Source organism: Pseudoalteromonas sp. MBR-15, assembly GCF_053628915.1.
In genome coordinates this window covers 115,344-173,014 of the sequence record NZ_JBRJHH010000008.1, presented here as the reverse complement: position 1 = coordinate 173,014, position 57,671 = coordinate 115,344, and the positions used below count along the sequence as shown (strand labels likewise).

The following is a 57,671-nucleotide window of genomic DNA, read 5'->3' as shown; positions in this document are numbered from 1 at the left end:
ATTAATGTTTATTAATTAGACCACGAACATTTTAGACAGCCAGATTAATCAATTATAACAAGATGCCCCGTTTTGGGCAGTAAAAAAGGCGCCTAAGCGCCTTTTTATTAACCAATTATAGGTATTTATTTTTTCGCGAGCCGACCATACTTAATATAGTCTTGCGTAATTAACGCGGCTTCTTCTAAGAAAGGGTCGAGATCATCAAGCGTATCAGGTAAATCGTCTAAGCTTTCCACTGGTTTGTGACCTAATCGAACTAATCGTTCATTAGCACGCTCAAGCGCACGCTCTTCGCCTTCGTCTTTCTCTTTGATACGTGTTGCTTCAACAAGTGAAATTGTTTTTCGATCTTTCTCTTCTTGATAACGTTTAATATCATCGAACACATAACCAAATTCAGGCTCATTGGCAATGCGCGCATCATGTAATTTATTGACATAAGCAATCGCAGGCTTCAAATCGTCAACTGAATTATATTTAGCGCGAATGATGCTGTCCCAAGGTAATGCATTGTCTTGCTGACTTTCGCCCCAGTCTGCTGGGTCAATCGCTGAGGGGAATGACACATCGGGGATCACCCCTTTATGCTGCGTGCTTCCGCCATTAATACGATAAAATTTTGCAATTGTGTATTGTACGCTGCCAAGTGGGTGATCATATAAATCATACGCACGGCCCAGCGGTTTGTGCTGTTGTACTGTACCTTTACCAAACGTTTGCTCACCAATCACAATAGCACGGCCATAGTCTTGCATCGCTGCTGCAAATATTTCAGAGGCTGATGCACTGTAACGGTCAACTAAAACGGTTAATGGGCCATCATAAAAAGTGACACCATCGCGGTCTTTTTGCTCTTCGATACGGTTGTTTAACGTATGAATTTGTACGACTGGACCTTGATCAATAAACAGGCCTGACAATTGCGTCGCTTCATACAATGAACCGCCGCCGTTTTGGCGTAAATCGATTATGATGCCATCTACTTTCGCTTCTTTTAATTTCGCAATTTCAACTTTTACGTCTTGCGATAAATTATTGTAGAAACCTGGGATTTCTATCACACCGATTTTACTTGTTAAATCTGAGTATTTCGCTTCAAATACTCCTGATTTAGCAGCACGATCTTCTAAACGAATTTTATCACGGGTTATTTCAACAACTTTCGGAGTACCATGAGCATCAGCCCCTTTTAGATACTGTAAACGAACTTTAGTACCTTTAGGGCCTTTGATTAAATCAACTACGTCATCAAGACGCCAGCCAATAACATCAACAAAGTCTTCGCCCTCTTGAGCAACACCTATAATGCGGTCATCGGCTTTAATTTGTTCAGATTTGTCAGCGGGACCACCCGGAACTAGGCTTCGGATCACGGTATAATCTTCATCATAACTTAATACTGCGCCAATACCTTCAAGTTCAAGGTCCATGTCCATTTTGAACTGTTCAGCACGGCGGGGTGATAAGTAAGATGTGTGTGCTTCAATACTACGTGCAAACGAATTCATTACAATTTGAAATGCATCTTCACTGTTTGTCTGCACTAAGCGTTTTTGCGCATTGTGGTAACGCTTGGTTAAGACCTCTTTTATGCCTTGCCAATCTTTACCGGTCATTTTTAAACGCAACGCATCGTATTTAACGCGCTGACGCCACAATTCATCAAGCTCAGCTTGAGTCGTTGCCCACTTAGCGTCTTCACGGTCAAACATATATTCATCTGCTTTATCGAACTTCATTTCATTTTCAAGTAACGATAAAGAATAATCATAACGCTCAAAACGACGCTTTAAGCTCAGATTAAAAATATCAAAGGCAAACCCAAGTTTCCCTGAAGAGAGCGCATTATCGAACTGGTCTTTATATTGTTCGAAAGAAGCAATATCAGACGCTAAAAACACACTTTTATTAAAATCGAGGGATTCGATATAACGATCAAATATCTGTTCAGATAATTCATCGTTAAAGCGAATGGGTTTGTAGTGTGCACGAGTAAATAAGTTTGTCACCCGTTTGCTTGCTGTACTATGTTGGCTTTCTTGCTTGAGTACTGGTAAATCTTCTGCAGTTAAATTATCTGTAGAAGCCAATAATGAACCTGAAAACAGGGCAGCGACTAACGGAATGAGCGTAAACTTTTTACTCATACACAACTCCTTTATTTTTTACAGCTATTAAATGATATACAGGCTGTCTGCTTTGGTCTTAACTTGCATTCCTGTTACTAACTCAACGTGAACTTCATCTTTATTCACTTCAGTAATAACTGCGTTTACAAGTGCTTGGCCAAGTTTAACTTTAACCTTGCTATTAACCTTGACCTCTGAGGCAGGTAATGGTTCAACTTTTCCTGAACGTTTTGCAGGAGCAGCTTTAGCTGGTTTAGTGTTAACTCTAGCGCCTTTATCGCCTGTTTTGGCGTGCGAACCCGCATTCTTTTTGTAAGATTTTGTGTCTGCATCTTTACGTGGTGGACGCTGGGCTTTTTTGCGTTTAGCCATTTTTGCGCGGCTTTCTTCTAACGCTTTTTGAGCGTGCTCAATGTGCTCTTGTTCCACTTTTTCATCTTGATTACCATCAAGGTCAATACGGAACTCAGACTTTGTCACGGCTTCTAAATAGCGCCAGTTTGAGGTGTACTTTCTTAACGCTTGACGAACCTGAGTTTTACTGACTTTCTCAGAACCTTCAATGCGCTCAGCGATATCTTTAAAGATACCCACTTTAAGCGGCTGAATGCCGTCTTTTTGTTTAAAACATTGTGGAAATTCTTGGTATAAGAAATCCAATACTTCATTAATATCTTTTAGCTTGTTTGTGGTTTCCATGTTAGAACCTTTTATTACATCTTTTCATCGAGCGATGAATCGACATAGTGTGTTACCCAGTCGGTTAACTCTTCGAAGTCCGCTTCAATAAGCGCTAAATCACCGCGAAGGTGTTCCCAAATACCATTTATAATTTCATCAATTGATTCACAGTCTAAGTCATCTGGAAGACGATCCCAAGCCATATGAATCAAGTCGTTGAGCCTTTCAGCTGCAACTTCTTCTTCCCCTTCCCAATCACCAACATCGTGAATGGCAAAAAGGTAATCTTGCACATTTAGCAGATCTTTCATTTCAGATTTGCCTCAAAGCATTTTACCAATGCTTCTAAACCAGCTTGGTCATCAGTATCGAATCGACCGATGCTCGGACTATCGATATCAAGCACGGCAAACACGTGACCATCTTTGAAGATTGGTACAACAATTTCAGAGTTTGATGCTGCATCACAAGCAATATGACCTGCAAAAGCGTGAACATCTTCAACTAATTGTGTTTCTTGTGTTTGTGCCGCAGTCCCACATACCCCTTTTCCAACTGGAATACGGATACACGCAGGATTACCTTGAAACGGCCCTAGCACTAATTCTTCTGGCGAATCCAGTAAATAAAAGCCCGCCCAATTTATATCCTCTAATGAGGTAAATAACAACGCACTAATATTCGCCATATTAGCTATGACATTGGGTTCACCAGCGATCAGCGATTCAGTTTGTTTAACTAATGACTGGTAAAAATCTTGCTTTTGCATACCAAACTACTTCTTATTAAACATACAGTAGCTAAAGGTACTCTTTGTAGGCGATAAATGAAACCTTTTAAGGGCAAAAAAAAACATTTTGCCCTTAATTTCAGTCAGCTTGATTAAATATTCTGCTATTGATGAGATGTTTGAGATGGTAGACCCTGTCGCAAGCCAAATAAAAATAATCCTGCGGCCAATGCAGACATAATTGCATTTACAATAAACGCCATACCTGATGTCGCACTTAGCAAGTAACTAAAAATAGCACCCCCGAGTAAACCCAAAGTAAGAACGCCTGAATAGTTTACTTTTGCGTACTTGTACATAAGCAGATAACCAGGCACAACAAATGCTGCCATTGTAAGGCCAACAATATGTGCATTTGCAATCGCGTTCATAAATAAATTGAAAAAGATACGCCAGCCATTTCCTTCTAGCGTCAATGCGTAATATACACCGAGTACACAGCCAATAATGACGGGTGATAATAATGAAAGTCCTACACTCTTTGCTAAACGATGTTTCATAAATTCCCTAATTTCACAAAGATAATACGAGAAGTATTAAGCATGGACTAACTCGGTAGAATACGAAATATCGACCATAGTCGTAATTTAAAAACAGCAGAAACAAAAAAGCCGCTGAATTAGTTTCAGCGGCTTTTATAATGGTGGAGAGATAGGGATTTGAACCCTAGAGGGGCTATAAACCCCTGCCGGTTTTCAAGACCGGTGCATTCGACCACTCTGCCATCTCTCCGAGTGCGGAAAAACTACTCGCTTTCGCCAGTAGTAAAAATAATGGTGGAGAGATAGGGATTTGAACCCTAGAGGGGCTACAAACCCCTGCCGGTTTTCAAGACCGGTGCATTCGACCACTCTGCCATCTCTCCGACGGCGTGCATAATAGATAAGGCAGCTTAGTTTGTGAAGCTTTTTTTTCAAAAAACTGTTTAAGTGATTAAAAAACAACTAAATCGTTCAGCAAAAACACAATGCGAGCCAAATTGTGAACAATCTGAACTTTTTTATTATTTATCGTGTCTATTGATCTACAAAGGTTTGCCCAAATATATAACTCTTGATAGGCTTAGTTCAGTTTAACTATTGGAACTAACGAACATATCAGTTCATTTAAGGAGCTCTAACAATGGCGTTTAATCAATCGTACAATACCGCTAGACCGGTTATGTCGACCATTGAAACAAATAAAGTACTAAAAAACACGTATTTTTTACTTGCTATGACACTGGCTTTCAGTGCCATTACTGCAGGTATTTCAATGGCAATGAACCTACCTTACTTTATGGGTATAGTATTTAGCTTAGTTGCGTTTGGTGTGCTTTTTGTGGTGCATAAAAAGGCAGACAGCGCATCGGGTGTTGCATGGGTATTTGTTTTTACAGGGTTGATGGGAGCAGGCTTAGGTCCGATCCTTAACTACTACGCAGCAATGCCAAATGGTCCAATGCTTATTATGCAAGCACTGGGTTCAACCGCACTTATTTTCTTTGGTTTATCGGCGTATGCGCTAACGACCAAAAAAGATTTCTCATTTATGGGCGGCTTTTTAACCGTTGGCTTAATCGTTGTTATCATTGCAAGCTTAGTCAATTTATTCATCGGCAGCTCAATCACGTTTATGGTGATAAATGCAGCAGTTGTGTTAATTATGTCGGGTTTAATCTTGTTCGACACAAGCCGCATTATTAACGGCGGTGAAACAAACTACATTCGTGCCACCGTTGCACTGTACTTAAACGTGTATAACCTATTCACTTCGCTTCTACATCTACTTGGCACAAGTGATGACTAATTAAATAGTTCTGTTAAAATAGCCCCTTTCTAGGGGCTTTTTTATTGGATGCGTTTTGGCACAATTTGTACTTTCACTTCACACCGCACCGACCGATCATGACTGTACGCAACGTCTGATTAAATTTACACAGGCTTGCCTTGATTCAGGGCACACAATTTCAGCTGTTTTTTTGTATCAAGCAGGTGTGTATCACGCCAGTCAACATTTAGAACTCGCCAGTGACGAGTTACCTGTTAGTCGTTTATGGCAAGAACTCAACGCTAAAAGTATCCCACTTTTACTGTGTGTTACCGCAGCAGAAAAGCGTGGTTTAGACATCGAAAATACAGGGGTATTCACCGTTGCAGGTCTGGCCGAGTTTGCTATGCTCGCTGCGGATGCTGATAAATGGGTGCAATTTAAATGAAGAACATTTTAGTAATTAGCCAACATGGCCCGTTTGACGATCAGCATATGCGTGAATCACTCGACACCACACTGATATTTGCCGCCATTGAGCAAAATATTAGTTGGTTACTCAGTGGCGATGCTGTACTGGCACTCAAAAAACACCAACAACCTGAAGTATTGGGAATTAAAAACTATTTTAAAACCATTAAAACGCTTGAGTTATATGATGTTGAAAACATTTACGTTTGCGAAAAATCACTGATGGATTTTAATTTAACCAAAGATAATTTAATTATTGATGTAAAAGTCGCTAATTTTGAGCAGCAGCGCCTCTTAATAAGTCAGCAGCACCAGGTGGTGACTCTATGAGTACCTTGCATATCTTTTCAAAACCTTTGTCGCACTACTGCACCAATGCACTTGAAAATTTAATCAGCAGTGATGACACTGTGCTGCTTGTCGGTGATGCTTGCTACAACATTAAACAGTACAGACAATTTTCTGCTGCTTTGCATTTATTAAAAGAAGATGCCACTGCGCGTGCCATTACGCTTAGCGAATATGATGTCGATATTGACTACAACCAGTTTGTTGAACTGACTTTAACTAGCCAAAACACTATCACGTGGTAAACCATGCTCGAATTTAATAACAAACAAATAGACACTGATAAACAAGGTTATTTACTCAACAGCGCAGATTGGAGTGAAGCACTGGCTCCTATAATTGCTGAGCAAGAAAACATAACCCTGACTGCACAACATTGGGAAGTCGTGCATTTTGTTCGTGACTTTTATTTAGAATACAACACCAGTCCAGCTATTCGTATGCTAGTAAAAGCAATGGCACAAAAACTCGGCGAAGAAAAAGGCAACAGCATGTATCTATATAAGCTGTTTCCAAAAGGCCCTGCGAAGCAAGCTACAAAAATTGCAGGTTTACCAAAGCCAGCAAGGTGTATTTAATGGCACACAAACCTACGAGTAAACCGCGTCGCAGTAATGGGCGACGTTATTCAAGACCCACAGTAAAACGTGAAGTAAAAGAACCCTTAAGCCCAGAGCAACGCAAAGTTGTGCTGTTCAATAAGCCATTTGATGTATTGTGCCAGTTTACGGATGATCAAAATCGTAAAACTCTGGCTGATTTTATAAACATCAAAGACGTTTATGCTGCAGGTCGCCTCGACAGAGACAGCGAGGGCCTATTGCTACTCACCAATTGTGGAAAATTACAGCACACATTGACTGAGCCACATAAAAAGACCGCTAAAACTTACTGGGTGCAAGTCGAAGGCGATGTTACCGACGAAGCCATTTATGCGCTCAATAAAGGTGTAGAGCTTAAAGATGGCATGACCAAACCAGCCAAAGTTAAACGCATTGACGAACCGACCTTGTGGCCTCGAACACCACCGGTAAGAGAGCGTAAAAACATTCCGACTAGTTGGCTTGAAATCTCAATAACTGAAGGACGAAATCGTCAAGTAAGGCGCATGACAGCCCATGTTGGTTTCCCGACCTTAAGACTTATCCGTTACAGCATTGGCAAATATACCCTTGCAGGATTAGCAAGTGGCGAATATAAAGTAGTGGATAACCCAGATGCATAAACCTCATGTCACTGTTGCCGCTATCGTTACCTGTCAAAACAAGTTTTTACTGGTAAAAGAGCGTGATAAACACACCGGCGAAATTTGTTACAATCAACCTGCAGGGCATTTAGAAGCACACGAGACCGTGAGCGAAGCAGCAAGTCGTGAACTATACGAAGAAACGGGTTTAACGCTCTCCCCTTCACATCTTGTGGGTATTTATAATCTGCATGCCACAAATGGTGTACACTACATGCGATTTAGTTTTGCGTTTAGTTGCGCTGAGCAGCTCCCCCCTTCACCTATTGATAGCGATATTATAAGCGCTCACTGGTTCAGCTTAGACGCCATAAAAGAGCTGCCACTCAGAAGCCCTCTGGTTTTAAAGTGTATTGAAGATCATCTCGCAGGACATGCCTATCCTCTGAGCCTGATTTACCAATAACGACGCGTGTTATTTACCAATAATGACGATTGTTTTGATTAACGCTGTTAAATAAAAGCGATTTATTACAGTAGCAAGCAAATAACCACTATTTGCAATCAATAGCGCGCCTAAATTACGTTTAATCCTAACTGAAACTCGCATCTTGAAGTGGTTTGGGTATATAATATCGGCCTTTCCACAGCAGTTAAAAAATGACAGCGAATATTATGAGCGAAAATAGTCACATTAAAGTCATCGTTGGTATGTCCGGCGGTGTTGATTCTTCTGTATCAGCGTATTTATTAAAGCAACAAGGCTATCAAGTAGAAGGCTTGTTCATGAAAAACTGGGAAGAAGACGATAATGATGAATATTGCGCTGCTGCAGAAGATCTTAAAGACGCACAAGCCGTGTGCGATAAACTAGGTATTGAACTACATACTGTTAACTTTGCAGCAGAATACTGGGATAACGTGTTTGAGTACTTTTTAGCAGAGTACAAAGCAGGTCGCACACCTAATCCAGACATCATGTGTAACAAAGAAATTAAATTCAAAGCCTTTCTAGAATTTGCAGCTGAAGCGCTAGGTGCCGATTATATCGCCACGGGTCATTATGTGCGCCGTGAAAAGCGAGACGACAAATATGTTATGTGCCGTGGCCTTGATGACAACAAAGATCAAAGCTACTTTTTATACACACTAAGTCATGAGCATATTGCACAAACACTTTTCCCTGTTGGTGATATTGCCAAGCCAGACGTTCGTCGCATTGCCGAAGAACAAGATTTAATTACGCACGATAAAAAAGATAGCACCGGTATTTGTTTTATTGGTGAGCGTAAATTTAAAGACTTTTTACAAAAATTCTTACCGGCACAACCGGGCAAAATTGAAGACACTGATGGTAACGAAGTCGGTGAGCACGAAGGTCTTATGTACCATACCCTTGGCCAACGAAAAGGCCTGTTAATTGGCGGTATGAAAGAAGGTTCAGGCGAGCCTTGGTATGTTGTAGACAAAGACATTGCACGCAATGTTTTAGTGGTTGGTCAAGGTAAAGATCACCCTCGCTTATACAGTAATGGCTTAAATGCTAACCAACTTCACTGGGTTGACCGTGTTGGGCCAAAGGGCACGACGCGTTGTACAGTGAAAACACGCTATCGCCAAGAAGACATCAGCTGTACATTGCTGGTTGGTGAAGATGGTATGGCACGCGTATTATTCGATGAGCCACAAAAAGCAGTGACACCAGGCCAATCAGCCGTTTTTTATGCTGACGAAGTATGCCTCGGTGGCGGTATTATCGATTCGGTGATCAAATAATGACAGAGCACCAAGTCATGGCATTAGCCGCCATGTGTCAAGTTGCTAAACAGGTTCAAAAAGTAGCGCAATATGGCAGTGGTAGCGATCACGAATTAGAAAAATTACTCAACTGTATTGTAGAGACGTCACCGAATACCCCTGAAGATGTATACCAGGGAAAACATAATTTACGTGAGGGTTATCGCGTGTTGACTGCCCAGCTTTCAGCAGGCGCCGACAAAGACGTTGAAATCGTAAAGTATGTAGGTGGCTTAATGCAGTTAGAACGTGCATTAAGTGCAAAACAAAACAGTTTAAATGAATTAGGTCGACGTATCGATGATGTAAAACGACGCCTCGACCATTTTGCAATCACAGATGATACCGTGGTCGCAGCGCTTGCCGATATTTACTCATCGGTGCTAAGCCCCCTTGGGCATCGTATTCAAGTGTACGGCAAGCCAGAGTTATTAAAGCAGCAACTCACGCAAAACAAAATCCGCGCTCTCCTTTTAGCCGGAATTCGTAGTGCCGTGTTATGGCGACAAATGGGCGGTAAACGCCGTCACTTTTTCTTTGCGAAAAGAAAAATTCTCGCTATTGCTAAACAGTATATTTAATTATCGTTCAAACTAGACAATTTAGGAGTCATTATGGAGCTTTCAGCGTTAACCGCTATCTCTCCGGTAGATGGTCGCTATGGCAGCAAGACCACGGAACTACGCAGCATTTTCAGCGAATTTGGTTTAATCAAATACCGTGTAACTGTTGAGGTTCGTTGGTTACAAGCCTTGTCTGCAGCAAGCGCAATCACAGAAGTACCGGCATTTAGCGACGAGGCTAATGCTTTACTTAATGCCATTGTTGATAACTTTAGCGAAGCTGACGCAGCACGCGTTAAAGAAATCGAGCGCACAACTAACCACGACGTTAAAGCCGTTGAATATCTACTGAAAGAAAAAGTAGCTGACAACGCAGAGCTTAACGCAGTGAATGAGTTTATTCATTTCGCATGTACATCAGAAGACATTAACAACCTATCTCACGGTTTAATGTTAACTGAAGCGCGTGACAAAGTGTTACTTCCTTACTGTGATCAACTCCTAAATGCTTTAAAAGAAAAAGCAGTTGAATATAAATCTGTTGCTATGATGACTCGTACACACGGTCAGCCTGCAACACCTTCAACAATGGGTAAAGAGTTTGCAAACGTCTACATGCGCTTAAAGCGTCAACGTGACCAAATTGCTCAAGTTGAAATGCTAGGTAAAATCAACGGTGCAGTAGGTAACTACAATGCCCACCTAAGTGCATACCCAGATTACGATTGGCACAACCATGCTGAACAATTCGTTACGAGTCTTGGTTTAACATTTAACCCATTCACAACACAAATCGAGCCACACGATTATATTGCAGAGCTTTTTGATGCAATTGCACGTTTCAATACTGTGCTACTTGATTTTGACCGTGACGTTTGGGGTTACATTGCTCTTAATCACTTTAAACAAAAAACGATTGCGGGTGAAATTGGTTCATCAACAATGCCACATAAAGTAAATCCAATCGATTTTGAAAATTCTGAAGGTAACTTAGGTATTGCAAATGCAATCTTTGCTCACCTTGCGCAAAAACTGCCTGTATCTCGCTGGCAACGTGACCTAACTGATTCAACCGTTTTACGTAACCTGGGTGTGGGCATGGGCTATACCCTAATTGCTTATCAAGCAACGTTAAAAGGTGTTAGCAAACTTGAAGTTAACGAACCGCGCCTTTTAGAAGAACTTGATCAAAACTGGGAATTACTTGCTGAGCCTATTCAAACAGTCATGCGTAAATACGGTATCGAAAAGCCGTACGAAAAGCTTAAAGACTTAACACGTGGTAAACGTGTTAACAAAGAAATCATGGCTGATTTCATTGATGGTCTTGATTTACCAGAAGAAGCAAAAGTTGAAATGAAAAAATTGACACCGGCAAACTATATTGGCCGTGCTGTTGAGTTCATTGATAACTTAGCATAAATTGCGTATGTGACTTTAAAAAGCGAAAGGCCTTCCTTTCGCTTTTTTATTACTTTTAATTATGCCAACTTGCTCAATTAATACCATTTTGCTTACTTAAGTGGTCTATTTTGAGGCAATAAAACCGCGTTGATAACAGGCAAAAATTTAGTTATTTAGTTGTTCTAAATCAGAAATTTTTAACGCAGGTAGCGACTGGTTTAATCACTCAAAATGATTAAGTATTTTTGCACATTGGTATAACTCAACAGCTTGGTATTAGGTGCCTATATGTATCAACTAACTATTAATTCGCTTACTCCGCAGCAATTCCTAAGCGAGTATTGGCAGAAAAAACCGCTACTTATTAAACAAGGTTTTAGTGATTTTCAAGATCCTATTGAGCCAGAGGAGTTAGCTGGACTTGCAATGGAAGACAGCATTGAGTCACGTATCATCACCAATCATGCTGATGACTGGCAGGCATACCACGGCCCATTCGAAGACTTTAGCTTACTAACAGAAAAGAATGCCACATTGCTAGTACAAGCCGTTGATCATTGGCATGCAGATGCAGCTCAATTACTTGAACCATTTCGTTTTATTCCAAACTGGCGAATTGATGATCTGATGATAAGTTACTCAACACCAGGAGGTGGCGTGGGTCCGCATCTAGACCAATATGATGTATTTATCATTCAAGGTCTTGGCAAACGTCATTGGCGTGTTGGTTTACCTGATGCAAACTTAAAACAATTCGCCCAAAATAAAAGTCTGCTTCAAGTAGAACAATTCCCTGCTGTAATTGATTGTGTATTAGAGCCTGGCGATATTTTGTATATTCCTCCTGGTTGCCCACATGAAGGCTATGCAGTTGAAAATGCTCTTAACTACTCAGTGGGTTTTAGAGCACCTAATCAACGAGACTTACTCTCACAATTTGCCGATCACTTAATTGATACTGAACTTGGCAATACACGCTATGGCGATAGCAAGCTGACACTGCGCGATTCTAAAGGTGAGCTAAACAACCTAGAAGCCGAGCAAATTAAACAGCTCATGATCGCAGCCATCGATGATAATACAGTGTTTAAAACCTGGCTTGGTAATAGTTTAAGTCAACCAAAACACGACATGGACTTAGCGCCTTTAGAAGAGCCCTACACGGTTGATCAAGTACGTGAGCTGCTCACTGATGAAACGCTGGTTTTTGAACGTTTAGGTGGTACACGCGCTATTTATCAAATTATTGATGATAAAGTTCTTTTAAGTGTTAACGGTATAAACTACCTGCATGAAATGAGTGCACTTGCTGATATCAAAAGGCTTACAGACCAAAGCTGGCTGACAGCAGATGATATAAATAGTTCAAAAAATAACCACGACTTTTTAAAAACATTTACTACACTTTTAAATGAGGGTATTTGGTTTTGTTAGGAGCGTGTGCTTATGGGGTATCATATTGACGAAGTTGAATGGAGTATCGACAAGGAACTCTTACAACGGATCAGAGAACGTGTATTTGTATATGAGCTTCATATACCAAAACACGTTGAATTTGATCATTTAGATAAAACAGCCCATCACGTGCTCGTTACAGACGATGGAAAATGCCCAGTTGCCACTGGGCGTTTGTGTAATGATGGTTTGATTGGGCGCATTGCCGTCTTACCAGAGCATCGCAACCGTTCGGTTTATAAATCACTGCTAACCTACTTAGTTAATATGGCTGAAAAGCAAGGCTGTGATTGCGTCAGTATTAATTGTATTTTAAATGAAGTTGAACGATTTAAACGAAATGGTTTTGCTGCTGATGGCTTAGTATTTATGGAAGCGGGTATTCCTAGACAGCGAATGCTTTGCCCTATAAAACAGTTTGATACGCGACCATTCACGATGGTTCATTAGTGACTTTTGTCATTTTCATAAAAAAGCTGAATAAAATTATTCAGCTTTTTTTTATAATTAAAATTCGATTACGCGGGCTCATTCTGCCACATTTCATCTTTTTCGAATAACTCATACAAACCATGAGCGCGATTAATCAGTAGGTTAGCAAAATCAACTTTCGTTTTATCTGTTGCACCAGATTGCATCAATTGGTCTGCTTTTAATTGCCACTGCATTGAGAAATAACGTAAGACTTCGCGTGGGTTTGCAGCCGCGCCCGCTTCAGCATGATCGGTAGGCAATCGACCCGTAATCACCCAATAACTTTTACCATTTTGCGCTTTGAACTTCCAAATTGCGACTAGCGGTGCAATAAAACGGCTTTCTTTTTCAACAACAGTTTGCGGTATAACACCTTTTTCAGCTAAGTGCTTTTGTGCATTTTGGAAACATTCTCTTTGCCAAATAACACTTTGCTTTTGTGCTTCTGCTTGTTCTTCAGGTGTTAATGGTCTCGCTTGTTTTTGTTCCATGATGGTTACTCTTTTACAACATTTCAGACACTTTAAGGCTTAATATTGAGCTGTGCAAGTGTTTAGGGGTAAACGAAGTGCATTTGGATATTATTCACCCAAGTTAAAAGGAAGAGCCCGGTTCCGTTAAAAATTGCAGCTCTTCTTGCGTTGATTCTCGCCCTAAAATGGCATTGCGGTGGGGATAACGACCAAATCTATCAATGATCAACTTGTGTTTTAGTTCAAATTCATAATTAGGCAGGCCCCTGAATAATTGTAAGGCCTGCTGATGAATCGCTTTTGATTCACTGTGCATAAAAGGCATATAAATAAAGGCTGCTTGCTCAGTCGATAGTGCCTTGTTAAAGCCTAATTCGATTGCACGCTGAGCAAGAGTTAGCGCTTGGGCATCTTGGCTAAAAGCACGCGGTGTATTGCGATAAATATTACGAGAGAACTGATCTAAAACTATGATTTCTGCTAAAGAGCCTATCGCATCGACTCGCCAATTAGCGCACTCTCCTGCTATTACCTGCAAAAGTAACGGTGCGTATTTATCAGTAATTAACCTATCTAATTCATCGGACTGCTGATACCAAGCCGAAGGCCCTAAATCATTAAACCAAAAATCAATAACTGATTGCTTATCCATGCACTCGTCTCCTACATTTAATTGCCTAGCACTTTTGCTGGGTCTACACGGGTGGCTTGCCATGCAGGATATAAAGTGGCCAGTATCGCTAACACAAAGGTCACAATAACGGTGACCACAATATCTTGCCAGACTAATTTACTGGGTAAAAACTCAATAAAATAAACACCTTGTAAAGGGTTGTCGCCTAAAAGGTTACTCAGCCAAGTAAATAATTCGCTGATATTTAACGCCACCATCACACCGATAATAGTGCCAAGTACAACCCCTATTAACGCCTGTGTAAATCCCTGCATCACAAACGTTGCTAAAATAGTACTGTCTTGTGCGCCCATGGTTTTTAGAATGGCAATATTTGCTTGTTTTTCGCGTACCTCCATCACCAAAGATGACACGATATTAAAGCTTGCAACAGCAATGATTAAAAACACCACAATATAAACAATGGTGCGCACCATTTGAATGTCTTGATACAAGCTGCCCTGCGTTCTAAACCAACTCGAGACATACACATAATCAGGGATAACTTGGCCAACACGCATCGCGATTTGATGAGCATTAAAAACATCATCCACTTTTAAACGTAAACCTGTAACCTGATCTTCACTAAAACCCAATACTGATTGTGCTTTATCTAAACGAATAAAAGCAGCCGTTTCATCAATAGGTCCACCCATGTTAATTATGCCAGCCAAGTTTAAACTAACCCGTTTTGGCGCAAGCAAGGTGTTACTTTGCTGGTTAATTTGCGGGATTAACAAAGTAACAGGATCCCCTATTTTCAACCCTAATTTATTAACAACTTGCTGACCTAAAAGAATATCTTCTTGTTGCAGCTGGCTAACCAGTCGGCCTTGAGTAAATTGATTAATCGCTGATACTTGGTTTTCAAATTCGCTAGCAACTCCACGTACCTCAACAGCTTTTAAATCACTTTTAAATTGCGCCATGCCATTCACGCTAATAAAAGGCGCCGCTCCCACTACACCAGATTGCGAGTTAAGTAGGCTTACTTTTGACTGCCAATTATTAATCGGTTTATTCGGCGCAACATATTCAACCTGAGGCACGACAGACAGTAAACGATGAACAAGCTGTTGCTCAAAACCATTAATAACCGAAAGGGCAACGATTAAAACGGCCACGCCCAATAAAATACCAATTGTCGATGCTTTAGCTATAAAGCTAACAAAACCGTTTTGCCCATCTTTGTGTCCTGAGTGCGCTCTAAAACGCTTCGAAATAAACGCACTAAGCAACATGCTGAGACTCTTTAATCGCTAATTTTCCATCGTCAAGATAAGCAATCTTCCCAAGCTTATCAGCAAGTTCTAAATCGTGTGTTACCACCACAAAGCTGGTTTTTAAGCTGCTGTTTAACTCTTTAATGAGGTCGTATATTTTAATCGCATTTTGCTTATCTAAGTTGCCGGTAGGCTCATCGGCAAGCACTAAAGCGGGCTCTGTCACCAATGCACGCGCAATTGCGACACGCTGACGCTCACCACCAGACAAAGCCGAGGGTTTATGTTCACTACGATGCGACAACCCTACTTTATCAAGCATAACCCGTGCTTTTTCAGTCGCGTCCTTGGCACTTAATCCCTTTATGAGTAACGGCATTGCAACGTTTTCAACTGCCGTAAACTCCATTAATAAATGATGAAATTGATAAATAAACCCTAAATTCTCATTACGGAAATTAGCTTGTTGCTTACGATTTAGTTTACCGACTTGTTTACCTTTAATTTCAACTTTACCGTCTGTGGCACCATCAAGCGTACCTAAAATATGTAGTAACGTGCTTTTTCCTGAACCCGAGCTGCCAACAACAGCGAGCATTTCACCTTGCTCTAAGCTCAAGTTAACCCCTTTTAATACTGCAACTTGGTTTTCGCCATCTTGATACACTTTATTAAGCTGCTGACACTTGATTACTAACTCACTCATAACGTAATACCTCTGCTGGGTTCACTTTTGCAGCTTTACGGGCAGGATACAACGTTGCTAAAAAGCTCATTGCAATACTACCGGCGGCAATTAGGCTTAAACTGACTACATCAAATTTAACAGGTAAACGCATGCCTGCGAGTAAATTGATGCCAAACATATTCAATAATTCATTAATGTACTGACTAAACAACACACCCAGTAATGCACCAATGCTGGTGCCAATTAAACCGTTATACAGACCTTGGATCATAAATACATTTTGTACTTGTGCTGGTGTTAGCCCTAAGGTTTGTAAAATAGCGACCTCACTTTGCTTTTCACTCACCATCATGGTCAAAGCCGAGACGATATTAAACACCGCAACTAATACTATTAATCCTAGTAACATAGACATGATGCGCTTTTCCATGGCCACCGCAGCGAATAAGGTGCCTTGGCTATCGCGCCAGTCTGTGTGTTCAACGTCTTTAAATATAGACGCATGACTTTTAAGCACCTGCTCAACGGCAAATGGTTCATGCAAAGAAACACTCAAATTAGGGGCAACTGATTGTGAGAGCTTTAAAACACGCTGCAATGAATAGCCGCTAGTAAATGCAAGTGACATATCGATTTCAGATTGTGTTTCGTACAGCGCTGCAACCGTAAATAAACGCTGGCTAGGTACTCGACCAAGCGGAGTATAGGTGCTTGCATTTGGCATGATCACCCGTACTTTGTCACCCAACGAAATACCCAGTTTACGACTTAAATAACGACTTATTGCTATATGATAATTTTCATCCATGACTAGTGACCAATTACCTGCCACTATTTTTTCTTTAATGTTATATAACGAGCTCCCATCATCATATAAGCCTTGTAAGAGCACACCATGAAGGTCTTGATTAGTTTGTAAAATAGCCTCTCCATGACGATACAAATTGACTTGTTTTACAGCAGGAGACTCCGACAGCTGTGACTTAATACGCGACATGGCTTCTTTAGACTGTGACTTAGCGTCCACTTCAATATGCGGGATCAAGCCTAACATATTAGTCTTGAGGTTATTTTCAAAACCATTCATCACAGAGCTTACGGTAAAAAGAGCCATTAAACCGATAGCAATGCCCGCAATAGAAAAAAACGAAATAAAAGAGATAAAGGCGTTGCCCTTTGAGGAGCGGCTATATCTCAGCCCTATAAAAAGGCTAACAGGTTGAAACATAAGTAATTATAGGTTTTATAAGGGCTAAATATGCGCTCATGTTAGCATATATTTAGCCATGATGGGATTATCGAATTTGTAAAAAATAATTATAAATCTGATACTTGAACAGTCTCTATTAAGTGGTCTAATAATGCTTTTACATTCGTTGCAATAAATTGCCTTGGCGGATATACCCCCCAAACGCCTTCAGGTGCGGGGGCAACATTGGAAAGCACCGCGACTAATTGACCTGACTGCAAATATTTATCCACGTAATAATCTGGTAGCTGCACAATGCCTAAACCTTTAATAGCAGCATCAACCAAAGCCCAGCCACTATTACACTGTAATCGACCCGCCACTTTAATATGTTTATCTTGAAGTTGATCTTTCACACGCCAGTAACTGTTATTTCCAATTAAACAGTGGTGCTGATGAAGTTCACTCACACTATGAGGCTGACCATAGTTATTGATATAGTCTGGACTACAACAAATCACTAAACGTCGCTGACTTATTCGTCTGGCCTTTAATGATGAATCCTTTAAATGCCCTAACCGAATCGCCAGATCAAACCCCTCATCTAATAAATTGACTTGTTCATTGCTCAAGTGACTAATAACTTCAATATCAGGATGTTTCTGCATAAATGTATGGACAGCAGGCATAATGTAGCTTTCGCCATACATCACTGGTGCAGTTAATTTAATTGTCCCTTTTGGTGTCAGTTGCTGCTCAGCCAAAAGTGCCGTGGCGTCGTCCATCGCATTTTGCAATTGTTTAGTTTGATGAGCAAACACTTCACCTTCTTGGGTAAGTACCACCTTGCGTGTTGTCCGAGTAAGCAATTGCGTATTTAAACGCTCTTCTAATTGGCTCACATAGCGACTGACATGCGCCACTGACATCCCTAATAATCGACTTGCTTTAGTAAAGCTGCCTGTTTCAGCGACGGCTAAAAACTCATCAATTCCATGCCAACGATTCATTATTACCATACTGTAAAAGTGTTTTAATAAATCGAAGATTATCATCCATTGAGAAATAAATAAAATAGTCTATGTTAATTATCTACTACCTACAAATAAGGGAACGTTATGACTGATTTTATTAAATCAAAAGCAGCAATTGCTTGGGGACCAAACCAACCTCTATCGATTGAAGAAGTCGATGTGATGATGCCTAAAAAAGGCGAAGTGCTTGTAAAAATTGTAGCAACCGGTGTTTGTCACACAGACGCATTCACTTTATCTGGTGAAGATCCTGAAGGTATTTTCCCTGCTATTCTCGGCCATGAAGGCGGCGGTATTGTAGAGGCTGTAGGTGAAGGTGTAACTCACGTTGAAGTCGGCGACCACGTCATTCCTCTTTACACCGCTGAATGTGGCGAGTGTAAGATGTGTAAATCGGGTAAAACAAATCTGTGTTCAGCTGTTCGTGAAACACAAGGTAAAGGTTTAATGCCAGATGGCACCACTCGTTTTTATAAAGACGGTCAACCAATTTATCATTATATGGGTTGCTCAACGTTTTCTGAATACACTGTACTTCCTGAAATTTCACTCGCAAAAGTAAGTAAAGAAGCCCCGCTTGAAGAAATTTGCCTACTTGGCTGTGGCGTAACAACAGGTATGGGTGCGGTTACTAAAACCGCTAAAGTACAACAAGGTGACACGGTTGCTATATTTGGTCTTGGCGGCATTGGTTTATCTGCCATTATCGGTGCAAAAATGGCAGGCGCTAGTCGTATTATCGGTATTGATATTAATACTAGCAAATTTGAACTGGCTACTAAGCTTGGCGCCACAGATTTGATCAACCCAAATGATTTCGATAAACCAATTCAAGAAGTGATTGTTGAAATGACCGACGGCGGTGTCGATTTCTCATTTGAGTGTATTGGTAACGTAAACGTAATGCGCTCTGCACTTGAGTGTTGTCATAAAGGCTGGGGTGAATCAGTTATTATTGGTGTTGCAGGCGCAGGCCAAGAAATTTCAACACGCCCATTCCAACTTGTAACAGGCCGCGTATGGCGTGGTAGCGCATTTGGTGGAGTAAAAGGCCGTTCTGAGTTACCTGAAATCGTAGAACGATATATGAAGGGTGAGTTTGCACTTAATGACTTCATTACACACACCATGAAACTTGAAGATATTAATGAAGCCTTTGATTTAATGCACGAAGGTAAGAGTATCCGCTCTGTTATTCATTACTAATCATTAATAAGCGCCTTGATTTAAAAGGCGCTTTCATTTTCAAGGATGCTGATATGCTCGAAAATATAAGCTCAACAAAAGTCAGCGGTGGTTGGCATAAGCAATACACGCATCAAGCGAGCAGTACACACTGCACAATGCGTTTTGCTATATTTTTACCACCGGGTGCAAGTGAAACCAATAAAGTACCTGTGATGTATTGGTTGTCAGGCCTTACTTGTACTGATGAAAACTTTATGCAAAAAGCCGGTGCCTTTAAAAAAGCTGCCGAACTGGGTATTGCTATTGTCGCACCTGATACAAGCCCGCGTGGCGACACCGTACCTGACGACGAAAGCTACGATTTTGGTCAAGGTGCAGGCTTTTATATTAACGCAACACAAGCCCCCTATAATGTACATTACAATATGTATGATTATGTTGTGACTGAGTTGCCAGCGTTAATTGAAGCGCACTTCCCTGTTACTGATAAAAAAGCGATTGCAGGTCACTCAATGGGAGGGCACGGCGCCCTAATGATTGCGCTTAAAAATCCAAAACAATTTGTCAGCGCAAGCGCATTTAGCCCTATCGTCAACCCTATAAATTGTCCATGGGGTGAAAAAGCATTTAGTCATTACTTAGGGACTGACAAAGCGGCGTGGCGCAATTACGATAGCTGCGAGCTCATGAAACAAGCAAGCCCAGAAGATTATTTACCGCTGCGTATTGATCAAGGCGAAGCTGACAACTTTTTAGTTGAACAACTAAAAACAGAAAACTTGTTTTTGGTCGTCAATGAAAAAGATTACCCCGCTGAAATAAATATGCATGCTGGCTATGATCACAGTTACTATTTTATTAGTAGCTTTATTGATGAACATTTAGAGTTTCATCACCGTCACCTGTAGTGTACTTAGTGTGAGGACATAACTTCCTCACACGCTTTCAACAAAGCAAACAGATAGGCGCTAACGGTTGGGGCCTTGCTTTTGTCACTAACTTACTTACCTGAGAATCAAAGTAGCTGAAAATACTCACCCACAACTATTACAGTATATCCTCAAAAATTATAAGTCGATTTAATTGCAACATGGCAGTTATATTTTTAAGACTTATTCAACAACAAACCATTGTAAATAAAGCTATTTTTACCTCATTCCCTCACGAAATTACCTAATTTTAAGCGCAAGCAAACTCAAATGTGAGCGCTCTTGCGATAAATACGTGCATCCTTTTTCTCTCGCTTGCGTCTCTAGTAGTGAAGTGAATGTTTAATCACAAAATAAGGAAGCAAGATAATGAGTACAACTAACAACACCAGTAACCCCGATACTAGCAGTAACTGCGACGAGGCCTGTGTCTGTAACAATGAAAGTAACTGTAACAATGACTGTGACAGTAGCTGTAATTGTAACTGCAACTGTGCTAACAATGAGTGCCAAACCTTACAGCCCTGCCATTGTAAGAGCTGTAACCCAAATACAAAAAACAGCTGCTGTTAAGCTGTCATAAATACTAAGGCAACAGCACTTAGGTGCTGATGCCTTAGTATGGACGAAGCCTAATTATGATTGAAAATATCTGGAAGCAATTCCACCAGCAACTGCTGGGATTTATCGCCAGCAAAGTGAACGACCAAGCGATGGCTGAAGACATACTGCAAGATGTCTTTATTAAAGTGCTTAACAATATCGATAGCCTTAGTGCCGCCGACAAGCTACAGCCCTGGCTTTATCAAATCTGCCGTCACGCCATAATTGATTACTACCGCAGTAAACGTCCCAATAGTAGTAGCGACGAACTAGAGCAACTGCATGCGCCTGAGGTAGACTGGACAGCTGCTTACAGTGAGCAGCAACTCAACCGCTGTATTAACACGTTAATTCAAGATTTACCCGCCCATGTTAGCAACATACTTATCGACAGCGAGTTGCAGCAACTCAAACAACAACAAATTGCCGACAAATATAAATTGAGCCTGCCAGCGGTTAAATCACGCATCAAACGCGGTCGCGAACAACTAAAAACTAAATTACAAGCGTGCTGTAACTTTACCTTCGCGGCACAGGGCATGGATGCAGAGTGTAAGAATCAGTGCGGTTGCAGCGCAGATAGCTAGCCTATTAGATCACTTAGAAGCCGGCACTCACTATTTACTTTAAAGAGTCAGCCAGCAAGACGAGATTTCCTCACACGCTTTCACCGTGACAAAATTTTGCGGCACACTCACTGCGACTCTTCTTTAACCACCTCTTACAAATAACTAACAATCAATGACGACTGTAAAAAATGTTGAATAGCTTACTTACATAAGTCACGGACAAATTCTTTTAAAAACCCAACAAGTTGTAAAATAAAAATTATCAAAAAAGGCAGTGCCCCAAGAATCGCTACACTTCTATTTAGTAGCTCATCGTGTTGAAGCAACAATACATAACTACATAAAAACAAAGCTAAGCACCAAGCATATAAAGTAATCCCCTGCGAGTTTTCACGCCCCACTAGCTGCTTAATGACTAAAATTGCAGAGTCTGCTGATGTCGCAACAAACACAAGTAACAGCAGCAAACTAGCCCAAATAAATACCGTACCTTGCCAACCTAATTGATGAAAAAAAACAAACAGCCCTTGGCTATAATCATCTTTTATAGCCAATAAAATACCCGATTGATTCAGTTTATCCCATTCAATTGCTGCACCAGAAAATGCAGAAAACCAAATAATTGTTACAACCGTGGGAATGCAGACAACAGCTAAAACAAACTGCCAAACAGCTCGTCCTTGGCTAATTTTCGCTAAAAAAACACCCACGAAGGGCCCCCATGCTAACCACCAAAAGTAGTAATTATAAGTCCATCGATTCGCCCAATCTGAGTTATTTAACTGGCTATCAAACTGCCAAGTACCCGTTACAAGCAGTTGTATGTAATAACCTGTACCATCTAAGGCTATCTGTATAATTGGCGCTATAGGCACGACACACAAAAGCCAAATTAATAGAGTAAACGCCAAAATTACATTAAATATACTTAACGATTGCACACCGCGCCTAATACCAAACTTTGCCGATACGGTATAGATAATGAAGAGCACCCCCACTATTAGAGAGCCAATTAAAGCTGGCGAAGTTATGTTTAACTCAAGCTCAACTCCTTTGCTGATAAGTAATGTAGAATTAGCAATGGTACCAACCACACCAAAAAAAATAGCAAATACGGCAATCAACTTAACCACAAAACAGAGAGTAAGTTGCCCCTGTTTATCTACCTTATTGCCAATTGCACTCATTACAGGCGCACACATGTCACCGGATTTACCGCTGTATTGAGTTAAACCACCTAACACGATGGCAAACACAGCATATAATGCCCACGCATGTGCGCCCCAATTAACCAGCGTTAATGCAAGACTACTTGCTAATCTATCGGGGTATAAACTTTGCTTTAAAGGTGGGTTCAATGAATGCAGCGCAGGCTCAGCGACTCCCCAAAAAACCAATCCAGAACCCATTCCCGCAGCAAAAAGCATGGCAAACCAACCAAAGTTTGAATATTCAATGCGTGCATTCTCACCCCCTATTTTACGAGTTCCCAATGGACTAAACGCAAGTATTATTACTGCAAATAATAAAAAGTTAATTAACAAAAAGAAGCCGCTACCTATGTGTGCCAATGCTGTAGAAATCATCGGCTGAACTTGTTCTGTCATTAAATTAGGTAAAACAACAGCGATCAGTGCAACAGTCAAGCAAATAGCCAGCGCCGTTTTTTCAAGTGAAGAGGTAGAGTGTTTCAAGATTAAGCCTATAGAGTGAGCGCATTAAGAATACTGTCAGCACGGCGTTGATACAAACAGGCAAAAGTGTGAATTATTACCTTTAACGCGTAAATTATACCAATACTGAATCACTACAACGCGGCTACATGTCCCTTAAAAATGTATTTATAAGTAGAGTTATAGAGTTAAATACGCTCTTTTAAACTAAATTTTCTTACACGATTTAGGAGCTAAAAAATAAGGTGTATTTTTTGGGGAAAACGAAAAAAGGCGCTTTAAAAGCGCCTTGCTGTCAAGAATGTGCTTAAACATGTCTTGATCTTAATACATATCCTTATAAGGATTCGATTTGTTGAACGCTATCGCTTTGTCAAAACCTGGGATAGTCATCGATTCTTCATTAATAACAATGTCGTTTTCATCAATTAAACCATCACCAAAACGATAAATAAGCTCATAATGGCCTAAGTCGGCTTGTTGCTTATATTCATTTTGTGCTTGTGCAACATGGGTATTGCGGTCTTGGTACTGAGCCATTTTTGCATCGCCATGACGCTTTGTAAGCATTTGCATTGTCACGTTTGGCGACAGCACTGTGGCGGTTGCATTATTACCTCCAAACCCTTTTGAGTTTATAAAAGCGATATCCATTGCATCACATTGATAGTGCGCTGTGCGAATATCTAAATGCTGGCTATAAACATCATCGGCCACTTTATCAATAGTGGTAATACCCGGCATAATATTATGACTAAACACGCCTAACGCCATGGCAAGTTGATCACCACTTGCCGGTGCAATTGTGTGGCCAACATACGCTTTTGGCGCGGCCACTTTCCAGCTATCAATCGCAAATGTTTCAGCTACTTTATGATAAATAAGAGACTCTGTTACACGATTTTGAGGTGTGCTAGAACCATGCGCTAAAATAAAGCTGCGCTTTTGTACGGCTTCTTGACCAACAATACTGCTGGCAAGCGCGACCGATTTAGCCATTGTAATATAGTTACCTGGGCCCGGTGCTGTAATTGACTTTTTAATACCGTCGGCATTTACAAATACATCGGCAACAGAGCCTTGAATATCAGCACCGAGTTCGAGTGCAAGCACATCATCCATTAAAATTGCCACCTGTGCGCCTTCACCAATAGTAAAACCACAGTTTTCACCAAATGGACGACTGGTACGTCGATGATCTACCACATCGGTATTATCAAGACGTTTTAGGCCTTCTTCGTTAGCAAGTGCGCTCATATTACCAAAGCCTTCGACAATTTCAGGCGTAATGGCGCATTCAACAGATGCAACAATCGCAACGCGGGTGCGACCAGCTTGAATATCGTTAACAGCAGCGCGTAGGTTGTATAAAAAGGTGGCACATGCGCCCGATGTGGTGAACGTTGTTCCAACATTACCGGTCACATACGCATTAATGAAATCAGTCGACATGGTATTTAAGCCAAGTGCTAATTGTTTGGTGCTTACGCGGTCACCCTGTTGTCTCGCACGAATTAAGCCACCAAACCCTTCGTCATCCACTTGCCCTGCTACCGAAGCCGAATATGTACCAATTTGATCAGGCTCAACACTATTCATAACATGCTGCCATGCAAGCCCTGTAGAGCGAATGGCATCGGTTGCCGCAAAAATGGTCGCTTGTAGGCCTCGTGGTTGGTAACGACTATTATACATGGTCGCTGGATCAAAACCTGTAGGTAATTGACCCGCGGCTTTAATCGGGTTGTCACGGGTGCTGTCGTGCTTAATAGCAAGGTCGGCACTAATGGTTACTTTTACTTTTTTATCGCTGAGATCTTCAACCTGCCAACTTGCAGGTACTGGCGTTGGTAAATCACGACGACGAGTTTCAAACACAATTTGCTGCTCGTCAGACGCTGTCAGCGTCATTTTTTGTTGCCACGGAGTTGCATCAACGTCAAAGTGATTTTTTTCAATTTTACGGATTAGCGTACCTGCTAATACTTGTTCGCCGAATTGTGCTTCAATATCAGCTTCGTTAATAACGTTGCCTTCAGCATCTTTTAAAACGCCGTCGGTCAGTGTTACTAAATTCATTAACGTCGCTAAGCCTAAAAATGTCTCCTGACGGGCTGTTGCATCTAAGCTGTCTAACACGATACGACGATAACCTTGATGAAAAGAAGTGCGGCCAGCGGCATTAATACCACCCATACCAACAATAACGGGTAATGCTGTCATAAATAACCTTGAGAAACGTGTTACGAGAATTACTTAAGTTTAAATGGATTAACTAGGTAGCCTTGTGCTTTAATAGCCAAATAACATGCATAATAGGCCAAAACCAACTGGTCGGAGCAATAAAAGTGACAAACGGTAAACATGCAAACGCCATCGAAATTAGTATTTTAGTGTACCCTCACCTACTCATTACAAGTCTTACTCTACCTATAGAAATGCTTAGGGCGGGTGAAGCTTTTGCGAAAAGTCATCACCGGTACGATGAATTTACCCCGCTTAATATCAATTTAGTTGCCAGCACAGTAAAACCGATTGCAAACAGAACGGGGCTTGCCATTATGCCCGACAGCGACCCCGACACAGCGCCATATAGCGATTTAATTATTGTTCCAGGTATTTGGCGTAACCCTCGACCTGTGGTGAGTAAACATCCTCGCCTTGTTAATTGGCTCGCTGATTCGTGGCTGCAAGGGAGCCATATAGTGGGCGTAGGCACAGGTAATTGCTTAGTAGCAGAAGCAGGTTTATTAAACGGTCACCCAGCCACAACGCATTGGCATTATGCTGAACAATTTAAACGAGATTACCCTAATGTACAGTTAAAGCCTGACTTCTTTATTACCCAGTCTGAGCGTATGTATACGGTTGCCAGTTTGAATGCCTTAGCCGATGTCATTGTGCATATAATTAGCCAGTATTATGGCCGAGAAGCCGCACAACATGTAGAGCGTAACTTCTCCCATGAAATTCGAAAACCTTACGAAGATCAGCGTTATTTAGAAGGTGCTGTTGATAAACACCCAGACGAATTAATTGCACAGATCCAGTTTTGGCTTAAAAACAATCTAACATCTGAGCTCACCTTACAGGAAATTGCAGCCCAATTTAGTTTAAGCTATCGAACGTTTACCCGACGTTTTCGCCAAGCCACCAGCCAAACTCCGATTGAATATTGGCAGCAGTTACGTGTACAAAGCGCGAAAGAATTACTCGCCTCTTCTAATTTATCAATCCAAGAGGTGGCACTTGAAGTTGGCTATAATGACCAAGGACATTTAACCCGTGTATTTAAGAAAGTACTGTCGCAAACACCCAGTGAATATAGAACAGTGGTAAGACGTAAGCTATTTGGTTAACGCTATTCGATACCATAAAACAACGCTTCAAAAGCCAACTCATACCATTTTGCTTAATTAAGTGAATAATTTTTGAGCGAATAAAACTTCGTTTGATAACAAGGCAAAAATTTAGTTATTTAGTTATTCTCGGCAATTGCTCCTGCATTGCTGTACCTCCTGCATCCACGCAGTCGTAATTCAGACATTTTTAACGTAGGTAACGACCGGTTTAATCACTCGAAAGGATTTAATATTAATGAAAATGGGAATAGGTAGTGTAGGCGACGCATTTTTAATTATTGAGACAAACTAACTTAATTGGAAGCAAGCTCTTTGCTGAATATAATTTTGCTCTTGTGCGGGTTACCCCTGTCTTCATAACCCGCTATGGTATAGCCATTTTTTATCAACAGACTTAGCATCGCAGGAAAACGATTCATTGATTTCACGTTAATTGCATCGTAATTATGCTCTTTCACCCACATTTCTTGTGCTGCTAATAAAGCTTGAGCAATTCCCATTCCTCGGCACTTTGGCAACACGGCACCAAGCCAACTATAAAAGGTATTATTATCTAACCCATAACCGAGCTTATACGCGACAGGCTCATTATCAATATACGCGACTAAAACAAGATGCTCACGACCTGCCAACCTTGCGTGTAATTTACTTAGCGTATTTCTGCCATCAAACTCAGGAATTTGGCTATCTACAAGTAATAAATCTTGTAAATTAGCTGATTTTATTGAGTAACAAGTTGTCATTACATTTTTCCGACTCAAAATCTAAATTCAAATTGATCTGACTCCAAAAAGGATCCTACTTTATCGGGGTCAGATCAAATATCTAATGTTTGATTTCTAATTTCTAAAACTATTTTTCTTTCCGATAATACAATTTTGAATAGCGTTTTACTTGTGCGTGAACACCCCGGCCTAAACTTTTAAACTTCGCTTCCAGTACATCAACACCGTATAAAATAACCACAACCAATACCGAAAGCTTGATAGCGGCCATAAGGTTATCAGTGGCAATTACGACACCGATAGACGCTAATACCCAAATGGTTGCAGCTGAAGTAACACCCACCACTGCGCCATCTTTTGCCAGCATGACGCCGGCACCTAAAAAGCCAATACCTGTAATTATTTGCCCAACTACACGGGAGTGGTCAATTACATCACCATGTAACATAAATGCGGTGGCTAAGAATAAATAGGTCCCTAGAACAATAAGCGCCGAGGTGCGAATACCCACTGGCTTTCCGCGCAATTGGCGCTCCATACCAATGATCGCACCACAAAATGCGGCACTACCAATTGCAGACCAAGAGTAAGGGGCAATATCAAATAGACTATTCAGTGTCACTGTACTTCCAAATATTTGAATTAATAATTATAAAGAAAACGCCATCGCGGTGCTTAACCGCAATGATCCAAAGCTGGCCATTTTACTAAAATCGGCTTTTGCTATTGGCACATGTTGGCAATCAATGGCGAGTTGCTTTTTGTCTTCACAAAATGGGTCATGAACATATAAGCAATGCTCATCCACATGCGTTACGCACACCCAATGTGGTGATTTTTTACCATCAAAGCGATATGTACTAATGAGTAAAACCACCGCTTTACCCGCCGCCAGCCATGTTTCAATATCGTTAAGGGTTAGTTCTTGATAGCGTACAGGCATTTTCGCAACGATAGCTTCAGCAACAAATTGGTTATGCACTGTGTGTAAAATTGCTTTTTTCTTTTCACTTCTTACACCATCAATAAACAATGATTCACGGGTATTTAAAACAACATCAGCCTTAAATCCACGTTTCATCGCTGCAAGTGCTAAACCCAGCGGATGGCAGCCACCGTGACCCGAGGTCATAAAAATGGTGGTTGCCTCACGCCAAATATCAAGTTCTTTTAATTGGCTCATTGGCGTATTATTAAGCGACGACATAGCCATTAGTAATGCCGCGGGACCACAGGTAAATTCAGTGGTTTGTTGATACCACGGTGTGTGTTTATCAGCATTAAAGGCAGTATTACGACGAATCGTTTTTTGCATTCGTAGCGCATCACTGTGATCATCATAATAATCACTGTAATGACCAAACACATGATAGCCATGCTTTTCGTATAAACGAATTGCGGCCTGATTATTGACTGCAACCTCTAGTCGCATAAAACTACGACCTCGTTTTACAGTCTCGTTTTCAAGAGCAATTAGCAGCTGCGAAGCCACCCCTTTACCTTGTTGGCTCGCAAGGACGGCCAATGAGTACAACCGCGCTAACCGCGTGCCCTTATGACACCACACAAGGCCATAACCGACCAATTCACTGTTAACTTCAGCAACCATTAACAAACCATGGTTTGCTGAAAGCCAGCGCTTTAAGCTGCGACTGCTTAATCTATCTTGACTAAAGCTTTGCTCTTCAATGGCAACAAGTGCCGCCAAATCCGATACTTTCGCAAACCGGATTTGGCAATGTGATGTCTTCATTTAACCTCGGCCTCGTGCTTCAAGGCGTTGCTTAAATTCGTCCATAATGATCATATAAAGCTCATCGCCAAGGTAGGCATCTTCTACTTTGTGATCAATGCTTGGGTTATCGTTTACTTCAAGTACGTACGCGCGCCCTTGATGTTCTTTTACATCAACGCCATACAAACCTTTACCCACTGTTTTACAGGCTTTTAATGCCGCATCTAATACCACTTTCGGTAACTCAAAAGTCGGGAGAGTTTCAAATCCACCTGAAAAAAAGCGTTTTGCATCATGGTTGTAAATTTGCCAATGATTACGCGCCATTAAATAACGACACGCATAAATCGCGCGACCATTTAACACCCCTACACGCCAGTCATACTCTGTGTACATATACTCTTGTGCTAGCACAAGCGCACTGAACTCAAAAAGCTCCGTGAGTTTTGCAATCAGCTCTTCACGGTTCTGAACTTTAAACACCCCTTTAGAGAATGACCCCTCTGGCATCTTTAGTACTAATGGGTACGTAAAGTTTGTTTCTAAGTTTTCAATGGTGTCTGTTGATGTATCAGCTACCACATGTGTTTTTAAGCTTGGCACTTTTTGATAATTAAAGGCATCGTGTAAGTACACTTTATTACAGCAGCGTAAAATTGACTCTGCGTCATCAATTACCACAAGCCCTAAGCTTTGTGCTTTACTTGCTAATCGATAAGTTGGGTGGTCAATCGCCGTTGTTTGACGAATAAATAGTGCGTCGTATTGCGCAATACTGGTAATTTCATCAAAAGTCAGTGCTTGTGCATAAATGCCATGCTTAGCTGCCGCTTTAATAAATTTTGCAATGGCGTCTTTATCACTGGGTGGTACTTTTTCTTGGTGATCAACCAAAATCGCCATATCCCAGCGGTAACGGCGTTTTTTATCGTGAATACGCCAGACAGATTCTGTGAAGCTGCTTAACTGTTTTACAAATTCGGCAAACGCGTCGTCATCAAGCGCCGCAATAGCACCTTGTTTCACTACACCTTGCTCGTCACACACCAGTATTGGCGCAGGGTATTGTGAAAACAATGCTTTAGTTGCTTTAATATCGTCTTCGCAAAGTGTTTGCCCAAAAAATACGGTGCGACCTTGTAATTGCATGTGGCGAGAGCTGTGCTCATCTGAACGTAATGCATTAATGGTTTTTACGCTGGGTAATACTTGGTGCTGTCTTGCTTCTGCAAGTAAAGAACAATAGTAACCCTTACTTAAATACTGTCCTGTATCGCACAGATTTAAAATACGTGTTTTGGGTTCGTTATGTTTTGGGTAATCACGTAGGTAAGTATCAAAAGTGATCACATTTTCAAAGTTTTGAGCAATACGCTGCTCGTTGTTATCAACCACAATCAAGGTTTTAAACACGACTTTTCCTATAATAAGTCTTTAATAATGAAAAAACACCCAACCAATTAAGTGAATGCATGAGGCTAAAATTCACTCAACTAGATGGGTGCTTATGATACCAACCCGCAATAATGCAAAATCATTTAGATTGATTAAGCGTGTGGGTATAAGCGCTAAGCTTGATGTGATTTATAGAGTGTTTTGCGAGGAGTTACCAACGAGATATTTTTCACTTAAAGATGAAATTTACTAATTAAAAATCAGTGTGTTTAAATTAACTTATCAATGGTATAAAACTGCTTTTTGTCGCCTATGACAAGGTCAACTTCGTCATCCACTTTTTTACCTAGCAATTTTTTACCTAAAGGTGCTTCGCGAGTCACAACATAAATCGTGTGCTCTTTAACGGTCACTGATAAGCCACCAGAACTTGGACCAATAAAGAACCATTTTTGCTGGTCTTGATCATCAATAAGAGAGACCAATGCCCCTTCGCGAACTTTCGGAAATTCTGTTTCTTTGAATACCGTATTAAACGCTTGAATATCACGGTAACATTCATTCACTCGTTCAGCTTGACCTTGAGCTAAATAGGCCGCCTCTAATCCTAGGGTGTCGTATTGAGTTTCGGCCACACTTTCTTCATGGGTGGCAGCATCATGAGCCGCTTTTGCCGCTTCTTTAGCACGGTGTAATTGAGATTCTAAGGCGAAACGAAGGTGTTCTATAACGTGTGTTTTATTCATATCAAAGCAGCTAAAACGTAAAATGCGCATTCTACCCTGTTTTACGATTTTTGTAACTGAACTGATATGGTTTGAATATGTTAGCAATAGCTCATTAGCTTATCTGATTGGTGCTTTATATTGCGCGTGCTAAGTTTAAAAAAGCGCAGGGTTAATCATGATTAACCCTGCGCAAGTGTGGTTAAGGCATATCAATGTAAGCTTGGGTTTTATCATCTAAAGTTTGCGTGTAATTATCGCTACTCAGACCCAATAACTGCGGTAACGTGGCAGCAATACAAATTGATGAAAATGTTCCCACCACAATGCCGACAAATAAGGCAATCGCGAACCCGGTTAATGCAGCACCGGCTAACAGCCATATACATGCGATGGTCGCAAGAGTTGTACCTGAGGTAATTAATGTGCGAGTGAGTGTAGAGCGTATTGCATCGTTGATCACCACATGAGTATCAATGCGCTGACTACTTGATTGAATACGTAAAAGCTCCCTGACCCTGTCGCCAACAATGATTGAGTCATTTAATGAGTAACCAATGATTGCTAATAAACTCGCCAGCACGGTTAAATTAAACTCAAGCCCTAATAACGAAAACAAACCTAGCACCAAAATTAAGTCATGTAATAGTGCGACCACTGAGCCCACAGCCAGTCGCCATTCAAAACGCACGGCTAAATACACCATAATTGCGATAAGTGCGGCAAAAAGTGCTAAACAACCTTGCTCAAATAACTCATCACCCACTTGAGACCCTAAAAATGAAGTTGAAAGCACTTTAAAGTCAATGCCTTGCTGGCTAAGCTCTGCCTGCCAATTAGCCGTTGTATTAAGGTCTGGGGCTTGTCTTAAAACAAAGTGATGATCGCCTGCTTTGCTTATTATTAGTTTATCGACGACCTCAGGGCTTAGCTTTGCTGTTAAGTCCGCAATCGAGGTAACCGATTCGGTGCTAATATCTGTGATATAACCCCCTGTAAAATCAAGTCCAAAGTTTAACCCTTTAGCCGATAACACCCCAAGGCTACTTATCACTAGCGCACAGCTTAGAAGTAATCCTAAAACGCGCGCTTTACTTGCTGCTGTTAATGTAGACCAGCTCATGCTTTTGCCCCCGCTAAATTCGTTAATTTAATATACAGTGTTTGGCTAAGTGCTTTTGAAATATACACACCGGTGAACACACTGGTGAGTAAGCCAAGTGCTAACGTAATGGCAAATCCTTTGACGGGGCCATACCCGACTGCATACAAAATAATCGCCGTAATCATGGTTGTTACGTTTGCGTCAAAAATGGTGGAAAATGCTTGATTATAACCCTGCTCAATGGCTTGGTAGGTGGGTCTACCTTTGCGTTTTTCTTCTTTAATACGCTCGAAAATAATCACATTAGTATCAACGGCCATGCCTATGGTCAACACTAAGCCCGCAATGCCAGGTAGCGTGAGTACAACGCCCGGTAATAATGACATTAACCCCACTAGTGCCGTTAAATTAAGTAATAAAGCAATATTTGCAATAAGCCCTAAGCGGCGATACCACAGCGCCATAAAAGCAAGAGTAATACCTATACCCAGCATTAATGCAGCAAGGCCATGCTCAATATTCTCAGCACCTAAGCTTGGCCCTATCGTTTGCTCTTGAACTATTGTGACAGGTGCTGTGAGCGAACCTGCACGCAATAACAATGCTAAATCGTAGGCCGCTTGTGGGCTTTTCATATTGGTGATACTAAAGCGTGAACTTAAATGTTGAGCAATATTGGCGATATTAATCACTTCACTTTTTTTAATCACTTCGCCATTGGCGTTTCGCGAATACTCTGAGTAAACGGTGGCCATGGGTTTACCAATGTTGCGTTTTGAAAAAGCAGACATTGCATCACCACCTTGCGAATCTAAACTCAACTGAACAAGCGGTTTCCCCCACTCATCTTTGCCCACATTAGCGTTATTAATATGGTCCCCCGAAAAAATAGCGACAGGGTTAAGATTAACAACTCCGCCACCTTGTACATTAAAGGCTTTGCCACCTACTTCAACAACCTGATAAAAATCAAGGGTTGCTGTCGCACCAATGATCCGCTTTGCCTCTGCGGGGTCTTGCACACCGGGTAACTCTATGCGGATACGCTGCTTGCCTTGTCTCTGTGTTACCGCTTCAGTAATACCGAGCTCTTCAATACGTCCTCGTAATGTTGTTAAGCTCTGCGCCATCACTTGTTTATCAAACTCACTGCGGCTTTGCTCATCAAAATGCAAAAACGCCGTGGTTAAATTATTACTGGTTGATTTAGTTTGCACGAGGCCTTTAAATTGCGCTTGTAACGTCGCGACTAAGCCAGCCAGGTTATTTTCACCACTAGGTAAAACGTGCAGTTCAATGCCGCCTTTCACTTCACTGGCACGAATGCCGCGTACTTTCTCTTTGCGAAGTACTAACTTAGTTTGTTGATAGACACTACTTAGGTGCTCTTGCATCGCTTTATCTAAATCAACATCAAGCACGAATAGCACGCCACCGTTTAAATCTAGCCCGAGCTTTATTGGCGATAAGCCTAACTGCTGTAACCATTGAGGGCTTGTGGCATGCTCAACAATTTTGCTATTTAAGGTGGGGTACGCTGTTTTAATAAAGCTCAGCGCATTAGCACTTTGTGTTGGCTCATTTAATAAAATAGCCAACTGATTAGCTGAATCATTCGCTTTGTCTACCTTAAAACCCTGTTGATTTAGCGAATTAGTCACCATTTGCAGTGATACAACCTGTTCAGGTTGCTCGATGTGTAACCACGATTTATTTGGGTATAAATTAGGTAGCGCACTGATAGCTAATAAAATGCAGGCAGCTATCATAGCGGCATAGCTCATTTTTAGTCGACGCCAAAACGTCGGCTTTTGTTTCTTTGACATACAAGACTTCCTTCCGACTCTATTAAGCCGGTAAAATTAATTCCTAAAATAAAAAAATGACGAAGGAAGTCGTTTAGCTGTGGTATGTAGCGCGGGCTTTATAAATAAGATTAGCGTCTTTCCAGCCACTAATACGTGATTTTCGCGCACTCGTAATAGCAAACCAAGGAACAGTCTGTGCTCTTTTAGGAGGTGCTAAGAAATGTGCTTTACCCCAGTTTTCAGCGAAAAACTCAATCAATAACTCATAATCAGGATCTACCTGACTATGGTAAAGAAATAAGGATGAATTACTGGCTGTAAGTCGGGGTAATAAAGTATCAAAACCCGACTTTTCTAAAGGCTTTGGATGAACAATAACCTGTTTATGGGCAATGATAGGGGGTTTAGTTAATTCAAGCTGATAAAATTTAGTGGCAACCAGTGGCGAATCAGTCGAAGGCGCAGCTAAGCTCTGTGCACTAAAGAGCACAGTAAATAGCAATATAATGACTGAAAAAAACCGTAACAAAGAGAAACCAATAAATTAAGCGGATAACCCCTCTATAATGAGGGTTAAAAAATAAAAAACAAGTCATTAAACACATAAAAGCGAGCCTAAAGAGGCTCGCGTTTTAGTGTTAACTTACTGCGTTGTTATCACACGTCTAATGATGACATATCAATGACAAAACGTGAGGCCATATCACCTTGTTTTAATTTATCGAAGGCATCATTAATTTCGTCCATTTTGATCATTTCAACTTCCGGAAGAATATTATGTAAGGCACAGAAATCTAAGATCTCTTGTGTTTGCGCAATTCCTCCAATCAATGAACCGGCAACACGACGGCGCCCCAATAACATCGGAACTGAGTTTGACTCAGCAAGCTCACCCACTTGACCAACTAAGACTTGCGTACCATCAATATCTAGTAATGGCATGTAAGGTGTAAAGTCATGCTTTACAGGTATGGTATTTATAATGAGATCAAATTGATTAGCATGTGCTTGCATCGCCGCTTCGTCGCTTGAGACTAATAACTCTTTTGCGCCATACGATAGCACCTGCTGTTTTTTCTTATCGCTACGGCTAATAGCCGTCACATGTGCGCCCATAGCCGCTGCAATTTTAATTGCCATGTGGCCTAAACCACCTAAGCCGATTACAGCCACACGACTGCCCGGACCCACATTCCAAGTACGAAGTGGTGAATAGGTTGTGATACCTGCACATAAAATAGGTGCGCATTTAGCTAAATCTAAACCTTTTGGTACACGTAATACAAACTCTTCGCGCACCACGATGTGTTTTGAATAGCCGCCTTGGGTTAATTCACCGCTAATTCGGTCTTGACCAGAATAAGTACCAACCATGCCTTCACGGCAAAACTGCTCTTCACCCTGATGACATTGGTCACAACTCAGGCAACTATCAACCATGCAACCTACCGCAACATGATCGCCTACTTTGTACTTAGTAACGCCGCTGCCTACTTCAAGAACACGGCCTACAATTTCATGACCTGGCACAACGGGGTACTGAGTCCATCCCCAATCATTTTCTGCAGTGTGTAAATCTGAATGGCACACACCACAATAAAGGATTTCAATCGAGACATCTTCGTCACGAAGTGCACGACGTTCAAAATGATACGGCTCTAAAGGTTTTTCTGAGGCATGTGCTGCATAACCAATGGTTTTCATGATTACTCCTTTACTTTCTTCGTGTTTACGTTTGTATTTAACTACATGTTAATGCTCTCATGTATACTGTCACCAGTATAGAGGTAAAGCTGCATTTTCACTTGCCTAAAATACCGATATGTTTGCCTATTTTTATTAAATTAATTCTAAGAGACCCCCATGCGTGGAATGAGCCGTCGAGAACAGGTTACAAAATCCCCTGATGCTATGAATTTGTCGCAAAGCATTAAAACACTGTGGCCCTATTTAATGACGTTTAAAGGAAGAGTTACTTTAGCAGTATTAGCACTGATTGCTGCTAAAGGCGCGACATTATTGATGCCTTGGGCTCTAAAAGAAATTATCGACGCCGTTGATGCCAATATTCACCCTATTTTAAGTGTGCCTGTTGCCCTATTAGTGGCCTATGGTTTACTTCGTTTTGCGAGTGTGTTTTTTGGCGAAATACGTGATGCCCTTTTTGGACGCGTAACAGAGCACGCAATGCGTCATATCGGTCTAAAAGTGTTTAAACATTTACATAACCTCGAATTGGCTTTTCATTTAGACAGGCAAACCGGCGGTATTAGTCGCGACATTGAGCGAGGTACCAATGGACTTAGCTTTTTAATGCGCTTTTTAATGTTTAATATTGTGCCCACTTTATTTGAAATTATGACTGTGGCGATTATTTTTGCCACCCTATTCTCTGCGTGGTTTGCTTTAGTGACCCTCGTGGCCGTTGCAACCTATATTGTCTTTACTGTTGTTGTCACTCAGTGGCGCAACCGATTTATTCGCGAAGCAAATGCTGCTGATAATAATTCGAATACCCGTGCAATCGACAGTTTACTTAATTACGAAACAGTAAAATATTTTAATAATGAACAGTTTGAAGCAAACACCTACGACAGTTTTCTCGCTAAATGGGAACAAGCGCGACTTAAAAACCGCATGTCGTTGCTTGCGCTTAATTCAGGACAAGCACTTATTATTGCTGCGGCCATAACGGCACTAATGTGGCTGGGCGCCAGCGATGTTGTCAATAAAGAGTTGAGTATTGGTGAGCTGGTCATGATTAATGCCTACATGATTCAGTTATTTTTACCGCTCAACTTTTTAGGCTTTGTGTACCGAGAAATCCGCCGCGCACTCACCGACCTCGAAAACATGCTCGGGCTTTTAAATAGAAAAGCAGCAATAAGCGATGACACACATGCCACACCGCTGAAATTACACAACGCAGCTATTCGCTTCGACAATGTGTCATTTAGTTACGACACGCAACGCCCTATATTAAAGCAATTAAGCTTTGAGGTAGCAGCTGGCAGTAAAGTCGCCATTGTGGGTGCCAGTGGAGCTGGTAAAAGTACCTTAAGCCGCCTGCTTTATCGGTTTTATGATGTCGATGCAGGAAACATTTATATTGATGACCAAGCAATTAATACGGTTACCCTAGAAAGTTTACGACAAGCGATTGCTATTGTGCCGCAAGACACCGTGTTATTTAACACCACAATTCGCGATAACATAGCTTACGGTAACCCCCAAGCAAGCGAGGCTGAGATTGATCACGCGATCTCACTTGCGCACCTTGATAGTTTTATTGCAAGCCTTGATAAGGGCGATCAAACACTCGTTGGTGAGCGTGGTTTAAAAGTATCGGGGGGCGAAAAACAACGCATAGCTATTGCTCGCGCAATTTTGAAAGGCTCACCGATTTTAGTGTTTGATGAAGCAACCTCGGCTCTCGATTCACATTCAGAACAAGCTATTCTGAGCGCCATGCGTGAAGTGGCTAAAAAACACACCAGTCTTGTTATTGCGCACCGCTTATCAACCATTACAGATGCCGATAAAATCATTGTAATGCAAAATGGTAAAGTGGTTGAGCAGGGTCAACATCAGCAGCTCCTCGCAGCGAATGGCGAGTATGCCCGAATGTGGCAATTACAACAGAGTGAAGAATAAAAACTGTTAACTAGCGCGCTAAATGATTAGAATAGCCGCTTTAATTTTCACTAAAACAAAAAGGCAACACGCAGATGGGAAGAGCTTACCAAAATAAAAAAGATTCAATGGCTAAAACTGCGGGTGCTAAAACCAAAGTTTATTCTAAGTACGGTAAAGAAATTTATATCTGCGCTAAGAATGGCGGTGTAGACCCTGATGGCAACTTAGCGCTGCGCCGTTTAATCGAGCGCGCAAAGAAAGATCAAGTTCCAAGTCATGTAATCGAGCGTGCAATCGATAAAGCCAAAGGGGGTGGCGGCGAAGATTATGTTGCGACCCGCTATGAAGGGTATGGCCCAGGCAACTGCATGATCATAGTTGACTGTTTAACAGACAATAACAAACGTACTTTTGCCGACGTACGTGTGTGCTTTACCAAAGCAAACGCCAAAATTGGCGCACAAAACTCGGTATCGCATATGTTTGACCACCTCGCTATTTTTGTATTCGATGGCGACGATGATGAAGCCGTATTAGAAGCATTGATGATGGCCGATGTCGATGTGACGGATGTTGAGCTTGAAAACGGTAAAATCACTGTATTTGCGCCGCACACAGAATACAACAATACGCGCACAGCACTTGAAGAAATGGGCATTAGCGACTTCGATGAAGATCTCATCGCTTTCGTACCACAAGTTGAAGCACCAATTGAAGGCGAAGACGTTGAAGTAATGGAACGTTTTTTATCAATGCTAGAAGAGTGCGACGACGTACAAAACGTTTACCACAACGCACAGTTTTAATTAACAAGGCCAACTATGTTGGCCTGAACGCATGGACTTAATTTTGAATACCCTCGAAGAGTTAAAATCAGGCGCTTTACAAGGCTGTACTCGCCTGCAACTCGCAGAAGCACTGACTGATTTTCCAAAAGAAATTTACACCCTCGCCAACACATTAGAAATTCTCGATTTATCGAATAATCAATTAAGCAACCTACCTGATGATTTCCACACGCTAAAAAACTTAAAGCGTCTGTTTTTATCATTTAATCAGTTTAAGCACATTCCGAAAGTACTAAAGCAATGCCCAAATTTAATCATGGTGGCGTTTAAAGGGAATCAAATTTGCGAGTTTGCCGAGCACAGTTTACCACGCAATATCGAATGGCTAATTTTAACCGATAACCAAATCAAAGCGTTGCCTGAATCATTTGGTGAGTACCGTAAACTAAAAAAATTAGCGTTAGCCGGTAATCAGTTAACGGCCCTACCAGAGTCAATGAGTGCTTGCCACGAGCTTGAATTGGTTCGCTTAAGTGCCAATAGGCTTTCTCACATTGATAATTGGTTGCTTGAACTGCCCAAACTTGCGTGGCTTGCATTTTCGGGCAATGATTTTAATCGTTCAGATTCTCTAGAGTCTGAGCAATTTTCTGAAATTGGCTTAGATGAACTAGATGTAAAACAGCAAATTGGCCAAGGTGCCTCGGGGTTTATTCATTTAGCACAATGGCAGCAGCGCCCTATTGCCCTTAAGTTATTTAAAGGCAATATAACCAGCGATGGCTACCCGCTAGATGAGTTAAATTGTTGCTTACAAGCAAACGAGCACCCTAACCTAATCAAAGCACTTGGCTATATAAATGAGCCATCACAATTAGGTTTAGTCATGGAGCTGATTGGTGAAGGCTTCAAGAATCTCGGTTTACCTCCGTCATTTGACACTTGTACTCGCGATACCTTTGAAAATGGCTGCCAATATAGCCCTGAGTTTGTGCTAAAGGTTGTGAAACAAATGAGCAGCACACTGGCGCATTTGCACAAAAACCATGTCAGCCATGGTGACATCTATGCGCATAACAGCATGATAAACGACAACGCTGACTTACTTTTTGGCGACTTTGGCGCAGCAACCGACTTGTCACAGTTAGTGCCGTATCAGCAGCAATGCATGCACGGCATAGAAATACGTGCGCTTGGTTATTTTATTGAAGACTTACTCACAGTCGTCAGCAACGAGAACGCCATTACCGAACAACTTGCCGCCATCGCTACAGATTGCTTACGCGTAGAAGCTATAGAGCGACCCAGCTTTAGCGAAGTATTAAACCGGTTATAAAAATAAGGCCTCGTTGAGGCTTTATTTTTGCTTTTTAAACGGAAACAACTGCTGTTTGAGCATACCTTCTGGCATGTAATCACCCACCACACCGTATTTATCAGGCCACTCGGCTTGGCCTTTTACCGCCGTGCCAAGTACGTAATCTAAAAACGAGAAGTGCGCGGCATAATTTCTATCAATAGCGGCTTTATCTGATGAATGATGCCAATGGTGAAATTGTGGTGTCACAATGATATATCTCAACCACCCAAATTTAACCCTCACATTGGCGTGATTAAATACCGCCTGAAAACCAACAATGATCACGTAAAGACTAATGACATCAGAAGGAAAACCAAGCACGAAAATAGGCGTAAGCACTAAGCTGCGAGTCACTAAAATTTCTAAAATATGCTGACGAGATCCCGCTAACCAATCCATTTCTTTTGCACTGTGATGCACAGCATGAAAACGCCAAAGCAATGGCACTTCATGATAAGCTTTATGGACAACATACTGCATTAAATCCGCCACTAAAATAATCAAAAACAGTTGTAGAACAAACGGCATTTGCACAATAAAGCCTTGTACAGTATCAGACACTGCCCACCCAAACGCATGGTGAACAAACTGGTTCGTTGCAAGCAGTACAAAGCCAATAATTAAATGATTAATAAAGAAATGATTTAAATCCCCTTGCCACTCAGAACGTAAAATCTTTTGCTCTTTGCGATGCGGTAATAATTTTTCAATAAGGATAAAAATAAGCGTAGAGCCGAGTAAATCAAGAATAAACCAATCAAGCCCTAAATACGGCGTGTTATCCCTAAAGTCGCCCACTTCAACGTTAGGACCACCAAACGCAATCGCCACTGTTATTAATACCCAAGCAGTTGCCCCCAGTCGTTTATTGGTATTACGGACAAAGTTCAACAGTCCTAAACTGCCTGAAATAATCAGTGCCACAAACATTAACTGACGTAAAAATTCGACACTGTAACTTTGTCGTAATTCTGGGGTGGTTAGGTATTCAGGGAAGTGAAAAGCCAATACACCTAAACACGATAACATCGCTAAAAAACAGGCGATATAGCCACTAATATTACCCTCGCCGATGTGAAACTGCTCAGCACGGAAGAGTCGCTTACTAATACGAGACATCATCTAAAATCCATTTAATAATTTGTCGCAGCATAGCACAGACAATTATGCGTAAAAATGGGTAATTGAATTAGCCAACGCGACATTAAAACACGAAAGCGGAATATGTTATTTGAGCGCAGCCCACTGCAACACTAAGTAAAAAACTCGCGACGAAAGTGCGCTCTGGTAGTATGTGATACAGCAACGTTGGCATTTTTTTAAGCTGCTTAAATGTTGGAAAAAACAAGGTACTATGCGACTCAAAGCGTAAAAAAAGTTGTTTAAATTTATAAAAATAAAGCTTGATACCAACTAAATGTATAAGCACAAATGTGGTTGGGCCTAAAATCTCAACTAACGCCATTAACTCGTAACCTATCATTAACTCTGGGCCAGCCAGAAGTATAACGAGAACAAGCGCGATTGATTTATAAACGCTGTTGCCTAATAAAGATTTAAATTTTTGATACATTAACTTCCCTATTTAGGTATCGACTTCCCGATAGAAATCTATTGAAATGCTTTATCAAATTTTTCTTGATCAAGGTATTTATCAAATGCGCCCAAAGCATTGCCAACACTGGGCTCTGTCATTAATTCTTGCATTGCAACTTCACCAACAAGACGAAATGCATTTTCCATTGCCCCTTGCCCACCGACATCAATAGCGGCTTTTGCTTGCTTTGGGCAGTCTTCGGTTAATAAACGCGTAACTAATGCGCCAACATAGCGATTGGTATCATCGATATCTTGTTCTGTCACGTTTGAGAACGGTTTGATAATACTGTGAGTCGACATACCCAGATAAATCCACTTGGCAAGGTTCTTACGTTCCTTACCGTTGAGTGAATCAGTTAGGCAAACAGCGAGTTGCTGCGCCTCTTGAGAAGCGAATGTATAACTAGGAAGCATTGTAACTGCACTAAGTAGAAGCGGTAGCAGGATATTTTTCATTGTTCGTCCCTCGATGTATTTAACCATAGAATTCGACTTCAGTTTTTACACCGAATGGTAAAACAAACTCCCTGAATTCAGGATCACTTTTATCTGCTTTTGGGTATTTAAGGTTGTACATATTCTTCTTGAACATATTCAAAAATTGCTTATTTTGTAATTTATTATCCAATACCCTTACCTTAACTACATCACTCGTTTGATTGACCATCAACAAAAATAAAATTTTATCATCAGAACGTCTAAAGTCGTCTTTTGCCTGTAACAAAACGTCTTTGGGGAGAGTAAAGTCAGGATAGTTATTAGTTGTGGTTGAGCCACAGGATGCTATGAGTAAACATAGTATTGGCAATACTTTATTCATTATTTTTCCCTGAAATATCGGTAAACAACACGATACTGCGAATAAAATGTTTTTTCTAGCAAAAACCAAAAAAGCCACGATAAACGTGGCTTTGTTGGATAAAGCTTAAACTTTTACGGTTCTATTATAAGAACTTACCTAGCGCTTTAACTTGGTCTAGCATGCGGTTTGAGAAACCCCACTCATTGTCGTACCAAGCCATCACTTTAACAAGCTTACCATCTACTTTAGTTTGCGTAGAATCGAATATTGAAGACGCTGGATTGTGGTTAAAGTCGATAGAAACAAGCGGTAATTCGTTGTACTCAAGAATACCTTGCATTGCACCTTCTGATGCGGCTTTAACTACTTCGTTGATTTCAGCGGCTGTTGTTTCACGCTTAGCAACAAATGTTAAGTCTACTAAAGACACGTTAATTGTCGGTACACGCACTGCCATACCGTCAAGTTTACCCGCAAGTTCAGGAAGTACTAAACCAACGGCTTTAGCAGCCCCTGTTTTCGTTGGGATCATTGACTGTGTCGCACTACGCGCACGGTATAAGTCTGGGTGATAAACGTCAGATAGATTTTGATCATTTGTATAAGCATGAATGGTTGTCATGCTACCTTGCTCAATACCCACTGTGTCGTTGATTGCTTTTGCAATTGGCGCTAGACAGTTTGTTGTACACGATGCGTTTGAGATAATGTTGCTGTCAGCGTTTAATACGTCGCTGTTCACACCATGAACAACCGTCGCATCCATATCAGTACCGGGTGCAGATACGATCACTTTTTTAGCGCCCGCTTCAATGTGCTTTGCAGCAGCTTCGCGCGATGTGAATAAGCCAGTACATTCTAAAACGATATCTACGTTTAGTGCTTTCCACGGTAAGTTGGCAGGATCACGCTCTTGTGTCAGGGTAATTTCGTCGTTACCAATTAACATGGTGTTTTCAGCAAGTGTTACTTTTTGAGAAAATTGACCGTGTACTGAGTCAAATTGCGTTAAATGCGCGTTAACATTTGCTGGTGCTAAATCGTTGATGGCAACGATTTTGATTTCGTTGTTTTGAGCTGACTCATAAAGGGCACGTAATACGTTACGACCGATACGTCCATAGCCATTAATTGCAACATTAATCATTCTAATATCTCCCGTTAATTATTTTACTTCACTTGCTTGGCGAGCAAGCGCTTCAATGGCTTGCCAGTCTTTGTTTTCAATAAGTTGTTTATCTAACATCCACGTACCCCCCACACAAATAACATTACTTAATGCAAGGTAGTTAGGTGCGGTTTCAAGGCTAATGCCACCTGTAGGGCAAAAAGTCACTTGCGGTAAAGGACCGCCAATTGATTTGAGCATCGCGGTGCCGCCCGCTGCTTCTGCAGGGAAGAACTTTAAGAACTTAAAGCCATGGCTTACTAACTTCATCACTTCACTGGGGGTTGCGGCACCGGGTAAAAATGGAATGTCAGACTCTTTAGCCAGTGCTAATAATTCGTCGTTTACACCTGGGCTCACCATAAAGTCAGCACCGGCTTCAACAGATGCATTAAATGTCGCTTTATCAACCACAGTACCTGTGCCTACGTATGCTTCTGGTACGGCTTCTTTCATTAGCTTTACTGCCTCTGCCGCAATCGGTGTGCGCAAGGTGATTTCTAATGCTTTTAAGCCGCCGTTATAAAGCGCGCGTGCTAGCGGTGCTGCATCTTCAAGTTTTTCGATTACAACAACCGGTACCACAGGTGCCGATGATAAAATTTTCTCAATGCTCATTGTATGTTCCTCATAGCCCAGTAACGGCGTATTATTATTCTAAACCGAAGGCGCTTGCGCCAAGGTCTGCACTACTTACTATATTTCTGAAACCTGCGAATAACTCTCGGCCTGTACCGTATGTTTGGCTCGGTTGGCTAAGTTGTAATTCACGTTTTGCTAATTCTTCATCACTTACATGCACCTTTAATACACCCGCTGGTGCATCAAGCGTTATCAAATCACCTTCGTGAATTTTAGCAATCACACCGCCTTCAACCGCTTCTGGTGCTAAGTGAATGGCTGCAGGCACTTTACCTGACGCACCCGACATACGGCCGTCTGTTACGATAGCCACTTTGTAACCTTGGTCTTGTAGCGTTGCCATCACAGGTGTGAGCTTATGAAGCTCAGGCATCCCTTTTGCTTTTGGCCCTTGCTCTTTTAAAACAGCAATAAAGTCAGTGTTAAGTTCACCACGGCTGTACGCTTCTTGTAGCTCACCTTGCGAGCTGAATACTTTAGCTGGTGCAGATACAACTTGGTGCGACTCTGCAACCGCTGATACTTTAATAACCGCTTTACCCAGATTACCCGTTAATAGTTGTAAGCCACCTTGTTTGCTAAATGGATTATCAATTGGGCGTAATACTTCTTCGTCGTGTGATTTTTCTGGACATGCAACCCATTTCACTTTGCTTGGCCCTGAGCTATCCGTCATGATCACTGAAGTATCTTTATCTAGCATTGGCTCAGTTGTATAGGCCTCTAAGCCATCACCTACTATGGTTTTTACATCGTTATGTAAGTAGCCTTTGCTTAATAGCTGCTTCATTAAGAAGCCCATGCCGCCAGCAGCTTGGAAATGGTTCACATCGGCTGAACCGTTCGGGTAGATACGTGTAAGCAGAGGCACAACCTCTGACAAGTCAGACATGTCTTTCCACGTCAGGATCACACCTGCCGCTTTAGCAATAGCCACTAAGTGAATCGCGTGGTTTGTAGAGCCACCTGTAGAAAGCAAGCCTACAAGACCATTAATGATCGTTTTTTCACTGACGACGTCGGCTAGACAGTTTGCATCTTTCGTTTCAATTAACTGTTTCAACATTGTTTCAACAGCATGGCCTGTTAAACCATCACGAAGCTCTGTGTAAGGGTTAATGAATGAGCTACCTGGAAGGTGAAGACCCATAATTTCCATTAACATTTGGTTAGAGTTTGCCGTGCCGTAGAATGTGCAAGTACCTGCACTGTGGTATGACGCGCTTTCAGCTTCTAAAAGCTCTTCACGACTAACCAAACCTTGAGCAAACTTTTGACGAACACGGGCTTTTTCTTTGTTAGGGATGCCAGACTGCATTGGCCCTGCTGGCAAGAAATACGTAGGTAAGTGACCAAAAGATAACGCACCAATTAATAGCCCTGGGACAATCTTGTCACACACACCTAAACAGAAAACACCGTCGAACACATCATGTGATAAAGAAACCGCAGTAGACATTGCAATCACATCGCGTGAAAACAATGACAATTCCATACCATCACGACCTTGCGTAACACCGTCACACATGGCTGGTACGCCACCAGCAACTTGAGCGGTTGCATCATACTTGGTAGCAAGGTTCTTGATGATTTCAGGATAATCTTTGTAAGGCACATGCGCTGAAAGCATGTCGTTATAAGAATTGATAATCGCTAAATTAGGTTGCTCATCTGCTTTTAAACGAGCTTTGTCATCACTGCTACAGGCAGCCATAACATGGGCGATATTACCACAACCTAAACCGGCACGGACTCTTGTTTGTTTTTTTGCGTGCGCGATTCGCTCTAAATAAGCTTGGCGGGTCTCTTTACTGCGTTCGATAACGCGTTCGGTGACTTCTTGAATACGAGGATGCAACATATAAATTCGACTCATCTCTATAGTTAGAGGATAAAGGCTCAGTGACAATTAAAGACTCCACGAAAATAATTGCACTGAGCATCTTTGATTTACCCGTTCAAAGGTACGCTGACAGGCTGTCTCTCACAACCAACCTGACACCGGTGTCACTGTATTAACTCATGACTGTGACACCGGTGTCAACCCTATCTGTTAAATTTAGTTTAATTTTTTAAAATGACCAAATAATGAACAGTACTATTTTAGCTTAGTATGAATAGAATTCATGCAAAATCATGAGAAAGAGATTTGTTGAATGATGACACTAATAAGAGTTAACTTATTAATAAACAATATATTAGATGTTTTATATGAACGGTTTATAGATCAAATAAAAAAGCCCGAAAAAGCGTCACTCAATTTCGGGCTACTGTGAAAAACAAGATGAAATTTATTTAATTGCTGCCGTTGACTCACGAGTAATCAATTTTGCTTCCAAAGTCACTTGATATGGTGACTCCTGTGGCTCACTAATATGGCTAATTAATTGTGTTACTGCTTGGTGTGTCATTTCTTCGACTGGTTGAGCAATGGTGGTTAAACCAGGCCAAATATGACGCGCAATGGGGGCATTATCAAACCCTGCTATCGAGATATCATCGGGTACTTTTAGCTGCATTTGTGTTGCTAATTTAAGGACCGCAGCAGCCATGTAATCATTTGATGCAAAAACAGCTGTCGGGCGTGGGCTTAAATCTAAAATAGTGCGCGCACTATCAACACCTGAATGGTAACTAAAGTTACCCTCTTCGACTAAACGCTCGTTAAACTCAATGCCATTAGTGGCAAGTGCGCGACGATAACCTTTAAAGCGCTGCTCTGTCGCACTGTGATCCGGGTGACCTTTAATAAACGCAATTTCTTTGTGGCCGAGCTTAATTAAATGTTCTGTTATTTCAAAAGCACCTTGCTCATCATTACTGCGTACAGAAATAGAATCATCCTCTAGCACGGCTGATGCAACACGGGCATACGGAATTTTTTTCGATTTTAAAAATGTAACGAGTTCAGCAAAATCTGAAAATGGAGGCGTTAGAACAATCCCGTCGAGTCGTGATGTTTGAAGTAACTGTTCTATATTACTGATCAGCTCTTCACCACGTAATTCACACGGGTGAATCAACAAATTATAATTGTGTTCATGACACGCAGCTAACGCACCTGTTTGTACCCGCGTGATATAACTCTTACTTGGATTATCGTATAAGCAACCAATAATAAAACTACGGTTCTGCGCTAACCCCCGTGCGATAGGGTTTGGTGTGTAATCAAGCTCTTTAAATACTTTTAGTACTTTTTCGCGTGTAGCATCACTCACGTTCGGCTCATTATTGAGCACACGAGACACTGTTTTTTTAGAAACACCGGCGTAGCTGGCGACACTATTAATGGTTACTTTTTTCATCCGATACTCATCCAACGACACTCCTTGGTTACGCGTTACTATTTACATGTAAACACGCAGCAGCACCAACCAGTGGAATGTTGTCTTGTGTTACAAGCGTAACAGGGATTTGCGACGTATATTGCGACATAATACCTTTATCAGCAAAACGCTCAACAAATCGACTAGATAATAACCGTTGTTGCATACGAGGTAAAATCCCACCACCAATAAATACACCCCCTAAGGCGCCAAATGTAAGTGAAAGATCACCCGCAACACTGCCAATCCAATCACAGAACTGGTTAAGTGTGGCTTCGCATACTTCGCACTGGCCTGTGCTTGCCAGCTCGCTTATTTGCGCCGCATCAAGGTTTTTAGCTTCAACACCTTTAACAGCGGCCATTGCGCGATATAAATGGGCAATGCCTGGACCTGAGAAGACAGTTTCTACAGATACATGGTTTAATTGCTTTTTAAGCTCTTTAATTAACTCACGGTCAAGTTCGGTCACTGCCGCAAGCGTAATGTGCCCTGCTTCACAGCTTAATACAGCACTGCCCTGCGACGTTCTCACTAAACAAGCAGCACCAAAACCCGTACCGGGTCCCATGACAGCAATATTTGCATTGTCATCAGCTTGTCCAGCTTTCACTGCAACATTTTTTGAATCATCTAAATAAGGTGCAGCATACGCAAAAGCAGCAAAGTCATTAATGACTTCTAATTGCGTAAAAGCAAATTCATTTTTAAGGTCGGCAACACTAAAGTGCCAACCTAAGTTAGTAAGGTGTACTTGTCCAGCTTTAATTGGACCCGCAACGGCTAAACATGCTCGCGACGGTTTTGCATACGAAATATGATTAAAATAATGTGATATGGCGCTTTCAAGTGAACCAAAATCTGCGCTTGGAAATTTAAGATTTTGCTCGATAACGAATTGATTTGTTTGTTCGTTAAAGTCTGTGATTAAGGCAAAACGCGCATTAGTGCCACCAATATCGGCAACGAGAATGGGATCAAATTCTGTGTTAGGCTGTGTGTTCATGTTGTTTTCTCTATTTGTCTAAGCTTTTTGCCGCTTATTCTTATATTTTTCAATGGCCTAGCCACTGTATTTGATAATACTTTGAGCTATCCTCTCAAAGCAGCTATCTTTAGTATTAAAAAAATGCTGCCCAAATAAATGGGCAGCCAAATACGTTTTGACAACAAAATGATAAAACAGCGACATTATGACACCGGTGTCAGCCTTGAATCAATAAAAATTTTCATTATTTACCCATGCATACGTATTTATTCACTAAAATGACAGTGTAGGTATGGATAAAAAGTAAAATAAATGCTTGCTTATTAACGTATTTCGCTTTGCTGTGTGACTCATCACAAATTGCTTGAAAAAAATAATAAATAGCCGAAAATGGCACTCACTGACACTGTAACTTGGTAACCATATGAAAGGTAAGGCTACATCATTTGACATTGCACACTATGCGGGTGTGTCTCAGTCAACCGTGTCTCGCGCACTCAGAAATAGTCCGCTGGTCAACGAAGAAACACGTCGGCGAGTACACGAGGTCGCAAAACAGCTTAATTATAAAGTAGATAAAAACGCCAGTAACTTGCGCACGCAACAAAGCAGTACCCTCGCGCTGTTACTCTTTGAAGATCCTACATCGGATGAGTCACAAATAAATCCTTTCTTTTTGGCCATGCTTGGCAGTATTACGCGTGCTTGTGCAAAAGAAGGCTACGATTTATTGGTTTCCTTTCAGTCAAGTAGCTCTGATTGGCAAGCCGACTATGAAGATAGTCACCGCGCTGATGGCCTAATATTACTTGGCTATGGCGACTACTTAGACTATCAACCCAAGTTTAGAACCTTAATTGAGCAAAACACCAAGTTTGTTTGTTGGGGAGCCAGTGTAGATAACCGCCCTGACTTAACGGTTAGCTGTGATAATTATGGTGGCGGAAAAATGGCGGCGCAGCATTTACTGGCAACCGGTCGCACCGATTGTGCTTTTATAGGTGATGCATCAGACCATAGCCCTGAATTTTTTGCTCGCTACCACGGTTTTAAAGATGCCTTTTTGGCAAAAGGGATTACTCTTAGCGAACGAAAAATGGCCAATGCAATTTCTACCGAAGAGTCAGGTTACCATGCCACTCGTTCACTGATTGCTAATAATATTCGCTTTAACTCGCTGTTTGCTGCGAGTGACTTAATTGCTATTGGTGCTATTCGGGCTTTAAAAGAAGCAAAAATCAACGTGCCCGACGATGTTCATGTTGTAGGGTTTGATAATATTGCTGTTGCGAGTTTTGTTAATCCACCGCTTACAACAGTACAGCAAGACACCACACTCGCAGGGCAAATGTTAGTTGATAACCTTTTAAAACTAATTCGAGGTGAACCGGTTGAGAACACCCTACTCCCGCCGCGTTTAATCATTCGAGGTTCAAGTATTTAAATCGCTAGATAAAGGCTCTTAAGCGAGTCAATCTCTAGCCATTTTCATTCACTGACAATTCAACCACCATTAAAATGGCTTTTTTTTCGATTTACCCAAGACTATTACCGCGAAAAAGCAGATAATTACACCTATTATGATGAAAACGCTATTAGCAAGCTTTTAAAGTTTGTAGTAGCTAAGCGCACTAAGGTGGAATTTTTTAATGGAAATTAAAGTTAATTTTCTCGACAACCTCAGACTTGAAGCCAAGTTTGATGACTTCTCTGTCATCGCAGATCAACCTATACGCTATAAAGGCGATGGTTCAGCACCAAGTCCTTTTGATTATTTCTTAGCGTCTTCTGCACTGTGCGCCGCTTATTTTATTAAAGTGTATTGTAACTCTCGAGATATCTCGACGGATGGTATTCGTGTTGCACAAAATAATATTGTTGATCCTGAGGATCGTTACAATCAAATATTTCAAATTCAAGTCGAATTACCAGAGCACCTATCCGAAAAAGATCGCACGGGTATTTTGCGCTCAGTAGAGCGTTGTACAGTAAAACGTGTTATTCAGACAGGCCCTGAATTTAAAATTGATACCGTAGAAAACATTGAAGCCGATGCGCAAGCAATGTTAATGGCAAAACCTGATGAAGATCATAACACCTTTATTTTAGGCAAAGACTTACCGCTTGAAGAAACCATCGCGAATATGACCGCGATACTCGAAGACTTAGGGATGAAAATAGAAATTTCATCTTGGCGCAATATTGTGCCAAATGTATGGTCGTTGCATATTCGTGACGCCGCATCGCCTATGTGTTTTACCAATGGTAAAGGCGCAACCAAAGAAAGCGCACTGTGCTCTGCGCTTGGTGAGTTTATAGAACGTTTAAATTGTAACTTCTTCTATAATGATCAATTTTTAGGTGAAGAAATAGCAAACAGCGCATTTGTTCATTACCCAAATGAAAAATGGTTCAGCCTAACCGACGATGACTCCCTGCCTGAAGGTATATTAGACGACTACACGCGCGACATTTATAACCCCGATGGCGAATTATGTGGCTCTCACCTAATTGATACTAATTCAGGTAACACAGCGCGCGGAATTTGCTCTATTCCATATGTGCGCCATTCAGATGGTGAAACTGTTTATTTTCCATCAAACTTGATTGAAAATTTATTCTTAAGCAATGGTATGAGTGCGGGTAATAACTTTGCAGAAGCAAAAGTACAGTGTTTGTCAGAGATTTTTGAACGGGCCGTTAAACGCCAAATAATTGAGCAAGAAATTGCTCTTCCAGATGTACCTGACGCAGTCTTAAATAAATACCCAAGCATTGTTGCTGGCATTAAAGGCCTTGAAGAACAAGGCTTTCCTGTTGTTGTTAAAGACGCATCACTGGGTGGTCAATTTCCGGTTATGTGTGTCACGCTAATGAACCCAAAAACAGGCGGTGTATTTGCCTCGTTTGGCGCGCACCCAAGTTTTGAAGTCGCATTAGAGCGCAGCCTTACAGAGCTGTTACAAGGTAGAAGCTTTGAGGGCTTAAACGATGTTCCTAAACCGACCTTTAATAGCATGGCCGTGTCGGAGCCAGAAAATTTTGTTGAGCACTTTATTGACTCAACAGGGGTTATTTCATGGCGCTTCTTTAGTGCGAAGCATGATTTTGAGTTTGTGGAGTGGGATTTCTCAGGCACAAACGAAGAAGAAACCGCGAGCTTATTCGGTATTTTAGAACGCTTAGGTAAAGAAGCCTACATTGCAGAGTTCTCAGATCTTGGTACTGCGTGTCGTATATTAGTCCCTGATTATTCTGAAGTTTACCCAGTCGAAGATTTGATTTGGGATAACACTAATAAAGCCCTAAATTTCCGTGAAGATATTTTAAATCTGCACCGTCTAACTGAAGATCAACTGGCTGATTTAGTTGAGCGATTAGAAGAAAGTGAGTTAGATAACTATATCGATATCATTACGCTAATCGGTATCGAATTTGACGAAAACACGGTGTGGGGTCAATTAACAATTCTTGAGCTTAAGTTATTAATTTACCTAGCATTGGGTGATTTAGAAGCCGCTATGGAGCTAGTTGAAGCCTTTTTACAATACAACGACAATACCCTTGTTGAACGAGGTCTATTTTATCAAGCGATGCATGCAACACTGGAAGTTGCGCTTAGCGATGACCTAGAAATTGAAGATTACATTCACAACTTTACGCGTATGTTTGGTCAAGAAACCATGGACGCCGTGGTTGGCTCGATTAATGGGGATGTTATGTTTTATGGTTTAACCGAAACAAGTATGAAACTTGAAGGCTTAGACAGACATCAGCGTTTAATCGACAGCTACAAAAAGTTGCACGCAGCGCGAGCAAAAAAAGCAGGTTTATAAGGCACAATCAGACACAATCATTTTGCTGAACTGATAAATAAAAAAACCGCTGAGGGTTAAAGCTCAGCGGTTTAATTTTAATATTTAAATGCTCAATTTACTTCAAAGCATCTTCGACAACAGGGTAATGATCCCACACATGTTTATCGCTTAAAGAGCGAAGTAATTTAATGTACTCTGCATGCGTCCACGCAAGTGGTGTCGCTGAGTTCGTCCCTTCGCCTAACTCATAGCCAGCTTTATTGTTACCAACACCATCCCACACTTGCTCAGGTAGCATCATGCCTTCATTAGCAAATGCTTCCATGCCTTTTACATACGTGTTTTTGATCGTGTTTTGTTTCATCGCATTTAAGCTATTGCTGGCATTTGCTGCGGCAATTTCATAGTGACCGCGTTCACCCGTGAAAAACGGCCATACTCGCCCACGCTGACCTGGGGTATTATTCCCCCCTTCTGCGTAGTTATTGCCCGTTACTTCGTCTTCGCCGTAACCATCATTACCATAACGGCGGTAGCCTGGGAATGACCCAGAGCCATCAGCAAAGTTAAAGGTATAGCGCACTTGTAGGTTATCAATTAAGCTTTCGTCATCATATTCTGGAAGCGTTTTAACAATGCTTGGTGCAAGCGCATCACGAACACCGTAGCGAACCAGCTCTAAAAATCCTCCGTCCAGAATTTGCTTTTTGTCGAAGCCATCACGACCATTATTCGCATTAAGCGTGGTCGATGAGTTTGGATCTTTATCTTGGCCAATGCGAATGAAATATTCTCCATCGGCATTGTCTGATTTTAGGTTACCTTGCGTGGTAAACATGGTGCTTTCGATTTCACTATTGTATTGCTTAGCGGTTTCTAAGTAACGCACTGCGTTTTTAGTATCACCTGCTTTTTTGGCAATATCAGCAGCAGTAACTAGGCCCGCTACAACAGCTGCAGTCGTAGAAGGTGAGTAACCGTTTTGTTCTTCCCAGCGCTCTTGCTGCGTTGCGGGTGGGGCAATTTGTGTATCATTCCACAGAATCTTTGCAAGGCCACCGTCTACCAAAAAGTCAGCCGCTGGTTTGAGCATTTTGCCATACCACTGTGTTAACTCTTGGTCGCTAAGTACGTCGGCTTGATGAAGTTTCCATGCAAGCATAATTGGCATAGCCGTTTGGTCAAGTTGCACACCAACCCATTCAAGTTCACCATCAACGTGTGTTTTTTGTAAGAACCAACCAGTGTCTCCCCCATTACCAGGAGTACGAGCGGTAACTTGTACTTTTTCTAAATATTCAAAGGCTGTCTTAGCTGTTTTAGTATCGCCCATGGCCATAAACGCCATAGCCACCTGATAAAAGTCACGTACCCAGACTGCTTTATAGCCTGTAGAACCTGTTTTAGCTGAGACCGTTTCACCCCATGGGTTTGATAACGACGCAATTAGTGCCCCCGCATGCGTTTTATCTTCTTGCGCCTTTAATACCATGGCACTGGTATAAAGTAGTTTGCCATTATCAGCGGTACTGCTAGTTAATGTACTAAGGGGCTCAAGGCTTGCTAAGTAATCTTGCCAACCAATTGCATCACCTTTACCGTTATAGGCATCTAGTAACTTTTGGTAACCTTGACTTAAGCTTGCTTGACCTTCTTTTAAGCTCGCAGCTTCTGATTGACCAAAACTTAGTGCTAAATCGAATGTTGTATTAGTTGAAATATCACCCAGTTCAGCAAGTAAACTAACGTTACCCGATTGCTCACCGGTATTTTGGTACGTTGTGCCAAGTGATTGCGACATTTTAAGTTCTTTTAAACCGTCGCTTATGCCCGTAAAACCAACCGTTGCCTGTTTGAATGGCTGACTAGCTTGCAGTGATAAGAAATTATCGTCTTGCCATGCAACTAAGCCTTTATCAGTTACTTTAGCAAAATCGTCTAGGCCGTTATTATCAATATAAGGGTTCACATTCACATAGGCTTTAACGCCTTCTAAATCGGTATTAAATACGCTGCGTACAAACAGAGTTTGGCCGTTTGGATCAGTGAAAATATGCTTTTCTAAAGAGAAACGACCTTGCTTATCTTTGCTTACCACTTTATAGGCAAGTGAAAGTGGCCGACCTGCTTCATCTTTGTATAGATAATCAATGCTGACATCAAGATCATCATTTTCTGTCACAGTAAAATCTTTGCCTACCACAACAAATTGCATATCTTTAATTTGTGCTTGGTGAATAAGACCAAACATGGTTTCAGTGATCATGCCTTTGGCAATTGAAAACCACACTTTTGACACTTTACCAGTCGCAGCTGAATCATCATAATGACCCGCTTTATATTGCTCATAGGATGTGCCAATACCTGTTTTACCTGAATAAGCCCAAAATGGCTCAACACCGGGCGCGCCCGGGGCTGAAATCTGCGTTAACGCTGTTGTTGATACAGATTGCTCAGAGCTACAAGCCGTTAAACCTAAAGCAATAAAACTTGCCGTAATAAGATTAATTTTTTTCATTGTGTGTCCTTATTATTGTTGCTTAACGCGAAGTACAGCGAACGCTGCCAGTACGAGCGACACAGCACCTAGCACTAACGCATAAATGGGTTGGTTATCGAAGAAGTGGCGTAAAATCAAGCCTAAAACACTCGCCGCAAGTAACTGTGGGATAACGATAAAAAAGTTGAAAATCCCCATGTATACCCCCATTTTTTTAGTGGGTACAGAGGTGCTTAACATGGCATACGGCAGTGATAAAATAGATGCCCATGCAAAGCCTACTCCTATCATGGGCCAAATAAGTAGACTGGGGTCTTTAATAAAGATAAAGCTGGCAAGTCCCAAGGCACCCAGCACTAGATTGATTGCATGCGCCAGTTTTAAACCACACTTCTTAACGATGACCGGGATACATAATGCTGCAATGGCTGCAAACCCGTTGTACGCTGCAAACAAAACCCCAACCCAATCGGCTCCGTTGTTATAAGCCAGTGAGCCTGTGTCACTACTGCCGTAATGAAAACTGGTTACCGCTGAGGTTGTATAAATCCACATAGCAAACAGTGAAAACCAGCTAAAAAATTGCACTAAAGCCAGTTGCTTCATTGCCTCAGGCATTGTGAATACATCATTTACTACTTGATAAAAGCCACCAGAGGTTGCATTTTTAGCTTTTAACGCTCCCGCAATGAATTGAATAACACCAAAACTAATTAAACCACCCGCTAATAAATAAAGCTCTTTTTCAAGTGATAAACCCGTGACAATGCCCAGCACCACGATACCAAGCACAGTAAAAATAACCGCACCTTTATTAAAGTTTACATTACTGTGAGTGGCGTTCTGTGCGTCGCTGTGTTCTTGTTCATTAAATCTTTCAAGCTGTTCTGGTGAATATTCTTTGGTGGTAAATATGGTCCAAAAAACGGCAACAAGAAGTACAACTGCACCAAAGTAAAATGAAAACTTTACCGAATCAGGAATTTGACCCGCAGGTGCAGTGTTAGCAATATCAAACCAGTTTGTCATCATCCACGGTAAAGCAGAGGCAACAACCGCACCAATACCTATAAAAAAGCTTTGCATGGCATAACCAGTTGCACGTTGCTTCTTAGGTAGGTTGTCGCTTACCAGCGCACGGAAAGGCTCCATAGTGACATTAATAGAGGCATCCATAATCCATAGCATTCCCGCAGCAATCCACAGGCTGGGCGAATTTGGCATAATAAATAACGATAACGTTGTTAAAATTGCACCGTAGAAAAAGAATGGACGACGACGGCCTAGTTTATTCCATGTTTTGTCGCTCCAGTAGCCAATAATAGGCTGAACAATTAAGCCTGTTAGCGGTGCGGCAACCCACAAAATAGGGATGTCATCAACATTCGCGCCAAGGGTTTGAAAAATGCGGCTCACATTACCATTTTGTAATGCAAAACCAAATTGGATACCGAGGAACCCAAAACACATGTTCCATATTTGCCAGAAGCTTAGCGTTGGTTTGTTATTATTCATAATCAGCCTTTAGGGTATATACTGCGCTGCTTAAGCCGTTCAGTTTTAATTGAATGGGCGCCTGTTTTGTTAGGTCAGAAATAACAATGTCGGCATGACTTTCTAAGTTATCGGTAAGGGTAAGTGACGTGTGATTAAGCGTGGGGAGTTGCGTTGCATTAAGTGTAAATGACACAGTTTGAGACGCTTGTGAGAAGTTACTCACTACCAACACCAATTGCTGACCTAGCTTGCGGGTAAAGGCTATTACTTGCTCTGAACCAGTTAGCTCAACTGCTTGCATGTCACCGCCCACAATGGCAGGTAACGTATTAAGTGACATTAGTTTTGTGTAATAGGCGCGCAGTTCTGCTTGTTCTTTCGTTAATGCCCCACCATCAAACTTTCCATCATTCATCCATGCTTGATGCGCTGGCACACCCACGTAATCAAAAATACTGGTACGGGTTGGGTCACCAAATCCAGCGTCTTCAGAGCCATCTTCACCCACTGCTTGGCCAAAATACAGTAATGTCGGCGAGCGAGTCATCAGTGTTGATACCACCATAGCTGGCTTCCCTTTTTCGCTGCTACCCGCAAAATCAGGACTAGCAATACGTTGCTCATCATGGTTTTCTAAAAAGTGCAGCATGTGCTCTTCAATATCGGCCACTTCGCTTTGGATATCAAAAATACTAGTGGCAGGTTGCTTACCTTGCATAACAGCTTTAACGGTATCGTAAAAACCAACTTTGTCGTAAAGGTAGTCCATCTTGCCTTGCTGAATATAAGGACGATAAAGGCTTGGGTTGTATACTTCAGCTAAAATAAACGCATCCGCTTTTTGCATTTTGATAGATGAATTTAAAAAACTCCAAAACTCCACTGGCACCATTTCGGCCATATCATAGCGAAAACCATCCACGCCTTTATCTAACCAGTAAAGCGCGATATCACGGAATTTATACCAGCTGTTTGGTAAGTCTTTGTCTTGCCAGAATGCATAGTGAGCGCGGTAGTCTTTACTCGCATAATCAGCTGGCAACGTTGGAAAATCATAACTGCCGTCAGGCTTAACACCGTAGTTAATTTTTACTGTTTCGTACCAATCATTAATATCTGGTTTTGCTTCGCGAGCTCCATTACCCGTCCATTTAGCGGGCGTTTCATCAAAGTGATTATCAGCAAGTGGGTGTGGCTGCCCACCTAAAACTTGGTAACCTTCACTTGTAGGTACTTGGAATGATTGACCTGTGACATAGTAAAAGTTGTTATCACGTACGTAAGCTTGTGTTGTATCGTCTTCAGCACCAAAGTCTTTAATTCCTTTTGGTTTTGCTACTGAGTCATAATTACGCGCCACATGATTAGGCACAATATCGATGATGACTTTCATGCCATGC

54 protein-coding genes and 2 tRNA genes (1 of these 56 only partly in view) are annotated in these 57,671 nt (G+C 41.5%); 21 read left to right on the top strand and 35 right to left on the bottom strand.

The window, feature by feature from the left end; genetic code table 11:
* Positions 1-125: 125 nt before the first annotated feature.
* The 7 genes from prc to ACSSVW_RS12630 all read right to left on the bottom strand — a co-directional run bounded on the left by prc (position 126) and on the right by ACSSVW_RS12630 (position 4,468).
* On the bottom strand, positions 126-2,150 hold the full coding sequence (prc, locus tag ACSSVW_RS12660) for a carboxy terminal-processing peptidase (protein WP_454179441.1): 2,025 nt from the start codon (positions 2,148-2,150) through the stop codon (positions 126-128).
* Positions 2,151-2,177: 27 nt separating this feature from the next.
* Entirely contained in the window at positions 2,178-2,831 is a 654-nt protein-coding gene (gene proQ / locus ACSSVW_RS12655) for an RNA chaperone ProQ (protein WP_036968708.1), read from the bottom strand.
* 14 nt (positions 2,832-2,845) lie between these two features.
* Positions 2,846-3,124: a hypothetical protein gene (locus ACSSVW_RS12650; RefSeq protein ID WP_036968711.1), complete on the bottom strand. Its 279-nt coding sequence runs from the start codon at positions 3,122-3,124 to the stop codon at positions 2,846-2,848.
* On the bottom strand, positions 3,121-3,582 hold the full coding sequence (locus tag ACSSVW_RS12645) for a GAF domain-containing protein (protein ID WP_036968713.1): 462 nt from the start codon (positions 3,580-3,582) through the stop codon (positions 3,121-3,123). Before ACSSVW_RS12645 ends, ACSSVW_RS12650 begins: the two co-directional genes overlap by 4 nt.
* Before the next feature lie 125 nt (positions 3,583-3,707).
* Positions 3,708-4,103, bottom strand: coding sequence for a hypothetical protein (locus ACSSVW_RS12640; RefSeq protein WP_036968716.1), 396 nt, complete (start codon positions 4,101-4,103; stop codon positions 3,708-3,710).
* A gap of 141 nt (positions 4,104-4,244) precedes the next feature.
* Positions 4,245-4,335: transfer RNA gene (locus ACSSVW_RS12635), tRNA-Ser, on the bottom strand.
* 42 nt (positions 4,336-4,377) lie between these two features.
* Positions 4,378-4,468, bottom strand: a tRNA-Ser gene (locus ACSSVW_RS12630).
* A gap of 257 nt (positions 4,469-4,725) precedes the next feature.
* Between ACSSVW_RS12630 and ACSSVW_RS12625 the strand changes: the two genes are divergently transcribed.
* The 12 genes from ACSSVW_RS12625 to ACSSVW_RS12570 all read left to right on the top strand — a co-directional run bounded on the left by ACSSVW_RS12625 (position 4,726) and on the right by ACSSVW_RS12570 (position 13,026).
* Positions 4,726-5,391, top strand: coding sequence for a Bax inhibitor-1/YccA family protein (locus tag ACSSVW_RS12625; protein WP_454179440.1), 666 nt, complete (start codon positions 4,726-4,728; stop codon positions 5,389-5,391).
* 55 nt (positions 5,392-5,446) lie between these two features.
* Positions 5,447-5,800, top strand: coding sequence for a sulfurtransferase complex subunit TusD (gene tusD / locus ACSSVW_RS12620; RefSeq protein WP_065979866.1), 354 nt, complete (start codon positions 5,447-5,449; stop codon positions 5,798-5,800).
* Positions 5,797-6,153, top strand: a complete 357-nt coding sequence (gene tusC, locus ACSSVW_RS12615; protein ID WP_075593624.1) for a sulfurtransferase complex subunit TusC — start codon at positions 5,797-5,799, stop codon at positions 6,151-6,153. The genes tusD and tusC overlap by 4 nt, the downstream gene beginning before the upstream one ends.
* A complete protein-coding gene (gene tusB / locus ACSSVW_RS12610) occupies positions 6,150-6,416 on the top strand; it encodes a sulfurtransferase complex subunit TusB (protein ID WP_065979864.1) in 267 nt (88 codons plus the stop codon). Before tusC ends, tusB begins: the two co-directional genes overlap by 4 nt.
* A gap of 3 nt (positions 6,417-6,419) precedes the next feature.
* Positions 6,420-6,749, top strand: coding sequence for a sulfurtransferase TusE (gene tusE / locus ACSSVW_RS12605; RefSeq protein ID WP_036968729.1), 330 nt, complete (start codon positions 6,420-6,422; stop codon positions 6,747-6,749).
* A complete protein-coding gene (locus tag ACSSVW_RS12600; protein WP_065979863.1) occupies positions 6,749-7,396 on the top strand; it encodes an rRNA large subunit pseudouridine synthase E in 648 nt (215 codons plus the stop codon). The genes tusE and ACSSVW_RS12600 overlap by 1 nt, the downstream gene beginning before the upstream one ends.
* Positions 7,389-7,823: an NUDIX hydrolase gene (locus tag ACSSVW_RS12595; protein WP_036968734.1), complete on the top strand. Its 435-nt coding sequence runs from the start codon at positions 7,389-7,391 to the stop codon at positions 7,821-7,823. Before ACSSVW_RS12600 ends, ACSSVW_RS12595 begins: the two co-directional genes overlap by 8 nt.
* 209 nt (positions 7,824-8,032) lie before the next feature.
* The gene (gene mnmA / locus ACSSVW_RS12590) at positions 8,033-9,133 is read left to right on the top strand and encodes a tRNA 2-thiouridine(34) synthase MnmA (protein ID WP_065979989.1); all 1,101 of its coding nucleotides are present in this window, start codon (positions 8,033-8,035) and stop codon (positions 9,131-9,133) included.
* Entirely contained in the window at positions 9,133-9,735 is a 603-nt protein-coding gene (gene hflD, locus ACSSVW_RS12585) for a high frequency lysogenization protein HflD (RefSeq protein WP_036968737.1), read from the top strand. Before mnmA ends, hflD begins: the two co-directional genes overlap by 1 nt.
* Before the next feature lie 33 nt (positions 9,736-9,768).
* Positions 9,769-11,139 carry an adenylosuccinate lyase gene (gene purB / locus ACSSVW_RS12580; RefSeq protein ID WP_036968740.1) on the top strand — a complete coding sequence of 457 codons (1,371 nt, stop codon included), beginning with the start codon at positions 9,769-9,771 and terminating at the stop codon, positions 11,137-11,139.
* 270 nt (positions 11,140-11,409) lie between these two features.
* Positions 11,410-12,555: a cupin domain-containing protein gene (locus ACSSVW_RS12575; protein ID WP_074988266.1), complete on the top strand. Its 1,146-nt coding sequence runs from the start codon at positions 11,410-11,412 to the stop codon at positions 12,553-12,555.
* Between the two features lie 12 nt (positions 12,556-12,567).
* On the top strand, positions 12,568-13,026 hold the full coding sequence (locus ACSSVW_RS12570; RefSeq protein WP_036968745.1) for a GNAT family N-acetyltransferase: 459 nt from the start codon (positions 12,568-12,570) through the stop codon (positions 13,024-13,026).
* Positions 13,027-13,094: 68 nt separating this feature from the next.
* Here the strand turns inward: ACSSVW_RS12570 and ACSSVW_RS12565 are convergent, their stop codons facing one another.
* From ACSSVW_RS12565 to ACSSVW_RS12540, 6 genes are all read right to left on the bottom strand, one after another.
* The gene (locus tag ACSSVW_RS12565) at positions 13,095-13,541 is read right to left on the bottom strand and encodes a DUF4826 family protein (protein ID WP_036968747.1); all 447 of its coding nucleotides are present in this window, start codon (positions 13,539-13,541) and stop codon (positions 13,095-13,097) included.
* A 103-nt stretch (positions 13,542-13,644) separates the two neighbouring features.
* Positions 13,645-14,175 (bottom strand): DUF924 family protein, encoded by a 531-nt coding sequence (locus ACSSVW_RS12560; RefSeq protein WP_454179439.1) that lies wholly within the window; start codon positions 14,173-14,175, stop codon positions 13,645-13,647.
* A 17-nt stretch (positions 14,176-14,192) separates the two neighbouring features.
* Positions 14,193-15,437 (bottom strand): lipoprotein-releasing ABC transporter permease subunit, encoded by a 1,245-nt coding sequence (locus ACSSVW_RS12555; RefSeq protein ID WP_454179438.1) that lies wholly within the window; start codon positions 15,435-15,437, stop codon positions 14,193-14,195.
* On the bottom strand, positions 15,427-16,125 hold the full coding sequence (gene lolD / locus ACSSVW_RS12550; protein WP_036968755.1) for a lipoprotein-releasing ABC transporter ATP-binding protein LolD: 699 nt from the start codon (positions 16,123-16,125) through the stop codon (positions 15,427-15,429). The genes ACSSVW_RS12555 and lolD overlap by 11 nt, the downstream gene beginning before the upstream one ends.
* Positions 16,118-17,335, bottom strand: a complete 1,218-nt coding sequence (locus tag ACSSVW_RS12545; RefSeq protein ID WP_036968758.1) for a lipoprotein-releasing ABC transporter permease subunit — start codon at positions 17,333-17,335, stop codon at positions 16,118-16,120. Before ACSSVW_RS12545 ends, lolD begins: the two co-directional genes overlap by 8 nt.
* Positions 17,336-17,424: 89 nt before the next feature.
* Positions 17,425-18,306, bottom strand: coding sequence for a LysR family transcriptional regulator (locus tag ACSSVW_RS12540; RefSeq protein WP_036968761.1), 882 nt, complete (start codon positions 18,304-18,306; stop codon positions 17,425-17,427).
* Between the two features lie 108 nt (positions 18,307-18,414).
* Between ACSSVW_RS12540 and ACSSVW_RS12535 the strand changes: the two genes are divergently transcribed.
* From ACSSVW_RS12535 to ACSSVW_RS12525, 3 genes are all read left to right on the top strand, one after another.
* Positions 18,415-19,536 (top strand): S-(hydroxymethyl)glutathione dehydrogenase/class III alcohol dehydrogenase, encoded by a 1,122-nt coding sequence (locus ACSSVW_RS12535; protein ID WP_036968764.1) that lies wholly within the window; start codon positions 18,415-18,417, stop codon positions 19,534-19,536.
* Positions 19,537-19,589: 53 nt separating this feature from the next.
* A complete protein-coding gene (gene fghA / locus ACSSVW_RS12530; RefSeq protein WP_454179437.1) occupies positions 19,590-20,426 on the top strand; it encodes an S-formylglutathione hydrolase in 837 nt (278 codons plus the stop codon).
* 659 nt (positions 20,427-21,085) lie between these two features.
* Positions 21,086-21,637, top strand: a complete 552-nt coding sequence (locus ACSSVW_RS12525; RefSeq protein ID WP_454179436.1) for a sigma-70 family RNA polymerase sigma factor — start codon at positions 21,086-21,088, stop codon at positions 21,635-21,637.
* Between the two features lie 182 nt (positions 21,638-21,819).
* On the opposite strand, the gene ACSSVW_RS12520 is transcribed toward ACSSVW_RS12525, so the two are convergent.
* Both ACSSVW_RS12520 and ACSSVW_RS12515 read right to left on the bottom strand, forming a co-directional pair.
* Positions 21,820-23,313, bottom strand: coding sequence for a BCCT family transporter (locus ACSSVW_RS12520; RefSeq protein WP_231387323.1), 1,494 nt, complete (start codon positions 23,311-23,313; stop codon positions 21,820-21,822).
* Between the two features lie 303 nt (positions 23,314-23,616).
* Entirely contained in the window at positions 23,617-25,515 is a 1,899-nt protein-coding gene (locus tag ACSSVW_RS12515; RefSeq protein ID WP_454179435.1) for a beta-ketoacyl synthase, read from the bottom strand.
* Positions 25,516-25,640: 125 nt separating this feature from the next.
* Between ACSSVW_RS12515 and ACSSVW_RS12510 the strand changes: the two genes are divergently transcribed.
* Positions 25,641-26,651: a GlxA family transcriptional regulator gene (locus ACSSVW_RS12510; RefSeq protein ID WP_454179434.1), complete on the top strand. Its 1,011-nt coding sequence runs from the start codon at positions 25,641-25,643 to the stop codon at positions 26,649-26,651.
* Positions 26,652-26,947: 296 nt separating this feature from the next.
* Here the strand turns inward: ACSSVW_RS12510 and ACSSVW_RS12505 are convergent, their stop codons facing one another.
* The 9 genes from ACSSVW_RS12505 to ACSSVW_RS12465 form a co-directional block, all read right to left on the bottom strand.
* Positions 26,948-27,397, bottom strand: coding sequence for a GNAT family N-acetyltransferase (locus ACSSVW_RS12505; RefSeq protein ID WP_454179433.1), 450 nt, complete (start codon positions 27,395-27,397; stop codon positions 26,948-26,950).
* A gap of 109 nt (positions 27,398-27,506) precedes the next feature.
* Positions 27,507-28,001, bottom strand: coding sequence for an MgtC/SapB family protein (locus ACSSVW_RS12500; RefSeq protein ID WP_036968779.1), 495 nt, complete (start codon positions 27,999-28,001; stop codon positions 27,507-27,509).
* A gap of 27 nt (positions 28,002-28,028) precedes the next feature.
* Positions 28,029-29,132, bottom strand: a complete 1,104-nt coding sequence (locus ACSSVW_RS12495; RefSeq protein WP_075593633.1) for a GNAT family N-acetyltransferase/peptidase C39 family protein — start codon at positions 29,130-29,132, stop codon at positions 28,029-28,031.
* A complete protein-coding gene (locus tag ACSSVW_RS12490) occupies positions 29,133-30,527 on the bottom strand; it encodes a RimK family protein (RefSeq protein ID WP_454179432.1) in 1,395 nt (464 codons plus the stop codon). It lies immediately after the preceding gene.
* 251 nt (positions 30,528-30,778) lie between these two features.
* Entirely contained in the window at positions 30,779-31,255 is a 477-nt protein-coding gene (locus tag ACSSVW_RS12485; protein ID WP_454179431.1) for a transcription elongation factor GreAB, read from the bottom strand.
* Between the two features lie 181 nt (positions 31,256-31,436).
* Positions 31,437-32,357: a protein translocase subunit SecF gene (secF, locus tag ACSSVW_RS12480; protein WP_421419623.1), complete on the bottom strand. Its 921-nt coding sequence runs from the start codon at positions 32,355-32,357 to the stop codon at positions 31,437-31,439.
* Positions 32,354-34,165, bottom strand: coding sequence for a protein translocase subunit SecD (secD, locus tag ACSSVW_RS12475; RefSeq protein WP_036968792.1), 1,812 nt, complete (start codon positions 34,163-34,165; stop codon positions 32,354-32,356). Before secD ends, secF begins: the two co-directional genes overlap by 4 nt.
* Positions 34,166-34,238: 73 nt before the next feature.
* Positions 34,239-34,676, bottom strand: coding sequence for a hypothetical protein (locus ACSSVW_RS12470; protein ID WP_036968795.1), 438 nt, complete (start codon positions 34,674-34,676; stop codon positions 34,239-34,241).
* Between the two features lie 128 nt (positions 34,677-34,804).
* Entirely contained in the window at positions 34,805-35,851 is a 1,047-nt protein-coding gene (locus ACSSVW_RS12465; protein ID WP_036968798.1) for an NAD(P)-dependent alcohol dehydrogenase, read from the bottom strand.
* Between the two features lie 207 nt (positions 35,852-36,058).
* On the opposite strand from ACSSVW_RS12465, the gene ACSSVW_RS12460 reads away from it, so the two are divergent.
* The 3 genes from ACSSVW_RS12460 (at position 36,059) to ACSSVW_RS12450 (ending at position 39,907) form a co-directional block, all read left to right on the top strand.
* Complete coding sequence (locus ACSSVW_RS12460) at positions 36,059-37,801, top strand: ABCB family ABC transporter ATP-binding protein/permease (protein ID WP_454179456.1); 1,743 nt, start codon at positions 36,059-36,061, stop codon at positions 37,799-37,801.
* Between the two features lie 74 nt (positions 37,802-37,875).
* Positions 37,876-38,589, top strand: a complete 714-nt coding sequence (locus tag ACSSVW_RS12455) for a YebC/PmpR family DNA-binding transcriptional regulator (RefSeq protein ID WP_065979846.1) — start codon at positions 37,876-37,878, stop codon at positions 38,587-38,589.
* Between the two features lie 31 nt (positions 38,590-38,620).
* Positions 38,621-39,907, top strand: coding sequence for a leucine-rich repeat-containing protein kinase family protein (locus ACSSVW_RS12450; RefSeq protein WP_454179430.1), 1,287 nt, complete (start codon positions 38,621-38,623; stop codon positions 39,905-39,907).
* A gap of 21 nt (positions 39,908-39,928) precedes the next feature.
* Here the strand turns inward: ACSSVW_RS12450 and ACSSVW_RS12445 are convergent, their stop codons facing one another.
* The 8 genes from ACSSVW_RS12445 to glk form a co-directional block, all read right to left on the bottom strand.
* Positions 39,929-41,053 carry a sterol desaturase family protein gene (locus tag ACSSVW_RS12445; RefSeq protein WP_454179429.1) on the bottom strand — a complete coding sequence of 375 codons (1,125 nt, stop codon included), beginning with the start codon at positions 41,051-41,053 and terminating at the stop codon, positions 39,929-39,931.
* Positions 41,054-41,542: 489 nt separating this feature from the next.
* Positions 41,543-41,986: a hypothetical protein gene (locus tag ACSSVW_RS12440; RefSeq protein WP_065979843.1), complete on the bottom strand. Its 444-nt coding sequence runs from the start codon at positions 41,984-41,986 to the stop codon at positions 41,543-41,545.
* A 19-nt stretch (positions 41,987-42,005) separates the two neighbouring features.
* On the bottom strand, positions 42,006-42,350 hold the full coding sequence (locus ACSSVW_RS12435) for a hypothetical protein (RefSeq protein WP_454179428.1): 345 nt from the start codon (positions 42,348-42,350) through the stop codon (positions 42,006-42,008).
* Positions 42,351-42,474: 124 nt separating this feature from the next.
* Entirely contained in the window at positions 42,475-43,479 is a 1,005-nt protein-coding gene (gap, locus tag ACSSVW_RS12430) for a type I glyceraldehyde-3-phosphate dehydrogenase (RefSeq protein WP_036968813.1), read from the bottom strand.
* A gap of 18 nt (positions 43,480-43,497) precedes the next feature.
* The gene (locus ACSSVW_RS12425) at positions 43,498-44,118 is read right to left on the bottom strand and encodes a bifunctional 4-hydroxy-2-oxoglutarate aldolase/2-dehydro-3-deoxy-phosphogluconate aldolase (protein WP_036968816.1); all 621 of its coding nucleotides are present in this window, start codon (positions 44,116-44,118) and stop codon (positions 43,498-43,500) included.
* A 34-nt stretch (positions 44,119-44,152) separates the two neighbouring features.
* Positions 44,153-46,003 (bottom strand): phosphogluconate dehydratase, encoded by a 1,851-nt coding sequence (edd, locus tag ACSSVW_RS12420; RefSeq protein ID WP_065979841.1) that lies wholly within the window; start codon positions 46,001-46,003, stop codon positions 44,153-44,155.
* Between the two features lie 430 nt (positions 46,004-46,433).
* Entirely contained in the window at positions 46,434-47,447 is a 1,014-nt protein-coding gene (locus ACSSVW_RS12415; RefSeq protein ID WP_036968823.1) for a LacI family DNA-binding transcriptional regulator, read from the bottom strand.
* A gap of 28 nt (positions 47,448-47,475) precedes the next feature.
* A complete protein-coding gene (gene glk / locus ACSSVW_RS12410) occupies positions 47,476-48,474 on the bottom strand; it encodes a glucokinase (RefSeq protein ID WP_065979840.1) in 999 nt (332 codons plus the stop codon).
* 406 nt (positions 48,475-48,880) lie between these two features.
* Between glk and ACSSVW_RS12405 the strand changes: the two genes are divergently transcribed.
* Both ACSSVW_RS12405 and ACSSVW_RS12400 read left to right on the top strand, forming a co-directional pair.
* A complete protein-coding gene (locus ACSSVW_RS12405) occupies positions 48,881-49,900 on the top strand; it encodes a LacI family DNA-binding transcriptional regulator (RefSeq protein WP_036968830.1) in 1,020 nt (339 codons plus the stop codon).
* Positions 49,901-50,105: 205 nt separating this feature from the next.
* A complete protein-coding gene (locus ACSSVW_RS12400) occupies positions 50,106-52,292 on the top strand; it encodes an OsmC domain/YcaO domain-containing protein (RefSeq protein ID WP_065979839.1) in 2,187 nt (728 codons plus the stop codon).
* A gap of 97 nt (positions 52,293-52,389) precedes the next feature.
* Here the strand turns inward: ACSSVW_RS12400 and ACSSVW_RS12395 are convergent, their stop codons facing one another.
* The 3 genes in view from ACSSVW_RS12395 to ACSSVW_RS12385 are tightly spaced (at most 12 nt apart) and all read right to left on the bottom strand, a layout consistent with a single transcriptional unit that may run on beyond the window.
* A complete protein-coding gene (locus tag ACSSVW_RS12395; RefSeq protein WP_454179427.1) occupies positions 52,390-54,792 on the bottom strand; it encodes a glucan 1,4-alpha-glucosidase in 2,403 nt (800 codons plus the stop codon).
* A 12-nt stretch (positions 54,793-54,804) separates the two neighbouring features.
* Positions 54,805-56,289, bottom strand: coding sequence for an MFS transporter (locus ACSSVW_RS12390; protein ID WP_454179426.1), 1,485 nt, complete (start codon positions 56,287-56,289; stop codon positions 54,805-54,807).
* Positions 56,282-57,671: the 3' portion of an alpha-amylase family glycosyl hydrolase gene (locus tag ACSSVW_RS12385; RefSeq protein WP_454179425.1), read on the bottom strand. Its footprint extends 476 nt past the window's final position; the window shows 1,390 of its 1,866 coding nt (coding positions 477-1,866); its start codon lies beyond the right edge, outside the window — the gene reads right to left on this strand; the stop codon is at positions 56,282-56,284. The genes ACSSVW_RS12390 and ACSSVW_RS12385 overlap by 8 nt, the downstream gene beginning before the upstream one ends.

What these genes read in the sequence shown, in the direction of transcription:
- prc (WP_454179441.1), bottom strand. Translation starts at nt 2,150, where the DNA reads ATGAGTAAAAAGTTTACGCTCATTCCGTTAGTCGCTGCCCTGTTTTCA.
- proQ (WP_036968708.1), bottom strand. Translation starts at nt 2,831, where the DNA reads ATGGAAACCACAAACAAGCTAAAAGATATTAATGAAGTATTGGATTTC.
- ACSSVW_RS12650 (WP_036968711.1), bottom strand. Translation starts at nt 3,124, where the DNA reads ATGAAAGATCTGCTAAATGTGCAAGATTACCTTTTTGCCATTCACGAT.
- ACSSVW_RS12645 (WP_036968713.1), bottom strand. Translation starts at nt 3,582, where the DNA reads ATGCAAAAGCAAGATTTTTACCAGTCATTAGTTAAACAAACTGAATCG.
- ACSSVW_RS12640 (WP_036968716.1), bottom strand. Translation starts at nt 4,103, where the DNA reads ATGAAACATCGTTTAGCAAAGAGTGTAGGACTTTCATTATTATCACCC.
- ACSSVW_RS12625 (WP_454179440.1), top strand. Translation starts at nt 4,726, where the DNA reads ATGGCGTTTAATCAATCGTACAATACCGCTAGACCGGTTATGTCGACC.
- tusC (WP_075593624.1), top strand. Translation starts at nt 5,797, where the DNA reads ATGAAGAACATTTTAGTAATTAGCCAACATGGCCCGTTTGACGATCAG.
- tusB (WP_065979864.1), top strand. Translation starts at nt 6,150, where the DNA reads ATGAGTACCTTGCATATCTTTTCAAAACCTTTGTCGCACTACTGCACC.
- tusE (WP_036968729.1), top strand. Translation starts at nt 6,420, where the DNA reads ATGCTCGAATTTAATAACAAACAAATAGACACTGATAAACAAGGTTAT.
- ACSSVW_RS12600 (WP_065979863.1), top strand. Translation starts at nt 6,749, where the DNA reads ATGGCACACAAACCTACGAGTAAACCGCGTCGCAGTAATGGGCGACGT.
- ACSSVW_RS12595 (WP_036968734.1), top strand. Translation starts at nt 7,389, where the DNA reads ATGCATAAACCTCATGTCACTGTTGCCGCTATCGTTACCTGTCAAAAC.
- mnmA (WP_065979989.1), top strand. Translation starts at nt 8,033, where the DNA reads ATGAGCGAAAATAGTCACATTAAAGTCATCGTTGGTATGTCCGGCGGT.
- hflD (WP_036968737.1), top strand. Translation starts at nt 9,133, where the DNA reads ATGACAGAGCACCAAGTCATGGCATTAGCCGCCATGTGTCAAGTTGCT.
- purB (WP_036968740.1), top strand. Translation starts at nt 9,769, where the DNA reads ATGGAGCTTTCAGCGTTAACCGCTATCTCTCCGGTAGATGGTCGCTAT.
- ACSSVW_RS12575 (WP_074988266.1), top strand. Translation starts at nt 11,410, where the DNA reads ATGTATCAACTAACTATTAATTCGCTTACTCCGCAGCAATTCCTAAGC.
- ACSSVW_RS12570 (WP_036968745.1), top strand. Translation starts at nt 12,568, where the DNA reads ATGGGGTATCATATTGACGAAGTTGAATGGAGTATCGACAAGGAACTC.
- ACSSVW_RS12565 (WP_036968747.1), bottom strand. Translation starts at nt 13,541, where the DNA reads ATGGAACAAAAACAAGCGAGACCATTAACACCTGAAGAACAAGCAGAA.
- ACSSVW_RS12560 (WP_454179439.1), bottom strand. Translation starts at nt 14,175, where the DNA reads ATGGATAAGCAATCAGTTATTGATTTTTGGTTTAATGATTTAGGGCCT.
- ACSSVW_RS12555 (WP_454179438.1), bottom strand. Translation starts at nt 15,437, where the DNA reads ATGTTGCTTAGTGCGTTTATTTCGAAGCGTTTTAGAGCGCACTCAGGA.
- lolD (WP_036968755.1), bottom strand. Translation starts at nt 16,125, where the DNA reads ATGAGTGAGTTAGTAATCAAGTGTCAGCAGCTTAATAAAGTGTATCAA.
- ACSSVW_RS12545 (WP_036968758.1), bottom strand. Translation starts at nt 17,335, where the DNA reads ATGTTTCAACCTGTTAGCCTTTTTATAGGGCTGAGATATAGCCGCTCC.
- ACSSVW_RS12540 (WP_036968761.1), bottom strand. Translation starts at nt 18,306, where the DNA reads ATGAATCGTTGGCATGGAATTGATGAGTTTTTAGCCGTCGCTGAAACA.
- ACSSVW_RS12535 (WP_036968764.1), top strand. Translation starts at nt 18,415, where the DNA reads ATGACTGATTTTATTAAATCAAAAGCAGCAATTGCTTGGGGACCAAAC.
- fghA (WP_454179437.1), top strand. Translation starts at nt 19,590, where the DNA reads ATGCTCGAAAATATAAGCTCAACAAAAGTCAGCGGTGGTTGGCATAAG.
- ACSSVW_RS12525 (WP_454179436.1), top strand. Translation starts at nt 21,086, where the DNA reads ATGATTGAAAATATCTGGAAGCAATTCCACCAGCAACTGCTGGGATTT.
- ACSSVW_RS12515 (WP_454179435.1), bottom strand. Translation starts at nt 25,515, where the DNA reads ATGACAGCATTACCCGTTATTGTTGGTATGGGTGGTATTAATGCCGCT.
- ACSSVW_RS12505 (WP_454179433.1), bottom strand. Translation starts at nt 27,397, where the DNA reads ATGACAACTTGTTACTCAATAAAATCAGCTAATTTACAAGATTTATTA.
- ACSSVW_RS12495 (WP_075593633.1), bottom strand. Translation starts at nt 29,132, where the DNA reads ATGAAGACATCACATTGCCAAATCCGGTTTGCGAAAGTATCGGATTTG.
- ACSSVW_RS12485 (WP_454179431.1), bottom strand. Translation starts at nt 31,255, where the DNA reads ATGAATAAAACACACGTTATAGAACACCTTCGTTTCGCCTTAGAATCT.
- secF (WP_421419623.1), bottom strand. Translation starts at nt 32,357, where the DNA reads ATGAGCTGGTCTACATTAACAGCAGCAAGTAAAGCGCGCGTTTTAGGA.
- secD (WP_036968792.1), bottom strand. Translation starts at nt 34,165, where the DNA reads ATGTCAAAGAAACAAAAGCCGACGTTTTGGCGTCGACTAAAAATGAGC.
- ACSSVW_RS12465 (WP_036968798.1), bottom strand. Translation starts at nt 35,851, where the DNA reads ATGAAAACCATTGGTTATGCAGCACATGCCTCAGAAAAACCTTTAGAG.
- ACSSVW_RS12460 (WP_454179456.1), top strand. Translation starts at nt 36,059, where the DNA reads ATGAATTTGTCGCAAAGCATTAAAACACTGTGGCCCTATTTAATGACG.
- ACSSVW_RS12455 (WP_065979846.1), top strand. Translation starts at nt 37,876, where the DNA reads ATGGGAAGAGCTTACCAAAATAAAAAAGATTCAATGGCTAAAACTGCG.
- ACSSVW_RS12450 (WP_454179430.1), top strand. Translation starts at nt 38,621, where the DNA reads ATGGACTTAATTTTGAATACCCTCGAAGAGTTAAAATCAGGCGCTTTA.
- ACSSVW_RS12445 (WP_454179429.1), bottom strand. Translation starts at nt 41,053, where the DNA reads ATGATGTCTCGTATTAGTAAGCGACTCTTCCGTGCTGAGCAGTTTCAC.
- ACSSVW_RS12440 (WP_065979843.1), bottom strand. Translation starts at nt 41,986, where the DNA reads ATGAAAAATATCCTGCTACCGCTTCTACTTAGTGCAGTTACAATGCTT.
- ACSSVW_RS12435 (WP_454179428.1), bottom strand. Translation starts at nt 42,350, where the DNA reads ATGAATAAAGTATTGCCAATACTATGTTTACTCATAGCATCCTGTGGC.
- gap (WP_036968813.1), bottom strand. Translation starts at nt 43,479, where the DNA reads ATGATTAATGTTGCAATTAATGGCTATGGACGTATCGGTCGTAACGTA.
- ACSSVW_RS12425 (WP_036968816.1), bottom strand. Translation starts at nt 44,118, where the DNA reads ATGAGCATTGAGAAAATTTTATCATCGGCACCTGTGGTACCGGTTGTT.
- edd (WP_065979841.1), bottom strand. Translation starts at nt 46,003, where the DNA reads ATGTTGCATCCTCGTATTCAAGAAGTCACCGAACGCGTTATCGAACGC.
- ACSSVW_RS12415 (WP_036968823.1), bottom strand. Translation starts at nt 47,447, where the DNA reads ATGAAAAAAGTAACCATTAATAGTGTCGCCAGCTACGCCGGTGTTTCT.
- glk (WP_065979840.1), bottom strand. Translation starts at nt 48,474, where the DNA reads ATGAACACACAGCCTAACACAGAATTTGATCCCATTCTCGTTGCCGAT.
- ACSSVW_RS12405 (WP_036968830.1), top strand. Translation starts at nt 48,881, where the DNA reads ATGAAAGGTAAGGCTACATCATTTGACATTGCACACTATGCGGGTGTG.
- ACSSVW_RS12400 (WP_065979839.1), top strand. Translation starts at nt 50,106, where the DNA reads ATGGAAATTAAAGTTAATTTTCTCGACAACCTCAGACTTGAAGCCAAG.
- ACSSVW_RS12395 (WP_454179427.1), bottom strand. Translation starts at nt 54,792, where the DNA reads ATGAAAAAAATTAATCTTATTACGGCAAGTTTTATTGCTTTAGGTTTA.
- ACSSVW_RS12390 (WP_454179426.1), bottom strand. Translation starts at nt 56,289, where the DNA reads ATGAATAATAACAAACCAACGCTAAGCTTCTGGCAAATATGGAACATG.